This window comes from Sphingomonas sp. CV7422, assembly GCF_027945725.1.
Taxonomy (GTDB): domain Bacteria; phylum Pseudomonadota; class Alphaproteobacteria; order Sphingomonadales; family Sphingomonadaceae; genus Sphingomonas; species Sphingomonas kyungheensis.
The window spans coordinates 3076874-3133978 of record NZ_CP115900.1; the positions used below are offsets into that span (position 1 = coordinate 3076874).

The 57105-nt window shown below is 68.8% G+C and carries 51 protein-coding genes, 1 tRNA gene and 1 pseudogene (2 of these 53 only partly in view); 23 read left to right on the forward strand and 30 right to left on the reverse strand.

The genetic code is table 11. From position 1 onward, the window contains the following. From PBN85_RS14570 to PBN85_RS14590, 5 genes and pseudogenes are all read left to right on the forward strand, one after another. Nucleotides 1-903: the 3' portion of a cation diffusion facilitator family transporter gene (locus tag PBN85_RS14570; RefSeq protein ID WP_271300903.1), read on the forward strand. The gene continues 60 nt to the left of window position 1, outside the view; 903 of the gene's 963 nt are visible here — the last part of the coding sequence; its start codon lies beyond the left edge, outside the window; its stop codon occupies nt 901-903. A 66-nt stretch (nt 904-969) separates the two neighbouring features. Then, nucleotides 970-2631 carry an inorganic phosphate transporter gene (locus PBN85_RS14575; protein WP_037533856.1) on the forward strand — a complete coding sequence of 554 codons (1662 nt, stop codon included), beginning with the start codon at nt 970-972 and terminating at the stop codon, nt 2629-2631. Nucleotides 2632-2892: 261 nt separating this feature from the next. Next, complete coding sequence (locus PBN85_RS14580) at nt 2893-3768, forward strand: UDP-2,3-diacylglucosamine diphosphatase (protein WP_037533852.1); 876 nt, start codon at nt 2893-2895, stop codon at nt 3766-3768. Further along, nucleotides 3768-4793: a glycosyltransferase family 4 protein gene (locus PBN85_RS14585; RefSeq protein WP_271299456.1), complete on the forward strand. Its 1026-nt coding sequence runs from the start codon at nt 3768-3770 to the stop codon at nt 4791-4793. The genes PBN85_RS14580 and PBN85_RS14585 overlap by 1 nt, the downstream gene beginning before the upstream one ends. A gap of 443 nt (nt 4794-5236) precedes the next feature. Next, nucleotides 5237-6196 (forward strand): annotated as a pseudogene (locus PBN85_RS14590) (DDE-type integrase/transposase/recombinase); the annotation flags it as partial. A gap of 196 nt (nt 6197-6392) precedes the next feature. Here the strand turns inward: PBN85_RS14590 and PBN85_RS14595 are convergent. From PBN85_RS14595 to PBN85_RS14605, 3 genes are read right to left on the reverse strand one after another with little or no spacing between them, the layout of a single operon-like run. Further along, complete coding sequence (locus PBN85_RS14595) at nt 6393-7934, reverse strand: efflux transporter outer membrane subunit (protein WP_271300904.1); 1542 nt, start codon at nt 7932-7934, stop codon at nt 6393-6395. 6 nt (nt 7935-7940) lie between these two features. Next, complete coding sequence (locus PBN85_RS14600; protein ID WP_271299458.1) at nt 7941-11168, reverse strand: efflux RND transporter permease subunit; 3228 nt, start codon at nt 11166-11168, stop codon at nt 7941-7943. Nucleotides 11169-11174: 6 nt separating this feature from the next. After that, the gene (locus tag PBN85_RS14605) at nt 11175-12359 is read right to left on the reverse strand and encodes an efflux RND transporter periplasmic adaptor subunit (protein WP_037533845.1); all 1185 of its coding nucleotides are present in this window, start codon (nt 12357-12359) and stop codon (nt 11175-11177) included. Between the two features lie 145 nt (nt 12360-12504). On the opposite strand from PBN85_RS14605, the gene PBN85_RS14610 reads away from it, so the two are divergent. Next, a complete protein-coding gene (locus tag PBN85_RS14610) occupies nt 12505-13113 on the forward strand; it encodes a TetR/AcrR family transcriptional regulator (RefSeq protein ID WP_271299459.1) in 609 nt (202 codons plus the stop codon). Here PBN85_RS14610 and PBN85_RS14615 read toward each other — a convergent pair whose 3' ends face one another. The 7 genes from PBN85_RS14615 to PBN85_RS14645 form a co-directional block, all read right to left on the reverse strand. Next, nucleotides 13114-14427, reverse strand: coding sequence for a sigma-54-dependent transcriptional regulator (locus PBN85_RS14615; protein ID WP_271299460.1), 1314 nt, complete (start codon nt 14425-14427; stop codon nt 13114-13116). Next, nucleotides 14424-16130, reverse strand: coding sequence for a sensor histidine kinase (locus PBN85_RS14620; RefSeq protein WP_271300905.1), 1707 nt, complete (start codon nt 16128-16130; stop codon nt 14424-14426). The genes PBN85_RS14615 and PBN85_RS14620 overlap by 4 nt, the downstream gene beginning before the upstream one ends. Before the next feature lie 53 nt (nt 16131-16183). Further along, a complete protein-coding gene (locus PBN85_RS14625) occupies nt 16184-16807 on the reverse strand; it encodes a TetR/AcrR family transcriptional regulator (protein WP_373276441.1) in 624 nt (207 codons plus the stop codon). Nucleotides 16808-17390: 583 nt separating this feature from the next. Beyond that, nucleotides 17391-19037, reverse strand: coding sequence for an NAD(P)/FAD-dependent oxidoreductase (locus PBN85_RS14630; protein ID WP_271299461.1), 1647 nt, complete (start codon nt 19035-19037; stop codon nt 17391-17393). A gap of 51 nt (nt 19038-19088) precedes the next feature. Further along, nucleotides 19089-19388 carry a putative quinol monooxygenase gene (locus tag PBN85_RS14635; RefSeq protein WP_271299462.1) on the reverse strand — a complete coding sequence of 100 codons (300 nt, stop codon included), beginning with the start codon at nt 19386-19388 and terminating at the stop codon, nt 19089-19091. Nucleotides 19389-19445: 57 nt separating this feature from the next. Next, entirely contained in the window at nt 19446-19757 is a 312-nt protein-coding gene (locus tag PBN85_RS14640) for an NUDIX domain-containing protein (protein WP_271300906.1), read from the reverse strand. Next, nucleotides 19757-19906 (reverse strand): hypothetical protein, encoded by a 150-nt coding sequence (locus PBN85_RS14645; RefSeq protein WP_271299463.1) that lies wholly within the window; start codon nt 19904-19906, stop codon nt 19757-19759. The genes PBN85_RS14640 and PBN85_RS14645 overlap by 1 nt, the downstream gene beginning before the upstream one ends. Before the next feature lie 87 nt (nt 19907-19993). Between PBN85_RS14645 and dcd the strand changes: the two genes are divergently transcribed. Then, entirely contained in the window at nt 19994-20548 is a 555-nt protein-coding gene (dcd, locus tag PBN85_RS14650; RefSeq protein WP_037533833.1) for a dCTP deaminase, read from the forward strand. 205 nt (nt 20549-20753) lie between these two features. After that, entirely contained in the window at nt 20754-22850 is a 2097-nt protein-coding gene (locus PBN85_RS14655) for a TonB-dependent siderophore receptor (RefSeq protein WP_271299464.1), read from the forward strand. An 89-nt stretch (nt 22851-22939) separates the two neighbouring features. Here PBN85_RS14655 and PBN85_RS14660 read toward each other — a convergent pair whose 3' ends face one another. The 6 genes from PBN85_RS14660 to PBN85_RS14685 all read right to left on the reverse strand — a co-directional run bounded on the left by PBN85_RS14660 (nt 22940) and on the right by PBN85_RS14685 (nt 28005). Beyond that, nucleotides 22940-23284 carry a tetratricopeptide repeat protein gene (locus PBN85_RS14660; RefSeq protein ID WP_037535827.1) on the reverse strand — a complete coding sequence of 115 codons (345 nt, stop codon included), beginning with the start codon at nt 23282-23284 and terminating at the stop codon, nt 22940-22942. A gap of 85 nt (nt 23285-23369) precedes the next feature. Next, the gene (locus PBN85_RS14665) at nt 23370-25229 is read right to left on the reverse strand and encodes an ABC transporter ATP-binding protein (protein ID WP_271299465.1); all 1860 of its coding nucleotides are present in this window, start codon (nt 25227-25229) and stop codon (nt 23370-23372) included. A gap of 209 nt (nt 25230-25438) precedes the next feature. After that, nucleotides 25439-25867: an ExbD/TolR family protein gene (locus PBN85_RS14670; RefSeq protein WP_037535822.1), complete on the reverse strand. Its 429-nt coding sequence runs from the start codon at nt 25865-25867 to the stop codon at nt 25439-25441. Nucleotides 25868-25897: 30 nt separating this feature from the next. Further along, the gene (locus PBN85_RS14675; protein ID WP_037535820.1) at nt 25898-26374 is read right to left on the reverse strand and encodes an ExbD/TolR family protein; all 477 of its coding nucleotides are present in this window, start codon (nt 26372-26374) and stop codon (nt 25898-25900) included. Nucleotides 26375-26467: 93 nt separating this feature from the next. Next, nucleotides 26468-27262 carry a MotA/TolQ/ExbB proton channel family protein gene (locus tag PBN85_RS14680; protein ID WP_037535818.1) on the reverse strand — a complete coding sequence of 265 codons (795 nt, stop codon included), beginning with the start codon at nt 27260-27262 and terminating at the stop codon, nt 26468-26470. A 68-nt stretch (nt 27263-27330) separates the two neighbouring features. Next, complete coding sequence (locus PBN85_RS14685) at nt 27331-28005, reverse strand: energy transducer TonB (protein ID WP_271299466.1); 675 nt, start codon at nt 28003-28005, stop codon at nt 27331-27333. 310 nt (nt 28006-28315) lie between these two features. On the opposite strand from PBN85_RS14685, the gene PBN85_RS14690 reads away from it, so the two are divergent. Continuing rightward, on the forward strand, nt 28316-29092 hold the full coding sequence (locus PBN85_RS14690; protein ID WP_271299467.1) for a hypothetical protein: 777 nt from the start codon (nt 28316-28318) through the stop codon (nt 29090-29092). Between the two features lie 4 nt (nt 29093-29096). Here PBN85_RS14690 and PBN85_RS14695 read toward each other — a convergent pair whose 3' ends face one another. Next, nucleotides 29097-29480 (reverse strand): dihydroneopterin aldolase, encoded by a 384-nt coding sequence (locus PBN85_RS14695; RefSeq protein ID WP_271299468.1) that lies wholly within the window; start codon nt 29478-29480, stop codon nt 29097-29099. A gap of 113 nt (nt 29481-29593) precedes the next feature. Between PBN85_RS14695 and PBN85_RS14700 the strand changes: the two genes are divergently transcribed. The 4 genes from PBN85_RS14700 to PBN85_RS14715 all read left to right on the forward strand — a co-directional run bounded on the left by PBN85_RS14700 (nt 29594) and on the right by PBN85_RS14715 (nt 32862). After that, nucleotides 29594-30127, forward strand: coding sequence for a GNAT family N-acetyltransferase (locus PBN85_RS14700; protein ID WP_235199725.1), 534 nt, complete (start codon nt 29594-29596; stop codon nt 30125-30127). A gap of 379 nt (nt 30128-30506) precedes the next feature. Further along, nucleotides 30507-31064: a DUF1285 domain-containing protein gene (locus PBN85_RS14705; protein ID WP_271300907.1), complete on the forward strand. Its 558-nt coding sequence runs from the start codon at nt 30507-30509 to the stop codon at nt 31062-31064. Continuing rightward, nucleotides 31061-31654 carry a CoA pyrophosphatase gene (locus PBN85_RS14710; RefSeq protein ID WP_271299469.1) on the forward strand — a complete coding sequence of 198 codons (594 nt, stop codon included), beginning with the start codon at nt 31061-31063 and terminating at the stop codon, nt 31652-31654. Before PBN85_RS14705 ends, PBN85_RS14710 begins: the two co-directional genes overlap by 4 nt. Next, the gene (locus tag PBN85_RS14715) at nt 31648-32862 is read left to right on the forward strand and encodes a CCA tRNA nucleotidyltransferase (RefSeq protein ID WP_271299470.1); all 1215 of its coding nucleotides are present in this window, start codon (nt 31648-31650) and stop codon (nt 32860-32862) included. The genes PBN85_RS14710 and PBN85_RS14715 overlap by 7 nt, the downstream gene beginning before the upstream one ends. Here PBN85_RS14715 and PBN85_RS14720 read toward each other — a convergent pair. Further along, nucleotides 32787-34472, reverse strand: coding sequence for a putative bifunctional diguanylate cyclase/phosphodiesterase (locus tag PBN85_RS14720; RefSeq protein WP_037534107.1), 1686 nt, complete (start codon nt 34470-34472; stop codon nt 32787-32789). The genes PBN85_RS14715 and PBN85_RS14720 overlap by 76 nt on opposite strands. 92 nt (nt 34473-34564) lie before the next feature. Beyond that, entirely contained in the window at nt 34565-36832 is a 2268-nt protein-coding gene (gene parC / locus PBN85_RS14725; protein ID WP_271299471.1) for a DNA topoisomerase IV subunit A, read from the reverse strand. Between the two features lie 128 nt (nt 36833-36960). Between parC and PBN85_RS14730 the strand changes: the two genes are divergently transcribed. Further along, complete coding sequence (locus tag PBN85_RS14730) at nt 36961-37785, forward strand: alpha/beta hydrolase family protein (RefSeq protein ID WP_271299472.1); 825 nt, start codon at nt 36961-36963, stop codon at nt 37783-37785. Next, nucleotides 37785-38999, forward strand: a complete 1215-nt coding sequence (gene kynU / locus PBN85_RS14735) for a kynureninase (RefSeq protein ID WP_271299473.1) — start codon at nt 37785-37787, stop codon at nt 38997-38999. Before PBN85_RS14730 ends, kynU begins: the two co-directional genes overlap by 1 nt. A 13-nt stretch (nt 39000-39012) precedes the next feature. On the opposite strand, the gene PBN85_RS14740 is transcribed toward kynU, so the two are convergent. Then, nucleotides 39013-39735, reverse strand: coding sequence for a DUF2490 domain-containing protein (locus tag PBN85_RS14740; protein WP_271299474.1), 723 nt, complete (start codon nt 39733-39735; stop codon nt 39013-39015). Nucleotides 39736-39857: 122 nt separating this feature from the next. Between PBN85_RS14740 and PBN85_RS14745 the strand changes: the two genes are divergently transcribed. From PBN85_RS14745 to purQ, 4 genes are all read left to right on the forward strand, one after another. Next, complete coding sequence (locus PBN85_RS14745; RefSeq protein ID WP_271299475.1) at nt 39858-40691, forward strand: hypothetical protein; 834 nt, start codon at nt 39858-39860, stop codon at nt 40689-40691. 108 nt (nt 40692-40799) lie between these two features. After that, entirely contained in the window at nt 40800-41579 is a 780-nt protein-coding gene (purC, locus tag PBN85_RS14750; protein ID WP_037534116.1) for a phosphoribosylaminoimidazolesuccinocarboxamide synthase, read from the forward strand. A gap of 17 nt (nt 41580-41596) precedes the next feature. Further along, complete coding sequence (purS, locus tag PBN85_RS14755; RefSeq protein ID WP_037534118.1) at nt 41597-41827, forward strand: phosphoribosylformylglycinamidine synthase subunit PurS; 231 nt, start codon at nt 41597-41599, stop codon at nt 41825-41827. Nucleotide 41828: 1 nt separating this feature from the next. Next, nucleotides 41829-42497: a phosphoribosylformylglycinamidine synthase subunit PurQ gene (gene purQ / locus PBN85_RS14760; protein WP_037534119.1), complete on the forward strand. Its 669-nt coding sequence runs from the start codon at nt 41829-41831 to the stop codon at nt 42495-42497. Between the two features lie 471 nt (nt 42498-42968). Here the strand turns inward: purQ and PBN85_RS14765 are convergent, their stop codons facing one another. Next, nucleotides 42969-43709 carry a queuosine precursor transporter gene (locus PBN85_RS14765; RefSeq protein WP_271299476.1) on the reverse strand — a complete coding sequence of 247 codons (741 nt, stop codon included), beginning with the start codon at nt 43707-43709 and terminating at the stop codon, nt 42969-42971. Between the two features lie 58 nt (nt 43710-43767). On the opposite strand from PBN85_RS14765, the gene PBN85_RS14770 reads away from it, so the two are divergent. Further along, nucleotides 43768-43844 (forward strand) — tRNA-Arg (locus tag PBN85_RS14770). Nucleotides 43845-43943: 99 nt separating this feature from the next. Beyond that, nucleotides 43944-46019, forward strand: a complete 2076-nt coding sequence (locus PBN85_RS14775) for a phosphocholine-specific phospholipase C (protein ID WP_271299477.1) — start codon at nt 43944-43946, stop codon at nt 46017-46019. Between the two features lie 16 nt (nt 46020-46035). Here the strand turns inward: PBN85_RS14775 and PBN85_RS14780 are convergent, their stop codons facing one another. Next, a complete protein-coding gene (locus PBN85_RS14780; protein ID WP_271299478.1) occupies nt 46036-47178 on the reverse strand; it encodes an ROK family protein in 1143 nt (380 codons plus the stop codon). Between the two features lie 100 nt (nt 47179-47278). On the opposite strand from PBN85_RS14780, the gene PBN85_RS14785 reads away from it, so the two are divergent. After that, nucleotides 47279-50104 carry a TonB-dependent receptor gene (locus PBN85_RS14785; RefSeq protein ID WP_271299479.1) on the forward strand — a complete coding sequence of 942 codons (2826 nt, stop codon included), beginning with the start codon at nt 47279-47281 and terminating at the stop codon, nt 50102-50104. A 10-nt stretch (nt 50105-50114) separates the two neighbouring features. Then, nucleotides 50115-51053 carry a glycerophosphodiester phosphodiesterase family protein gene (locus PBN85_RS14790; protein WP_271299480.1) on the forward strand — a complete coding sequence of 313 codons (939 nt, stop codon included), beginning with the start codon at nt 50115-50117 and terminating at the stop codon, nt 51051-51053. A gap of 72 nt (nt 51054-51125) precedes the next feature. Here the strand turns inward: PBN85_RS14790 and guaA are convergent, their stop codons facing one another. The 8 genes from guaA to PBN85_RS14830 all read right to left on the reverse strand — a co-directional run. After that, the gene (guaA, locus tag PBN85_RS14795) at nt 51126-52682 is read right to left on the reverse strand and encodes a glutamine-hydrolyzing GMP synthase (RefSeq protein ID WP_037534123.1); all 1557 of its coding nucleotides are present in this window, start codon (nt 52680-52682) and stop codon (nt 51126-51128) included. A 55-nt stretch (nt 52683-52737) separates the two neighbouring features. Continuing rightward, the gene (locus tag PBN85_RS14800; protein WP_271299481.1) at nt 52738-53049 is read right to left on the reverse strand and encodes a hypothetical protein; all 312 of its coding nucleotides are present in this window, start codon (nt 53047-53049) and stop codon (nt 52738-52740) included. A 127-nt stretch (nt 53050-53176) separates the two neighbouring features. After that, the gene (gene rplQ / locus PBN85_RS14805; RefSeq protein ID WP_037534125.1) at nt 53177-53599 is read right to left on the reverse strand and encodes a 50S ribosomal protein L17; all 423 of its coding nucleotides are present in this window, start codon (nt 53597-53599) and stop codon (nt 53177-53179) included. Between the two features lie 254 nt (nt 53600-53853). Continuing rightward, on the reverse strand, nt 53854-54921 hold the full coding sequence (locus PBN85_RS14810) for a DNA-directed RNA polymerase subunit alpha (protein ID WP_037534126.1): 1068 nt from the start codon (nt 54919-54921) through the stop codon (nt 53854-53856). Between the two features lie 83 nt (nt 54922-55004). Continuing rightward, entirely contained in the window at nt 55005-55394 is a 390-nt protein-coding gene (gene rpsK, locus PBN85_RS14815) for a 30S ribosomal protein S11 (protein WP_037534130.1), read from the reverse strand. A 94-nt stretch (nt 55395-55488) separates the two neighbouring features. After that, nucleotides 55489-55857, reverse strand: a complete 369-nt coding sequence (rpsM, locus tag PBN85_RS14820) for a 30S ribosomal protein S13 (RefSeq protein ID WP_037534131.1) — start codon at nt 55855-55857, stop codon at nt 55489-55491. 228 nt (nt 55858-56085) lie between these two features. Beyond that, on the reverse strand, nt 56086-56250 hold the full coding sequence (locus PBN85_RS14825) for a hypothetical protein (RefSeq protein ID WP_373276440.1): 165 nt from the start codon (nt 56248-56250) through the stop codon (nt 56086-56088). A gap of 258 nt (nt 56251-56508) precedes the next feature. Beyond that, nucleotides 56509-57105, reverse strand: the 3' end of a protein-coding gene (locus PBN85_RS14830; protein WP_037534135.1) for a sensor histidine kinase. The gene runs 744 nt beyond the window's last position; 597 of the gene's 1341 nt are visible here — the last part of the coding sequence; its start codon lies off the right edge, out of view — the gene reads right to left on this strand; the stop codon is at nt 56509-56511.

Genomic DNA, 57105 nt, shown 5'->3' on the forward strand with positions numbered 1-57105 from the left:
GCCAATCTCGGGATCGGCGTCGCGAAGTTCGTCGCCGCCGGCATCACCGGCTCGTCGTCGATGCTGACCGAGGGCGTGCACAGCTGCGTCGACAGCGGCAACCAGATCCTGCTGCTCTACGGCCAGCATCGCGCCAAGCGCGCGCCCGATGCGATCCATCCGTTCGGCTATGGCCGCGAATTGTATTTCTGGGCGTTCGTCGTCGCCATCCTGATCTTCGCGGTCGGCGCGGGTGTCTCGGTCTACGAAGGCTATCTGCATATCCTCGAACCCGAACCGCTGCGCGACCCGCTGGTCAATTACATCGTCCTGGCGATCGCGGTCGCACTCGAGGGCTCGTCCTGGTTCATCGCGATGCGCGAATTCGCCAAGGCGAAGGGCGGCGAAGGCTGGTGGCAGGCGATCCGCCAGAGCAAGGACCCGGCCGGCTTCATCGTCCTGTTCGAGGATTCGGCGGCGCTCGCCGGCCTGGTGATCGCCGCGATCGGCGTCTGGGCAAGCCATGCCTTCGCCGATCCGCGGATCGACGGCATCGCCTCGATCCTCATCGGCCTGATCCTCGGCCTGGTCGCGATGCTGCTCGCACGCGAGGCCAAGGGGCTGCTGATCGGCGAGCGCGCCGACCCGAAGGTGGTCGAGACGGTGCGTGGCATCGTCGCGGCGCATCCGGCGATCAGTGCGGTCAATCACGTCCGCACCATCCACACCGCACCCGACGCGATCTTCGTCGCGGTCAGCGCCGATTTCGTCGACAGCATCACGATGGGCGAAGGCGAGACGATCATCGAGCAGATGGAGGATCGTCTGCGCGACGCCGTACCGATCCTGTCATCCATCTATATCCGCCCGGAAAAGCGTGAGAATGCCGCGACGCTCACGCCGCCGGCAGCGTCCGCGGAGTGATCCTCATGCTGCGGCCGGGCGACAAATGTCACGAACCCGTCACATCGGCAGTGCACCGCGGCTAATATGGCTACCATGGTCTCCGCTGCGTCCGCCTCCCCACCATCGACCGAGCGGCCCCACGGCCCCGGCCCGCGACTCGACGGGCAGTTGCACCCGGCGGGACGCTGGCTGTTCCTCGTCGTGCTGGTCGGCGCGCTGGGCTATGCCGGGGCGAGCGTCGTGTCGGACACGGCGGAGGTGGGCGAGACGCTGGCGACCGGCGTCTTCCTGTTCCTCGGCCTCGCGCTGCTGATCGCGCTCGGCTTCGAATTCGTCAACGGCTTCCACGACACCGCCAATGCGGTGGCGACGGTGATCTACACGCATGCGATGCCGGCACCGCTCGCGGTGGTCTGGTCGGGCTTCTTCAACTTCCTCGGCGTGCTGACCTCGTCCGGCGCGGTCGCCTATACGATCGTCACGCTGCTGCCGGTCGATCTGATCCTCCACGTCGGCTCGCTCGGCGGCTTCGCGATGATCTTCGCGTTGCTGCTCGCCGCGGTGATCTGGAACCTCGCGACCTGGGCGGCGGGGCTGCCCAATTCGTCGAGCCATGCGCTGATCGGCTCGGTGCTCGGCGTCGGCCTCGCCAACCAGCTGCTCGCACGCGGGTTGAGCGGCACCTCGGGTGTCGACTGGCATCAGGCGAAGAACGTCTTCCTGTCGCTGCTGGTCAGCCCGCTGGTCGGCTTCGCCGGGGCGCTGATCCTGATGCTGGTGATGAAGCGCTTCTTCCGCGATCCGAAACTCTATCGCGAGCCGCCGACCGATGCGCCGCCGCCGCGCGGCATCCGCGCGCTGCTCGTCTTCACCTGCACCGCGGTCAGCTTCGCACACGGCAGCAACGACGGGCAGAAGGGCATGGGGCTGATCATGCTGATCCTGATCGGCTGCGCCCCCACCGCTTATGCGCTCAACCGCACCGTGCCGTCGAGCGCCACCCCCGCCTATGTCGCGCAGGCGCGCGCGGCACAGGCGACCTTCGCCGCGCATGCCGGCACGCCGCCCGCCTCGCTCGACGCCGCGCGCGCGACGATCACCCAGGGCCTGTCGGTGCGCCGCGTCAACGATCCCGACGTCTATGGCGCGCTCGCCGCGCTGTCGGCCGATGTCGGCCAGCGGATCGGCAGCTATGGCGCGCTGAGCCGCGTCCCCGCCGCCGCGACGCCGAACCTGCGCGCCGACATGTATCTGGTGCTCGACGCGAGCAAGCAGATCGTCACCGACGAGGGCGCCAAGGCGCGCTTCTCCGCGCGCGAGATCGAGCAGATCAAGGGCTATGGCGGCAGCCTCGAACAGGGCACGCGCTACATCCCCTTCTGGGTCAAGGTGACGGTGGCGATCGCGCTCGGCCTCGGCACGATGGTCGGCTGGCGGCGGATCGTCGTCACCGTTGGCGAGAAGATCGGCCAGACGCACCTGACCTATGGGATGGGCGCATCGGCGGAGCTGATGGCGGCGAGCACGATCCTCCTCGCCGACCGCTTCGGCATGCCGGTATCGACCACGCACGTCCTCACCTCGGGCGTCGCGGGCGCGGCGGTCGGCAATGGCGCCGGGCTGCAATGGCGGACGCTGCGCAACATGGCGCTCGCCTGGGTGATGACGCTGCCGGCGGCGATGCTGCTCGCCGGCGGGCTCTACTGGGCGCTCACCGCCATCCTGCGCGTGGCCACCGCCGCCTGAGCGGCGCGCGGCGTGATCGGCAGGGACGCCACCGTCGCCGGTCTGCCGGCGATGCCGCGCCGCCGAATAGCAGAGATAAGACAAGTCGTTGCCTTGCTTGCCCATGTGGTCATCGGGCCGGCGTGACGGCCGACAAGCATCCCGCAAGACTTGGCGACGACGCGCCAAGACTGCAACACGATCGTCATCGCTTCGTGATCGCGCCGTCACATGCCGATGGCATGGAGGCAGCGGGGCGATAGGCCCCCCGGGGGCCGATCCATGACCGTCATCGATGCGAGCAGCGCCGACGTTCTCGCCTTTCTGCCGCAACGTCCGTCGGTCGTCGAGCGTGGCGATATCCCCCGCCGCCGCTTCCGGACGATCTGGATCTCCGACGTCCATCTCGGCACGCGCGGCTGCAACGCCGACATGCTGATCGACTTCCTCGACCATGTCGACAGCGAACAGCTCTATCTCGTCGGCGATATGATCGACGGCTGGCGGCTCAAGAAGAAATTCTACTGGCCCGCGGCGCATAACGACGTCGTCTGGCGGCTGATGAAGCGCGCCAAACGCGGCACCAGGGTCACCTATATCCCCGGCAATCACGACGAGGTGTTCCGCCAGTTCGCCGGGCTCGACTTTGGCGGCGTGCGCATCCGGCGCAAGGCGATCCACACCACCGCCGACGGCCGCCGCCTGCTGGTGCTGCACGGCGACGAATTCGACGCGATCACCCTCGCCCACCGCTGGCTCTCGAAGATCGGCGACAGCGCCTATACCGCGCTGATGGTGCTCAACCGCTGGGTCAATGCGGCGCGGCGGCGGCTCGGCATGCCCTATTGGTCGCTGTCGAAACACGCCAAGGCGAAGGTCAAGAATGCCGTCGCCTTCATCTCGCGCTTCGAAGAGGTGGTCGCGCATGCCGCCGGATCGCGCGGCGTCGACGGTGTCGTCTGCGGGCATATCCACACCGCCGAGATTCGCGACATCAACGGCGTCGCTTATTACAACGACGGTGACTGGGTCGAAGGCTGCACCGCGCTGGTCGAACATTTCGACGGCCGGATGGAATTGCTGCTGTGGGGTGACGAGATCGCCGCCCGCGTCGCCGCCGATCGCGCCGCGCAGCGGGCCGGATCGATCGCCGCCTGATGCGCATCGCGCTGGTCACCGACGCCTGGCAGCCGCAGGTCAACGGCGTCGTCCGCACGCTGACCGCGATCAAACGCGAGGTCGAGGCGCAGGGGCATGATTTGCTCGTCGTCTCGCCCGACCGTTTCGTCAGCCTGCCCTGCCCGAGCTATCCCGAGATCCGGCTGGCGATCGCCGGCGGCCGCAGCATCGGCCGGTTGATCGGCGAGTTCGACGCCGAGGCGATCCATATTGCCACCGAAGGCCCGCTCGGCGTCGCGGCACGGCGCTGGTGCGTCGCCAGGGGGCTGCGCTTCACCACCGCCTATCACACGCAATTCCCCGATTATGTCGCCGCGCGCACCGGGGTGAGCGCCGAATGGATCTGGCGCTACATCCGCTGGTTCCACGCCCCTGCCGACGCGATCCTGACCTCGACGCCATCGGTCGACACCGCGCTGCGCGCGCATGGGCTCAATCGGTTGCGGCGCTGGGGGCGCGGTGTCGACCTTACCGTCTTCGCCGCCGAGGGGCCGGTCGATCCGGCGATCGCGGCGCTGCCGGGACCGATCCAGCTCTACGTCGGCCGCGTCGCGATCGAGAAGAATATCGAAGCGTTCCTCGACACTACGGTGCCGGGCACCAAGGTCGTGATCGGCGACGGTCCGGCGCGCGCGACGCTCGCCGCCCGCTACCCCGCTGCGCATTTCCTCGGCGCGCGCTTCGGCGACGCGCTGGCCGCGGCCTATCGCAGCGCCGATCTGCTCGTCTTCCCGAGCCGCACCGATACGTTCGGGCTGGTGATGATCGAGGCGCTCGCCTGCGGCACGCCGGTCGCGGCGCTGCCCGCGCCCGGACCGGTCGACGTCCTGTCGCCCGAGGTCGGCGCGATCGACGGCGACCTCGACACCGCGATCCGCCTCGCGATGACCCGCGACCGCGCCGCCTGTGCCGCTTATGCCAAACGCTTCACCTGGCAGGCGAGCGCCCGCCAGTTCCTCGACAGCCTCGCCCCGATCCGCGCGGCGGAGGTCCGCGCCGCCTAAGCCGGGGGCTGGCGGGGCGAGGCTGAAAGACCAAGGGCGGCGCTCCGCTCCTGTCTGGCAGATGGTCTGGGACACGATGGGCCGACCCTCGGCATCGTAAGACAGAGTCGCTTCCGGATTACGCAGGCTGCCTTGCTACAGTATTGCGTGGAACATGGGCGCGATACCAGCGACGGTATGACTATCGCGCCGATCTCGCCAGAGCATCTGCAAAGGCCGGATTTCTACGGAAGCCTCGCCTCAGTAGCGCCGTCACCTCGGACGTGTTCCGGGGTCCATTGTGCCGGAAAGTCACCGACTTACGCATGCGAAACTGTGGATGCCGAACAGGTCCGGCATGACGAAGAGGGCAGCGCAGTACTCCCGCGCAGGTGTACAGTTTCGGGAGACTGGTTGGACCGGGGAGGTGTAGAACGGGGCATCGTCTGGCTGAGGAGTCGAGGATGCTGATCGCCCTGCACCGCAATGCGGTGACCACCCCGCGGCAGCGGGCGTATATCCGCACCAGTCCGCTCAGCGTGGCGGCGCTCGCCCGGGAGCTGGGGGTGAGCGAGACCACCATCCGGCGCTGGCGCAACCGCAGCGATGGTGCCGACCGCAGCTCGCGGCCGCACCGGCTCGCCACCAGCCTGTCGGCCGAGGAGGAGGAGGTCGCCGTCGAGTTGCGCTGCCGGCTCGACCTCTCGCTCGACGATGCGCTGGCGGTGCTGCACCGCTGCGTGCGGCCCGACATCTCGCGTTCGGCGCTCTACCGGCTGTGGCGACGGCGGGGCATCGCCGCGCCGCCCCCGCCCGACACGGCGCAGGCGCGCGCGGCCGCGCGCTTCGAGCCGGCGCCGTTCGGCTATGTCCATGTCGACCTCAAGCACTTGACCCGGCTGGAGAAGCGACCCGCTTACGTGTTCGTCGCGATCGAGCGGGCGACGCGCTTTGCGCATATCGACATCCTCGCCGATCGCAGCGCCGCCACCGTCGCTGCCGCGTTGACCCGCTTCCTCGCCGCCTTCGGCCAGCCGGTGCACACCATACTCACCGACAATGGGTCCGAGTTCACCGATCGCTTCGGCGGCGCCTTCTACACCAGCCGCCAGACCGGCACCGGCCGCCACGCCTTCGACCGGGTCTGCGCCGCGCACGGCATCATCCACAAGCTCACCAGGCCCTACCACCCGCAGACCAACGGCATGGTCGAGCGCTTCAACCGCCGCATCGGCGAGGCCCTCGCCAGCCGTGCCGCCACCGGCGCGAATGCCGGCCGCAACCGCTTCACCTCGCACGACGAGCGCAACGCCTTCCTCTACGACGTCGTCGCGCGCTACAACCGAACGCGACTGCAATGCCTCGGCTACACCGCTCCTGCTGAACAGCTTGCCAACCTCACGAAACAGTACACCTGCGCGGGAACACTGGTGCTTGAAGCTATGCGGGCGACTCTCGCAAAGGGCGCGAGAGAAAAGGAAAGCGGGATAGACCCCAAAGGCCCCCATCAGCCCTGCCGACTTGCTCGCGCCGCGCCGGCACGCTGCGGCCAGCGCAACCGTCCCGCGCCGGCCGAAGCCGCCCCTCGCCGCAGCGACACCAGGATGCCGCCGAACGCCCCTATCGCGCCGCGACCGGCTTGGCCGGATCGTCGACGTCGAGCCCGCCGCCCAGCGACCGGTACAGTTCGACGATATTGCTCCCCCGGTTGAGCCGCGTCGTCACCAGCTGCTGCTGCGCCGCATAAGCGGTGCGCTGCGAATCGAGCGTCGTCAGGAACGATTCGACCCCGGCGCGATAGCGCGCGTCGGAGATGCGCAGCGCGACATTCGCCGCCTCGACACGCGCGGATTGCGCCGCGAGCTGCTCGTCGATCGTGCCGCGCTGGGCGAGCGCATCGGCGACCTCGCGGAAGGCGGTCTGCACCGTCTTCTCATAGGTCGACACCGCCGCCTGCTGCTGCGCGCGGGCGAGGTCGACGTTGCCGCGCAGCCGGCCGCCGTCGAACAGCGGCAGCGAAACCGACGGCGCACCGGTGTAGGTGAAGCTGCCGCCCGCGAACAGGCCGCTCAGCGCGGTGCTGATCGTGCCCAGCGTCGCGGTCAGCGAGATGCGTGGGAACAGCGCCGCCCGCGCCGCACCGATATTGGCGTTCTGCGCGATCAGCTGATGCTCCGCCTGCAAGACGTCGGGACGACGCAGCAGCACGTCGGAGCGGATCCCGGCGGGCAGCACCTGCAAGGCGGCGTCGCCGCTGCCGAGCCCCTGCGGCAACAGCTCGGTGGTCACCGGCGTACCGACGAGCAGGTCGAGCGCGTTCTTGTCCTGCGCCACCCGCGTCTTGAGCACCGCGATGTCGTTGCGCGCGCCCTGATAGGTCGTCTCCGCCTGCCGCGCCTCGAGCTCGGAGGCGACGCCGATGCGGAATTGCGCGCGGGTCAGTTCGAGCGACTGTTCGAACGAGGTGAGCGAGCGTTGCGAGATCGCCAGCTGGTCCTGATCCGACGCCAAGGTCAGCCAGGCGGTGGCGATCTCGGCGATCAGACTGATCCGCGTCGAGCGCTGCGCCTCTTCGGTGGCGAAATATTGTTCGAGCGCGGCGCGGTTGAGGTTGCGCACCCGGCCGAACAGATCGAGTTCGAACGCCGAGAAGCCCGCATTGACCGAGTAGAATTCGAAGTTGGACGAACTCGTCCCGACGCTGCCGCTGGTGCCGCTGCCCGCGCTCGACCCGGCGCCGGTCCCGGTGCCCGTCCCCGTCCCCGTCCCGCTACTGCCGCTGGCGGCGCCGCCGAGCGTGCTCGCCGCGCCCTGGATGTTGTTGGTGTAGGTGCCGGAAGCCGACAGGCTGGTCGAGGGCACCAGATCGGCGCGCTGGATGCGATATTGCGCGCGCGCCTGCAGCACGTTGGCGGCGGCGACGCGCAGGTCGCGATTGTTGTCGAGGCCCAGCGCGATCGTCCGGCGCAACCGTTCGTCGGTGAAGAAGTCGCGCCAGCCGATCTTGGTGACGTCGGGCGCATCGGTCGCCGCGGCCGGATAGACACCGCCCTGCGGCAGCGCCGCCGGCACTTCGCCCACCGGCCGCACATAATGCGGCGCGAGGTTGCAGCCGGCGAGCGCGGTCGCGCCCAGCAGGCCGAGGAGGATCTTGCTCGTCATCACCACTCAGGCTCCCTGCGGCGCGGGCGTATCGCCGCGTGCGCCATCATCATGCGGGCGATCATCCTGCGGATGATCGTCGTGGCGGTCATGCCCGTCGTCCTGCGCGCCGCGCTTGCCGTCCTCGCCATGGCCGAACAGCCGCAGCACGACGACGAAGAACATCGGCACGAAGAAGATCGCGAGCACCGTCGCCGACAGCATGCCGCCGACGACCGCGCGGCCGATCGCATTCTGCCCGCCGGCACCGGCGCCGGTCGAGACCGCGAGCGGCAGCACGCCGAAGATGAACGCCAGCGACGTCATCAGGATCGGCCGCAACCGCAGCTTCGCCGCCTCGACCGCGGCGTCGAACGGCCGCATCCCCTCGTTGATCCGTTCCTCGGCGAATTCGACGATCAGGATCGCGTTCTTCGCCGACACGCCGATCGTCGTGATCAGCCCGACCTGGAGGTAGATGTCGCTGTTGAGCCCGGTCAGCGTCGCCGCGAGCAGCGCGCCGATGATGCCGAGCGGCACGACCAGCAGCACCGAGATCGGCACCGACCAGCTTTCGTACAGCGCGGCGAGGCAGAGGAAGACGATCAGCAGCGACAGGCCGTAGAGCGCCGGCGCCTGTCCGCCCGACAGGCGTTCCTCGTAGGACAGACCCGTCCAGTCGAGCCGCGTCCCCGGCGGCAGCTTGGCGTGCATCGCCTCGATCGCCTTCATCGCCGCGCCCGACGACACGCCCGGTGCCGGCTGGCCGAGGATCTCCATCGACGGCAGACCATTGTAGCGGGTGAGCTGCGCCGGCGCCTGCGACCAGCGGACCGTCGAAAAGGCCGAGAAGGGCGCCATCGTGCCGGTGTCGCTGCGCACGTAGAAGTTGGCGACGTCCTCGGGCTTCAACCGATAGTCTTCATCCGCCTGAATGTAGACGCGCTTGACGCGGCCGCGGTCGATGAAGTCGTTGACGTAGGCACTGCCCCAGGCGGTCGCGATCGTGTTGTTGATCGTGGTGAGGTCCAGCCCGAGCGCCTTCGCCTTGTCCTGATCGACGTCGATCTTGAGCTGCGGCGCATCGTCGAGCGCGTTGGGACGCACGCCGATGAGCGACTTGTCCTGCGACGCCATGCCCAGCAGCATGTTGCGCGCCGCGAGCAGCTTTTCGTGGCCGATGCCGGCCTCGTCGACCAATTGCAGGTCGAAGCCGCTGGCATTGCCCAATTCCTGCACCGCGGGCGGGATGACCGCGAAGATCATGCCGTCCTTGAACTGCGAGAATGCGCCCATCGCCCGGCCGACCAGCGCCTGCGCCTTGTTCTCGGCGCCCTTGCGATGCGACCATTCCTGCAACGGGATGAAGGCGATGCCGCTGTTCTGGCCCTGCCCCGCAAAGCTGAAGCCGTTGATCGTGTACACGCCCTGGACGTTCTTCCCCTCGGTCTGGAGGAAATGGTCGCGGATCGTGTCGAGGCCCTTCTGGGTGCGTGCGGTGGTCGCGCCCGGCGGGCCCTGGACCAGCGCGATCATGATGCCCTGATCCTCTTCCGGCAGGAAGCCGGTGGGCAGGCGCACGAACAGCACCGCCATGCCCATCACGATCAGCGCATAGACGACAAGCGAGCGCTTCCAGTTGCGCGCGGTCGAGCGCACGCCCCTGGCATAGCGATCCTGGCCGCGATCGAACTTTTCGTTGAACCAGCGGAAGAAGCGCGCGAGCGGGCCGTTGCCTTCCGCCTTGCCGGGATCGTGCGGCTTGAGGATCGTCGCGCACAGCGCCGGGGTGAGGATCAGCGCGACGCTGACCGACAGGACCATCGCCGAGACGATGGTGATCGAGAACTGGCGATAGATGACGCCGGTTGACCCGCCGAAGAAGGCCATCGGCAGGAACACCGCCGACAGCACCAGCGCGATGCCGATCAGCGCGCCGGTGATCTCGTCCATCGACTTGCGCGCCGCTTCCTTGGGGCTCAGCCCCTCGGTCTGGATGAGTCGCTCGACGTTCTCGACGACGACGATCGCGTCGTCGACCAGCAGGCCGATCGCCAGCACCATGCCGAACAAGGTCAGCGTGTTGATCGAGAAGCCCGCCGCGGCGAGGATCGCGAAGGTGCCGAGCAGCACCACCGGCACCGCGATCGTCGGGATCAGCGTCGCACGGAAGTTCTGCAGGAACAGGAACATCACCAGGAAGACGAGGATCACCGCCTCGATCAGCGTATGGACCACCTGCTCCACCGACAGGCGCACGAACGGCGACGTGTCATAGGGGTAGATGACCTTGACGTCGGGCGGGAACTGCTTGGCGATCGCGTTGACGCGCTCCTTCACCGCCTTGACCGTGTCGAGCGCATTGGCGCCCGGCGCCAGCTTGATGCCGATGCCCGAGGCGGGCTTGCCGTTCCACTGCGCCGAGAAGGCGTAGTTTTCCGCGCCGATGCCGACGCGCGCGACGTCGCTGAGGCGGACGACCGAACCGTCGGTGTTGCTCTTCAACCGGATCGCCGCAAATTGTTCGGGCGAGGTCAGTCGCGATTCGACCGAGACGGTCGCGTTGAGCATCTGCTCCTTCGGCGCGGGCTGCGCGCCGAGCTGCCCGGCGGAGACCTGCGCATTCTGCGCGGTGATCGCCGAGGTGACGTCGGCCATCGTCAGCGCGTAATTGTTGAGCTTGATCGGATCGACCCAGATCCGCATCGCATATTGCGACCCGAAGATCTGCGTATCGCCGACGCCGTTCACGCGGGCGAGCGGGTCCTGCAACTTGGACGCGACATAGTCGGCGAGATCGACGTCGCTATGGCTGCCGTCCGACGAATAGAGGCCGACGAACATCAGGAAGTTCTGCGTCGCCTTGGCGACGATCAGCCCCTGACGCTGCACCTCCTGCGGCAACAGCGGCGTCGCCGCCTGCAATTTGTTCTGGACCTGCACCTGCGCGATATCGGGATCGGCGCCCTGTTCGAAGGTCAGCGTCACCGTGACGGTGCCCGCCGACGACGAGGAGGACGAGAAGTAGCGAAGGTTGTCGATCCCCTTCATCTGCTGCTCGATGATCTGCGTCGTCGTGTTTTCGAGCGTCGTCGCATCCGCGCCCGGATAGGTGGCGGTGATCGACACCGCCGGCGGCGCGATCGCCGGGAACTGGGCGATCGGCAGCGAGCGGATCGCGATGACGCCGGCGAGCATCAGGATGATCGCGATCACCCAGGCGAAGATCGGCCGGTCGATGAAATAGCGGGCCATGAGGGGTTACTTTGCCTGAGCTGCGGGCGCACCGGCGCCCTGGGGGGCGGCGGGCTTGGCGTTGGGGTCCCAGGGCTTGCCCTGGACGGGCATGCCGGGGCGCAGCATCATCGCACCCGCGACGATCACCTTCTCGCCCGGCTTGATGCCGCCGGTGACGAGCCAGTCCTCACCGATCGTGCGGCTGGTCTGCAGCGTGCGGACCTGGATCTTGCCGTCCGCGCCGATCACCATCGTCGTCGCCTGGCCCTTTTCGTCGCGGCTGACCGCGCGCTGCGGCACCAGCAGCGCCTTTGCCTGCGTGCCCTCGACCAGTGAGGCGCGGACGAACATGCCGGGCAGCAGCAGGCCGTTGGGATTGGGGAAGAGCGCGCGGATCGTCTGCGATCCGGTGGTCGGATCGACGGTGACGTCGGCGAAGCGCAGGCTGCCCTGCGGGCCATAGGCGCTGCCGTCCTCCAGCGTCAGCCGGACGCGGGCATTGCCGTCGCGCGCAACCTGGCCGCTGAGGATTTGCTGGCGCAGCTTCAGAAGCCCGGCGCTCGACTGCTGGATGTCGACGTACATCGGGTCGAGCCGCTGGATCGTCGCCAGCGGCTGCGTCTGCGATGCCGACGCGAGCGCGCCGGTGGTGACCAGCGAACGGCCGATCCGCCCGGCGATCGGCGCCCGAACCGTGGTGCGCGACAGGTCGATCTGCGCGGTGCGCAGCGCCGCCTGCTGTGCGGCGACGTCGGCCTGCGCCTGCGCCGCGCTGGTCTGCGCATTCTCATATTCCTGGCGGGCGATCGCGTTGATCTTGACCAATTCGCCATAGCGGCGCGCGAGCGCGGCGGTGGAGGCGATATTGGCGCGGGCGCGCGACAGCGCCGCGCGCGCGCTCGCCACCGCCGCCTGATAGGGCGCGGGATCGATGCTGTAGAGCGGCTGGCCGGCGCGGACCATGTCGCCCTCCGTGAACAGCCGCGCGCGGATCAGGCCGTTGACCTGCGGCCGTACGTCCGATGTTTCATAGGCGGTGGTGCGACCCGGCAATTCGGTCGTCAGCGTCACCGACTGTTCACGTACGGTCAGATATTCGACCTGCGGCGGGCCCTGCGGCGCCTGCTGTTGCTGCTGCTGCTTGCTGCCGCACGCCGCCAGTGACAGCGCCAACGCTAGCACCGCCACCCCGTGTCGCCTATTCGCCATGCAAAATGTCCGCTGATAAGAATGTGAGTGATCGATCACTCACGCTCTGCTACTCGCAGTCAGGAACTGGCGTCAAGGCTCGCCGACGAGGAATGGAATGGACGGCTCGAGAATTTGTTGCGGTGCACCACGAAACAATGCGGAAATGCGCCGTTTCAAGGTCATCGAGGCGGCACGTAGATTGTTCATCGAAAACGGTTTTCATGCCACCGGCATCGCCCAGATCGCGCGCGAATCGGGCGTCGCGGTCGGTCAGCTGTATCGCGATTTCTCCGCCAAGGAGGATATCGTCGCGGCGATCGTCAATTCGGACTGCCGGTCCTTCCTGTCCGCCGAGTCGCTACGCCGGGCGATCCAGGCCAAGGACGTCGGCCACGTCCGCGACTGGCTCCACCAGCTCGTCACCCCCGGCCGGGACGACGACGAGAGCGACGGCGACCCGCGCCTGTTCGCCGAGATTCTGGCCGAGGCGGCGCGCAACAGCCGCATCGCCTCGATCTTCAACGCGACGCATCAGGACGTCCGCGCGCTGATGCTCGCCGCGCTCGAGATGCTCGCCCCCGGAGACGCGCTGGCGGACCGGCGGTCGGCGCTTGCCGATGTCATCCTGATCATGTCGCTGGGCATGCTGCACCACAGCATGGTGCGCCCCGACGAGGATGATTCGGCGCTGGTCGAGGCGCTGGTCGCGACGATCGACCGCGACGTCGATGCGCTGCGTCGCGCCGCCGTGGTCGACAAGCAGGACGGCTGATCACGCCCGGCGGAAGGCATCGGGATCGATGCCGTAGCGCGCCAGCTTATAGTAGAGCGTCTTGCGCGGCACGCCGAGCAGTTCGACGGCCCTCACGACATTGCCGCCGCTCGCGCGCAACGCATCGACGATGACGCGCGTCTCGAATTCGGCGACCTGGCTCGGCAGGTCCTGCGGGGCGCTGTCCGGCCGATCCTCCGCGGCGAGCACGCAGGCATAGGCATAGTTGCGCAATTCGCGGACGTTGCCCGGCCAGCCGTGCGACAGGACATGCTGCCGCTCCGCCTCGCCGATCGCATAATCGGGTCGCGCCAGCGCCTCGCGCGCCTGATCGACGAAGGCGACGAACAGCAGCAGCCGGTCATGTTCGCGCTCGCGCAGCGGCGGCAACGCGATCCGCGTCATCGCCAGCCGATGGTAGAGGTCGGCCCGGAACTGCCCCGCCGCGACCGCCTGCGCGAGGTCGTCGCGGCTGGTCGCGACGACGCGCAATTGCACCGCCTCCGCCCGCTCCGCGCCGATCGGCTGCACCTCGCGCTCCTCGATGACGCGGGTCAGCGCTGCCTGGATCGCCGGCGACAGCGCGTCGACCGCGTCGAGCAGCAGGGTGCCGCCGCTCGACGCCGCGATCGCGCCGGTGCGCGACAGCCGGGTGTGCGCGACGCTGTCGGCGGCATGGCCGAACAGATCGGCCGCCCCTTCCTCACCCAAGGCGCTGCAATCGACCGCGACGAACGGCCGGCCGCGCCGGGGGCCAAGCCGGTGGAGCAGCACCGCGGCCAGTTCCTTGCCGGTGCCGGTCTCGCCCTCGACCAGCACGTCGAGATCGGCGGCGGCGAGCCGCGCGATCGTCGCGCGCAGCCGGACGATCGCGGCGCTGTCGCCGATCAGCGGATGGTCGTCGCCGGCATCGAGCGCGGCGCGCAGCCGCCGGTTCTCGATCACCAGCGCGCGCCGCTCCAGCGCCCGGCCGATCGTCGCGACGAGGTGGTCGGTGGCGAACGGCTTGGTGAGGAAGTCGAACGCGCCGTCGCGCAACGCCGCCACCGCCATCGGCACATCGCCATGACCGGTGACGAGGATCACCGGCAGATCGGCGTCGATCGCGCGCAGCCGGGCAAGCAATTGCAGCCCGTCGATGCGCGGCATGCGGATATCGGAGACGATGACGCCGTCGAAATCGGCGGGCAGCGCGGCGAGCGCCGCCTCCGCCCCGGCGAAGGCGCGGACGCTCAGCCCGGCCAGCTCCAGCGCCTGCACGGTCGCGAAGCGCAGCGCCTCGTCGTCCTCGATGAACATCACCTGCCCGCTCATGCGCGCCGCAACGTCAGCAGGAAGGTCGCGCCCGGCCCGTCCGGTGCGACGGTCAGCTCGCCACCGAATTCGCGCGCGATGTCGCGCGCGATCGCCAGCCCCAGGCCGAGTCCCTCCGGCTTGGCGGAGGCGAAGGGTTCGAACACCGTGTCGGCGATGGCGGGATCGATACCGGGGCCGGTGTCGGCGATGCGCACCGTCAGCGTCTCCGCGGTCGCGCTGGCCGCGATCCGCACCTCGGGCTGGTCGCATCCGGCGACCGCATCGAGCGCATTGCCGATGACATTGACGAGAATCTGTTCGAGCCGGATGCGATCGCCGACGACGCGCGCGTCGCGCAGCTCTGCGGCGACGGTGTCGACGACGATGCCGCGCGCGCGCTCGCCGATCAGCAACAGCGTCCCCTCGATCGCCGCGCCCAGTGTCGGCGCGCCGCGCGACGGCGTGCGGCGGCGGGCGAAGGCGCGCAGCTCGCCGGTGATCGTCGCGATCCGGTCGGTCAGCGCGACGATCCGGCCGAGCGTGTCGCGCGCCGCATCGGCCGCGCCCCGGTCGAGCAGGGTCGCGCCATTCTCCGCGAAGGTCCGGATCGCGGCGAGCGGCTGGTTGATCTCATGCGCGACGCCGGCGGTGATCTGGCCGAGCGAGCCCAACCGGTTGGCCTGCGCCAGCTCCTCGCGTGCGGCGCGGAAGCGGCGGTCCGCCTCGGCGCGCTCCTGCGATTCGACAATCAGCCGGGCATTCGCCTCGCGCAGCTCGCGCGTGCGCTGCACCACCGCGCGTTCGAGCGATTCGCGCGCCTGGGTCTGCGACCGGCGGCGGTCGGCGCCGCGCCACGCGATCCCGCCCGCGACAGCGACGACGAGCAGCAGCACCAGCCCGCCAAGCGCCGCCTGCGTCCGCGCGCCCGCAAGCGCCGGACGCAGCGGGGTCAGATGCGACACCGTCCCGCCATCGAGCGGCGCGGCGACGCTGGCGCTGCGGTAGCGGAGCGGCCGCGCGTCGCGGATCGCGCGGACGTCGCGCCCGTCGATCGCGAAGGCGGGGGTGAACGGCGGCGCCGCGCCGAACTGGCGCGAGCGGATCAGCCGGGCGCGGCGCGCCGCGTCGAGCGGTCGGATCGGATGGAAGCGCCACGCCGGCACGCTGGTGACGAGGATCAGGCCGCGCGGATCGGTCAGGATCGTCGCGCCGGGCGACTGCGCCCATTCGCGCTCGAGCCGGTCGAACTCGACCTTGACGACAATTACCCCCAGCGCCCGCCCGCCGCGATCGATCCGCCGTGCGAGATACAGGCCGGGCCGCCCGCTCACCGTACCGAGCGCGAACAGCTCCGACGTGCCGCGCGCCATCGCCTCGGTGAAATAGCGGCGGAAGGTATAATCCTGGCCGACGAAGCTCGCCTCGCTGCGCCAGTTGCTCGCCGCCACCGCACGGCCGCGCGCATCGATCGCATAGAGCGCGGCGGCATCGGTGCGGGTCGCGAGCAGTTCGAGCGTCGCGTCGAGCCGCCGCAGTGCCGCGGCATCGCCGGCGAGCGCGACCGGCACGTCGGGATATTCGGCGAGCACCAGCGGCAGCAGCCGGAATTTCTGCAACTCGCTGGTCAGCAGGCCGGCATGGGTGCGCGCCAGCGTCAGCGCCTCGCGATCCGCCGCCGTCCGCGCGGTCGTCTCCGCCCAGCGCGTGCCGGCGAGGATCATCACCGCGATCAGCCCGGCGAGCAGCGGCAGCCACGCCAGCCGCCGCAGCCGGCCTAGCGGCTGGGCCAGATCGTCAGGCTGGTATCAACCAGCCGCTCGAGATCGGTGCGGCTCGCGCCCGATCCGGCCTGCACCGCCATGCCCTGCAACAGCGCGTAGAGGCAGCAGGTCAGCCCGGTGGCGTCGACATGCGGCGGCAGGTCGCCCTCCGCCTTGGCACGATCGAACCGCTCGATCAGCGCCGCATGCGACGAGGCACGGCGCGCACTGACATGCGCCTTGATCGAATCGGCCTCCGCGCCGCACGGCATCGCGCTGATCACGCCGAGACAGCCCTTGGGATCGCCGCTCTGCCCGGTCTGCAGGGCGAGCGCACCGCGCAGGATCGTCTCGGCGACGCCGCGCGCGGTCGGCTGGTCGAGCGCCTGCCGGACATAGGCAAGCTTCTCCGCCTCGTAGAGATCGAGCGCCTTGTTGAACAAGGCTTCCTTGTTGCCGAAGGCGGCGTAGAGGCTCGGGCGGGTGATCCCCATCGCCTCGGTCAGATCGGCGAGCGACGCGCCCTCATAGCCCTTGCTCCAGAACACGCGCAGCGCCGCGGCGAGCGCAGTGTCGGTGCAGAACTCGCGCGGGCGGCCCTTGGCGGGCACCGGCGCGTCGTCATGCGACAGGGTCATGCTTTCCATATCGCTCAGTATAGAACTCGCGGGCGTCCCATACAAGGCGTTGCGGACTGCAACCTTTCTCGGCCGGGCGGGGGACAGGCCAAGGCAAGGGTCGGCGGGAGCGAAGATGCCGCCTCCGCTCAACCGCCGGTGCGCAGATACGAACGTCGCCGCCAGACCGCGCCGACGCACCCAAGAGTAGCCAGTGCTCCCGCGAAAGCGGGAGCCCAGTTTCTTGTCTCCGGCCACTGTTCTGCTCGGCACTGGATTCCCGCCTGCGCGAGACCTCTGCGAAAGTAGCAACCCGACCTGCTCACGTACCACCCCGGCGCAGGCCGGGGTCCAGTTTGGTGAAGCTTTGCAATTAGTTACAAAGGCCTCCAAACTGGGCCGCGGCCTTCGCCGGGGCGGTTTCGAAACTTTAGCAGAGGTCTCGCCTGCGCGGGAATACTGGTGTGTGCGGCACGCGTAGCGCCTTTTGCGGAAGTCTTGAACGAGGACGGCTTGCTCAACTGTGTCAGGTGCCGGCGGCAGCTACGCGAAGCTCCGCGCCTGCGCGCGAATACACCTTCTTTCCTAGCGAGCCCCCGCCCCCTCAGGCCGCATCCGCCAGCACCGGCCGGCCGACCAGCTCGCGCGCCACCGCCTCGGCGATCTTGATGCCGTCCACCGCGGCGGAGAGGATGCCGCCGGCATAGCCTGCCCCCTCGCCCGCCGGGAACAGGCCGGCGGTGTTGACGCTCTGGAAATCGTCCCCGCGGGTGATGCGCAGCGGCGACGAGGTGCGCGTCTCGACCCCGGTCATCACCGCATCGGGATGGTCGTAGCCGGGGATCTGCTGGCCGAAGGCGACCAGCGCCTCGCGCATCGCGGCGACCGCGAAGTCGGGCAGCACCTCGGCGAGATCGGTCATCGTCACGCCGGGGCGATAGGAGGGGATGACGCTGCCGAGCCGCGTCGACGGCCGGCCGGCGAGGAAGTCGCCGAGCCGCTGCGCCGGCGCGCGATAGGCGCCGCCGCCCGCCTCGAACGCGCGCGTCTCCAGCTGCCGTTGCAGCGCGATGCCGGCGAGCGGATCGCCGGGATAGTCGCGCGCCGGATCGATGCCGACGACGATCCCCGAATTGGCGTTGCGCTCGTTGCGCGAATATTGGCTCATGCCGTTGGTCGCGACGCGCCCCGGCTCCGAGGTCGCGGCGACGACGGTGCCGCCCGGGCACATGCAGAAGCTGTAGACGGTGCGCCCGTTCTTGCAGTGGTGCGACAGGCTGTACGCCGCCGCGCCGAGATCGGGATGGCCGGCGCACGGCCCGAACCGCGCCTCGTCGATCCAGCTTTGCGGATGTTCGATCCGAACGCCGATCGAAAAGGGCTTGGCTTCGAGGAAGACACCGCGCGCATGCAGCATCGCGAACGTATCCCGCGCGCTATGCCCGAGCGCGAGCACCACCGGCCCATCGGTCGCCAGCCGCTCGCCGGTGCTGAGGTGGAGCGCGGCGAGGCGGCGGCTGCCGTCCGCCCCGGTCGCCACCTCGATATCGTCGACCCGGCGTTCGAAGCGATATTCGCCACCGAGCGCCTCGACCGTCGCGCGCATGCTCTCGACCATCGTCACCAGGCGGAAGGTGCCGATATGCGGATGCGCCTCGGTGAGGATCTCCTCGGGCGCGCCGGCCTTGACGAACTCGCTCAGCACCTTGCGGCCGAGATGGCGCGGGTCCTTGATCTGGCTCCACAATTTGCCGTCGGAGAAGGTGCCGGCGCCGCCCTCGCCGAACTGGACGTTCGATTCGGGATTGAGTTCGCTGCGCCGCCACAGGCCCCAGGTGTCCTTGGTCCGCTCGCGCACCACCTTGCCGCGATCGAGGATGATCGGCCGGAAGCCCATCTGCGCGAGGATCAGCCCGGCGAAGAGCCCGCACGGCCCCGCCCCGACCACCACCGGCCGCGGCCCGGCATAGCCCGCCGGGGCCTTGGCGACGAAGCGATAGCCGGTGTCCGGCGTCGGGTTGACGTGGCGGTCCCGCTTGAACCGGGCGAGCACCGCCGCCTCGTTCTTGACCGTCACGTCGATCGAATAGACGAAGTGGATGTCCATCTTGTCGCGCGCGTCGTGCGCGCGCCGCGCGACGGTATAGCGGACGAGGTCGCGCGGCGTGATGCGCAGCCGGTTGCGGATCGCCGCGGCCAGCGCCTCCTCCGGATGGTTGAGCGGCAGCTTCAATTCGGTGATGCGGAGCATGACCCGCCTTAGCCGATTTCGCGCCCGCCAGCCACCCGTGCGCGCGCCGGGTCAGCCGGCGACGTCGACCGCCTCGGTCACGATGATCTCTGGCCGTGCCGTCGCAAGATCGCGCGCGGCGAGGCCGAACGCCTTGAAATGATCCGATTGCATATGCGCGTCGACCGCCGCCTGATCGGCATAAAGTTCGTTGAAGACGAACCGCCGCGCGCCCTCGGTCTCGCGCCACAGCTCGTAATGGAGCGTGCCCGGCTCGGCCCGCGACGCTGCGACACAGACGCGCGCCGCCGCGACGAACGCCGCCTCCGCGCCGGGCTTTACCGAGACGAATGCGATCACTTTGATGGCCATGCCGCTAATCCTTATCGTGTCGCCCCCAACTGGGAGCGGCGGCACGTCGCGGCAAGCCTACCAGCGGCCATCGGCCGCCGCGGTGCCGCGATATTCGGCGATCCGTCGCGCCGTCGCCGGCGACACCGCCGCCGGCAGATCGTCGAGCGCGAACAGCCGCGCCTCGGCCAGTTCGACGCCATCGGCCGCCGGCGCGTCCCGCGTCGTTCCGCGGAACAGGAAGACGGTATCGCGCCGCCCCTCCTGCCGCGCCTCGAACCGGCCGATCGCGGTCGGCGCGTCGAGCGTGCAGCCGGTCTCCTCCGCCAGCTCGCGCACCGCCGCGTCGGCGGGGGATTCGCGACGGCCGATGCCGCCGCCCGGCAGCATCACCAATCGGACCGCCCGTAACGGTGGCGCACGAGCAGCAGCCACCCCGCCGGATCGAACGCCATCACCTTGACCCCGCGCGTCCGCCAGCGCAGCAGCGCGAGCATGCGGCGGCGCAGGCGATAGCCGAGATCGATGAGCGGGCGCATCGCCCCGCCATAGCCGGTCGCGGCGCCTGCCACCAACGCTTGCGCGATGCCGGCGAACCGGCAAAGAGGCGGATCGAAGGGAAGCCTATGTCCGTCTTGTCCGATCGCTGGATCCGCGACGCCGCGCGCGAGCAGCGGATGATCGAACCGTTCGTCGAGAGCCAGCGCCGCGAGGGCTGCATCAGCTACGGCCTGTCCTCCTATGGCTATGACGCCCGCGTCGCCGACGAATTCAAGATCTTCACCAATGTCGACAATGCCCTGGTCGACCCGAAGGACTTTGCCGCCAACAGCTTCGTCGATCGCAAGACCGACGTGTGCATCATCCCACCCAACAGCTTCGCGCTCGCCCGCACGGTGGAATATTTCCGCGTGCCGCGCGACGTGCTGGTCATCTGCCTCGGCAAGTCGACCTATGCGCGCTGCGGCATCATCGTCAACGTGACGCCGCTCGAGCCCGGCTGGGAGGGGCACGTCACGCTCGAATTCTCCAACACGACGCCGCTGCCTGCCAAGATCTACGCCAATGAGGGCGCCTGCCAGTTCCTGTTCCTGCAAGGCAACGAGCCGTGCGAGATCAGCTACGCCGACCGGGCGGGCAAATATATGGGCCAGCGCGGCGTGACCTTGCCGAAGCTGTAGGCGCGCCGGGAGGGCACCCGCCCCCCCGTCCGTCCGGACCGGCGCCTGCGGTGACGAGGGGCCGATTCGCGCATAAAGGCCCGCACGCGCATGGCGGCGCGACCGACCCCGGCGCCAACCTCCTGATGATCCAGCCCTTTCCTGCAAGCTATTGCAAGTCATTTGCATCACTGGCATCGATGATGACCTGAACAGGGGGATCATCGTGGTTGCTGTCGTGCAGGCCCGCTCGGCGCGGGCGTTTCTGCTGTCGATGTCGCTCGTCTCGAGCGGATGCCTGCTTCCGGCGGCAGCGATCGCGCAGCGCGCCGAGGATGGCGCCAGTGACGATATCGTCGTCAGCGCCGATCGGCGCGACAGCTTCGGCGCCGATTATGTGCAGGCCGGCACATTCCGCGACGCACGGTTGATCGACACGCCGTTGACCGTGTCGGTGCTGACCCGCCCCCTGCTCGACGCCCAGCAGGCGCAGTCGCTCAACGATGCGGTCCGCAACACCGCCGGCGTCAGCCAGGCGCAGATCAACACCAGCATCTACAGCAATCTGGCGATACGCGGCATCACGCTCAACAATTTCACCAACGTGCGGTGGAATGGCGTGCTGCCGGTGGTCAACGTCATCGAACAGCCGGTCGAGGCGATGGACCGGGTCGAGGTGCTGAAAGGGGCGGCCGGTCTCTATTACGGATTTGCCACGCCATCGGGCATCGTCAATCTCGTCACCGCGCGCGCGGGCACGACGCCCGTCACCCGCTTCACGGTCAGCGGCAACGCCTATGGCGCGATCGGCCTGACCGGCGATGTCGGCCGGCGCTCCGGCGCGGTCGGCATCCGGATCAACGGCGGCACCGGCCTCGTCGCGACGGGGGTCCGGTGGACCAAGGGCCAGCGCGGCTTCGCGACGCTCGCCTTCGACTGGACGCCGACGGACGCGGTCCAGATTCTCGTCGACGCCGCCTATATCGCCAAGACGATCACCGAGCCGACCGAATTCGGCCTGGCCGCGGTGCACGACAGGATCGTCCTGCCGCCGCTGTCGTCACCGCACCGCAACCTCGGCGCCGACTGGATGCAGGCGCGGGGTCGCGAAACCAATTTGCTGGCGCGGGTGAACTATGATGTCGCGCCGCGCTGGCGGCTCGCGGCCGCGATCGGGCGCTCCTATCTGACACGCGATCGGGCCTATTCGTCGTTCGGCCGCTACGATCCGCTCACCGGGGATGGGATCGTCACCGTCGCGCGGACGCGCGGCAACGATTTCACCAACCTCGTCTATCGCGGCGACCTGTCCGGCGGCATCCGCACCGGTCCCCTCCACCATGATCTGCTCATCGGCATCGCCGTACAGATCCGCGACGGCAACGTGCCGATCGCCGTCCGTCGTTCAGTGCCGCAAAACCTGAACCACCCGGTCCCCATCCCCCCGCAGCCGTCCCCGCCCCGCATCGTTCCCAATCCGACGCGGACCGTCGACCGGGGTGTCTACCTCTTCGACCGCGCGTCGGTCGGCGACTGGCTGCAGGCGACGATCGGGTGGCGCAAGACGCGCTATACCGACGTCAGCTCCGCCAGTGCCTATGAGGTCGATCCGACCACGCTGTCCTATGGCCTGATGGTCAAGCCGGTCCGCTGGATCAGCGCCTATGCCAATTATATCGAGGGGCTCGAACCCGGCCCGATCGCGCAGCAGATCGCGCGCAACGCCGGCGAGATGCTCCCCGCCGCGGTCAGCCGGCAGCAGGAAGCCGGGATCAAGATCGCGCCGCTCACCCGGCTGCTGCTGACCGGGACCTGGTTCCGCATCGCCCGGCCCTCGGCCTATCTCAACAGCAGCAACCTCTTCGTGCAGGACGGCGAGGCGGTCTTTCAGGGCGGCGAATTCAGCGCGGTGGGCGAGGTCGGTGCCAATCTGTCGATCACCGCGAGTGCGATGGCGCTGTCCGCGCGTCAGCGGACAGGTTCGCCGGACGTCGCCGGCAAGCGGATCGAGAATGTCGCACCCGGTTCCGGCTCCCTCTTCGCCCTCTACCGGGTCGCCTCGGCCCCCGGCCTGAGCCTATCGGCAGGGCTGTTCCGGGTCGGTCGGCGCGCGGTCAATGCGCTCAATCAGGCCGAGGTGCCGGGCTATACGACGATCGACCTCGGCGCCGGCTATCGTTTCACGCTGTCGGGCAGGTCCGCGGCCGTGCGCGCCTATGCCGACAACGTCACCGGCCGACGCTATTGGGCGTCGACCGGATCGAGCCTGCTCGCGCAAGGGCTGCCGCGGACGATACGGCTCAGCCTCTCCCTCGACCTCTAGGGGGCTCGTCCGATCGTCGCCCGCCGCGCCGAAACGCCTGGTCCGGCTATGGGCAGGATCACGCGTCGGGCGGGGGCGCGCCTTTTCGGCTATCGCGTCGCGACCCGCATCGGCAGTCGCGCGAGACCGCGCGCCGCGACGTCGTGCGACGAGACCACCGCACCGCTCGGCATGTCCATCGCCACCGCCGGGCGCTCCAGCACCGTATCGTACAGCGCGCGCGCTTCGGCGCTGCGGCCGATCCGGGTGTAGGCGGCGGCGAGGTTGAGCATCAGCTCGGGCCGGTCGGGGAAGATCCGCCGCTCCGCCTCGATCCGCTTGGCCGCGGTGACGAAGTCGCCCGCGGCGATCGCCTGATAGCCGGTCCGGTCGGCCGCGAGCACCGGTGTCGCCAGCATCGTGCCGGCCGCCATCGTGAGGACAAGATTACGCATTGCATCGTCTCCCCCCTGCCCGAATGGCAGGTTTCATTTTTATGACACTAGTGTGTCACTTTGAAGACAACGACGCAAGGTCCGATCAGGTCCGTTCGGTCACCCCCTGCCAGGCGCTGCGCATCAGATGCTGCAACCGCTCGCGGCTCCGGTCGGAGAGGTGGCGCAGCCGCTCGCCCGCGGCGGAGATGCCGGTGCTGCGATCCAGCCCCTCGACCTGCATCACCCACAATTGCCGGAAGGCGCCGCCCTTCTGGCGCAGCAGCTGCTGCGGCGGGCCATCCTCGACGATCCGCCCGTCGGCGAGCACGACGACGCGGTCGAAGCCGGCGATCGTCGACAGGCGATGCGCGACGGCGATGACGGTGCGGTTCTCGATCAGCGCGTCGAGCCCGTTCTGCACCTCCAGCTCCGATTCCGAATCGAGCGCCGAGGTCGCCTCGTCGAGCAGGACGATCCGGGCATTCTTCAGGAAGGCGCGGGCGATGCCGATACGCTGCCGCTGGCCGCCCGACAAATTGGTGCCGCGTTCGCCGACGATCGAATCATAGCCGTGCGGCAGGCGGCGGATGAACTCGTCGCATCCTGCGGTCTGCGCGGCGCGATGCACCTCCTCGTCGCTCGCATCGGGTTTGGCGAAGCGGATATTCTCCATCACCGTGCGGTGGAACAGCATCACCTCCTGCGGCACCACCGCGAGCGCATCGCGCAGGCTCTCCTGCGTCACCTCGCGGATATCCTGGCCGTCGATCGCGACATGGCCGGCCTGCGGATCTTGGAAGCGCTGGATGAGCTGGAGCAGCGACGACTTGCCCGCGCCCGACGGTCCGACGACGCCGACCTTCTGCCCCGCCGGAATGACCAGCGACAGGTCGTGCAGCACGGGATGCGCCGGGTCGTACCCGAAGGTGACCTGCGACAGCTCGACCCGCCCCTCGCCGACGCGCAGCCGGCTCGCCGCCGGCGCATCGCCCAGCGTCTGCGGCACGCCGATGATATCGAGCGTCTCGCGCAGATAGCTGAATTGCTGGCTGGTATCGATCAGCGCCATCGCCAGGTCGCGCGATCCATGCAGGATGCGGAAGGTCATCGTGCTGATCACCACCACGTCGCCGGTCGAAATGGCATGCGCCGACCAGCGGCCGATCGCCCAGATCAGCGTGCCGCCGACGAGGATGGCGAGCGCGAGGTCGTGCAGCCCGCGCATCCGCTCGACGAAGAACCAGCCGCGCCGCTGCGCGCTCGCCTCGTCGTCGAGGAAGCCCTGCAGGCGCGAGAGTTCGCGCTGGTGCGCGGCGAAGGCCTTGACCACCCAGATGTTGCCGATCAGGTCGACCAGCTCGCCGCCGACGGTGCCGGCACGCTCGGCGAAGGCCTTGTGGTGGACGTGCCCGCGCAGGCCGAGCAGCACCAGCACGACGGTGACGACGACGAAGATCACGCCGAGCACCGCGGCCATCGCCGGGTCGATGCTGACGAAGATGATCATCGCCCCGACGAAGGCGATCAACGGCGGCGTCACCTCCTGGAGCAGACGGTGGACGATCGAGCCGAAGATGCCGGCGAGACCGGAGACGCGATGGCCGAGTGAGCCGGCGCGCTGGTTCTGGAAGAACGGCATCTGGTGGCCGGTCAGATAGTCGACCATGTCGAGGCGGATATCGACGCCCGATTTGACCGTGGCATGGCCGAGCGTCAGCGCCGCGGCGCGTTGCAGCGCGCTTTCCAGCACGACGAGGGCGAGGAAGGCGGCGAGGAAGGTGTAGACGGCGGCGCGGATCCGGTCCGAGCCGGTCATCGCGTCGATCAGCAGCTTCAGCGCATATTGCACCCCGATCGAACAGGTCGACGAGGCCACGACGAGCAGGCCGAGCGACAGGAAGGTCCAGGGACGGACGCGGATGTAGTGGAGCAGGAAACGGGTCGGACTGCGTCGGTAGGACATGGCAGAGGGCTCCCGGCGGAGCGGGCATGTTGCAGCGCAGCAACATCGCTGGCAACCGCCATGCGTCGGGAAGACGCGATTTGCCGTCCGGCGCCCCCTGCGCGCTGATGGCGATCAGCCCGGCGCCGGTGCGCCGTCACGCCGGGACCGCGCACGAGAAAGGGCGGCTCCTTGCGGAACCGCCCCTGACGCATAGCCTTCAGCCGGGATCAGAAATCGTTGCGATACTGTTCGTTGCCGATGAAGCCCAATTTGGTCACCGCCGAACGCTTGATCACCGCCAGCGTCTGGTCGACCTTGTCGTATTTCGCCGCCGGGTCGGGCTGGAAGTGCAGCTCCGGCTCGGGATTGATCGCCGCCGCCGCGTCGAGATAGGTGCGCAGCGTCACCTCGTCGACGGGAACGCCGTTCCACGACACCGTGCCGGCCGCGTCGATGATGATCTTGTTCTTCTGCGGGTCGACCGGCGGTTTGACGTTGCGCGGATCGTTGACCGGCAGATCGACCTTGACCGCGTGGGTCGGGATCGGAAGCGTGATGATGAACATGATGAGGAGCACGAGCATGACGTCGATCAACGGCGTCGTGTTCATGTCCATCATCGGCTCGCCGTCTTCCGTGCCACCACTCATTGCCATTTCAGATACTCCTGGATCGGGCGGGGCGGATCAGCCGCCCGCGGGCGGCGGCTGCGAGATGAAGCCGACCTTGGCGAAGCCGGCCTGCTGCATCGTGTATACGGTGCCGCCGATGCACTTATAGGGGGTGTTGACGTCGCCGCGGATATGCACTTCCGGCAGTTCGAGGTCCGGATTGCCGGCACCGCCCTGACGGTCGATCTCGAGCTTGAGCTTGTCGACCGCGCGGGTCAGCAGGTCCTTGCTGGTGATCGGCGACGTGCCCCAATAGACCAGGCAGCTGCCGTCCGGCTTGGTCGTCACCGACAGCAGAACGTTTTCGGGCTTGGTCGTCGTCGGATCGAAACGGACCTTGGGCAGGACGATGCCCTTGACCGTCTGGATCGCCACCGGAACGGCGATCAGGAAGATGATCAGAAGCACCAGCATCACGTCCACGAGGGGCGTGGTGTTGATGTCCGACAATGGTTTCTCGGAGGAACCTCCTCCGCCTGTGCTCATCGCCATGTGCGAGCTATCCTATCCATTCCATGTGCCGGCGGCCGTTCGCCGCCGGCTGGTCGCGGGGTCGCCAAAGCGCGACCCCGCAGCCTTATCGTCTTACGGGCGGCTCTGCACGCCACCGGCCTGGCCGGCGGTGGTGGTCGCAGCCGCCGGCTTCACCGGGGCCTTGGCAGCCGGCGCATTGCCGAGCGTCGGCTTGACGGCACCGTTCGAGGCGAGGAAGCCGAGCACGTCGTTCGAGAAGGCCGACAGGTCCTCCGCGATCGACTTGTTGCGGCGCTGCAGCCAGTTGTACGCGAGCACCGCGGGAACCGCGACGACCAGACCGAGCGCGGTCATGATCAGCGCCTCACCGACCGGGCCGGCGACCTTGTCGATCGAAGGATCGCCCGACGCGCCGATCTTGATCAGCGCGCGGTAGATGCCGACCACGGTGCCGAACAGACCGATGAACGGTGCGGTCGCGCCGACCGTCGCGAGGAAGGCGAGACCGCCGCCCAGCTTCGAGTTGATCGCCGCTTCCGAACGGGCGAGCGAACCGTGCAGCCAGTCATGCGCCTCGACCGGATCGGTCAGCTTGGCGTGCTGGTCCTGCGCCTGCAGGCCGTCGTCGACGAGCTGCTTGTACGCCGAGTTCTTCTCGAGCTTGGCGGCGCCCTCGCGCAGGTTGGCCGAGTTCCAGAAGCCCTGACGGACGCGCTTCGCCTGGTTGATGATCTTCTGCTGCTCGAACAGCTTCGAGAACAGGATGTAGAACGAGACGATCGACATGATCACGAGGATCGTGAACACCGACTGCGAGATCAGGCCGCCTTCCTTCAGAGCGGCCTGCAGGCCGAACTGGTTTTCGGCGGCCGCGGTGCCGCCGGCCGCGAGAATGGTGGTGAGCATTATGGTATCCCTCTAATCTATCTGGCTGGCCGCTGGGGCCGATTGGCATGCATTAGAACGTCGGTGCATCAATCCGTCGGCACCTGCCAGCGGATGGAGATGGTATCGCTAGCAGCGATCGGCTGGCCCGATTCATCCTTCGCCGGCGTGTAGCGACCACGACGCTGCGCGACGCTGCACGTTGCGCGATCGAGATCGGAATTGCCGCTCGACGAGGTGACCGTGCAACCCGACACGCGACCATCGGTCCCGATGCTGAGCCGTGCGACGACACGTCCCGAAGCCTGTTCACGAAGCGCGCCCGACGGATAATCGTCGGTGCTGTACCAGCTCGACGGGTTACCCTTCGACTTGGCGGCCTGAGACACGCGCGGCGGAGCCGGCGGCGCAGGCGGTGCCGGCGGAGCGGGCGGCGCAGCGATCGGCGTCAGATTGACGGCCGGCGGCGGCGTCGTGACCGTCTGGATCACCACGGGCGGCGGGTTCGGATTCTGCACGATCGGCGGCGGCGACACCACCGGCGGCGGCGTCATCGGCGTATCGGGCGGCGGGGGCGGCGGCTCGTCCGGCGGCGGGGGAGGCGGCTCCTCCACGTCGAACGTGTTAAGTTTTTCTTGGGCCTTCTTCACGTATTGGTACGCGAGCCCGGTGACGAAGGCGTAGCCCAGCGCCGCATGGATGAGCACGACGATGACGATCGCGACCACCCTGCCACCGGACATCTTCTGGTCAGCATAGGCCATTCAGCAACGACACTCCCTAATCTCACGGTCCTCGCAGCGCCCGGGGGAAGAGCGCGCGTAGGCCCCTGCCCCGGCTTACGCCGCGTGTGACAGTGCGCAAACCCTATCGTCCCGTTTCTCGCCACGCAAACGCTTTGTCGGACGCAACAAACGTACAATCGTTTAGCGACACTTTTATTTCTGTATCGTTCAGGAGCATTCGGCTAGCGAATTCGGCATGGTTATGCGCTTTCGCCCCATTCTGGCCGTCGTTGCCGCCGTCGCCGCCGCGCCGATTTACGCCGCTTTTCCGCCACAAAGCGCGACTGCGATGCCGAATCAGCCCGGCTCTAATAGCGCTATCGGCTATGCCGATCTGACCGATCTGGTGATCGCCGCGCCGGTGATCGCCGATGCGACGATCCGCTCCGCGATCCGCCTGAAAGGTGACGAAGCGGCAGGCGTAGCGCCCGGATTCACACGATATTATGTCGAGGCCGACATTGGCGCGCTGGTCCGCGGCGCCGGCGGACTGCCGCCGCGAATCGGCTATCTCGTGGATATTGCACCTGATTCTTCGGGCCGATTGGCCAAGTTGAAGAAGACGCGGGTAATCCTGTTCGGCCGTCCGGTCGCCAACCGTCCCGATCAGATACAGTTGGTCGCACCCGACGCGCAAATTTCCTGGACGCCCGCGGAGGACGCCCGCGTCCGCGCCGTCGCCCGCGCTCTGGTCGCCACCGATGCGCCGCCGGTGATCACCGGGATCGGCAATGCCTTCCACGTTCCGGGTGCGCTACCAGGCGAGGGCGAGACGCAGGTGTTCCTCACCACCGCCAATGGCGCGCCGGTATCGCTCACCGTGCTGCGCCGCCCCGGCGAGCAGCCGCGCTGGGCGGTCGCCTTGTCGGAGATCGTCGACGAGGCGGCGGCGCCGCCGGCGCGCAACACGCTGCTCTGGTATCGCCTCGCCTGTGCGCTGCCCGCCGATCTGCCCGAGCGCAGCACCGCCTCGCTGGCCGAGGCGGACGCCGGCATCGCGCGCGACGATTATCACTTTATCCTCAGCCAGCTCGGCCCATGCGGCCGGACGCGGACGATCCGCTGACGGATCAGCCCGCGTCGGCCGGGCGGTGCCGCACCAGCGTGATGCCGATCGACTCCCCCGCCTCGGCGATCGCCAGCTTGACGATCTTGACGCGGACCTTGCGCACGCGCCGGTCGCCGAGGAACAGCGTTTCGCAGATATGGTCGGCGACCGCCTCGATCAGCGTGAAATGCTGCCCTTCCGGCAACGCCGTCGTCGCGGCATGCTTGAGGTCGAGATAGTTCTTCGATGCCGACAGCGGCGTGTCGGGGGCGAAATGCGCCGGGCAGACCAGATCGACGGTGAGGTCGATGCGCAGCGGCTGCGGTAGGTGCGTCTCCTCCGAATAGATACCGGTGAGCACCTGAACCTCGAGGTCGTGGACCTCCAGCTGAAGACTGTCTTGCATGGCGCCCGCCTCTAGCAAGCCCTGCGCCCGACTGCCAATCGCATTGCAGCTTGCCTTCCGCGCGGCGCCGCCGCATGCGCCGCGCGCTTCCGCTCTCCGTTGCCGAGGACCCCGTGACCGAGTCCGCGTCCCTTTCGCCTGCCCTGCCCTCGCTCGCCTTCGTTCCGCTCGCCGACGTGCCCGGCGCAGCGATCGAGGCGCTGCTCGATGCCGCCTTCGGCCCGGACCGTCATCGCCGCACCGCGTACAAGGTGCGCGGCGCGGGGCAGCCGATCGCCGCGCTCAGCCTCGCCGCCGTTGCCGGAGACGGGCTGATCGGCTCGATCCAATGCTGGCCGGTGGCGCTGCACGGTGACGACGGCGTCGCCCATCCGCTGGTGATGATCGGGCCGGTCGCGGTCGCGCCGGCGCACCAGCGCGACGGCATCGGCCGGCTGCTGATGACGCACGCGCTCGATGCGGCGGCGGCGGCGGGGCTCGACGACCGGCTGATGCTGATCGGCGATCCCGAATATTACGGCCGCTTCTTCGGCTTCGACGCCAGCCGCACCGCCGACTGGCGCCTGCCCGGCCCGGTCGAACGCCACCGCCTGCTCTCGCGCGGCACGGGCGTGCCGGCGGTGGCGGGGGTGCTCGGGCCGCGATAGCGGCGCAGTAGTAGGGTTCGCGCGGAGGCGCGGAGGCGCGGAGATGCCGCGCATGGGCAGGCGTGGCCCTGTCATCCGCCGACGCCGGAGAGGCGGTGCAGCGTTGCGCCAGAATGCCCCCTCTCCGCGCCTCCGCGTGAACCCTCCTTTTCGACGGAGCTGCACCGGCGCTCGCCCGGTGGGCCGTTCACGCGAAGACGCAAAGGCGCCAAGGGGTCTTGCCTGCGGACGGGCGCCGCGCCCTGATTCGACTCGACATGAAGAGCCGCTACCGCGGCGGACGCACCCTCTTCGCGGCTTCGCGGCGTCGCGCGCCATCGTCCCGGCGACCGCCAGCCTTTACGCACGCCGCCCGAGTCCCTACCTCGCCGCGATGCCGATGGAGGAGCTTCCCGATCTCGCCGGTCTCAGCCTTGCCGAGATCGCGACCCTGGCCGAACAGCGCCGCCTGCCGCCGGTCGAGCAATGGCAGCCCGCGCATTGCGGCGACAGCGAGATGCGCATCGCGCGCGACGGAAGCTGGTATCATCAGGGTGCGCCGATCGGCCGCAGCGCGATGGTCCGCCTGTTCTCGACCATCCTGCGCCGCGAGCCCGACGGCGGCTATGTCCTCGTCACACCCGCCGAGAAGCTCAGCATCGCGGTCGAGGACGCGCCGTTCGTCGCGGTCGAGATGAAGGCGGAGGGCGACGGACGCGACGCGCGGCTCGCCTTCCGGCTCAACACTGGCGATCTCGTCACCGCCGATGCCGCGCACCCGCTGCGCTTCGTCGAGGGCGAGGACGGCCCCCGCCCCTATCTCCACGTCCGCGGCGGTCTTGAGGCGCTGGTCGCGCGGCCGGTCTATTACGAGCTGGCCGAGCGCGCGCTCGCCGGTGACGACGCACAGCCCGGCGTGTGGAGCGCCGGCGCCTTCTTCCCGCTGGCCGCCGCATGACGCTCGCCGAGCGGCTGGCGCGCGCCTGGCAAGCCGGGCGCGGTGGCGACGCGTCGCTGCTCACCGGCGACGACCGCGAACTCGACGCCCGCGCGCCCGGCGATCTCACCCCCGCCGCGGTGCTGATCGCGGTGACCGATCGCGACCGGCCGGGCGTGCTGCTGACCCAGCGCACCGAGACGCTGCGCCATCATGCCGGTCAGATCGCCTTCCCCGGCGGGCGGCTCGACCCCGGCGAGGATGCGGTCGCCGCAGCGCTGCGCGAGGCGGAGGAGGAGATCGCGCTGCCCCGCGCCGCGGTCGCCGTGATCGGTCCGGTCGCCGCCTATCGCACCATCACCGGCTATGCCGTCACGCCGGTGCTCGCCGCCGTGCCCGCCGATCTGCCGCTGGTGCCGAGCGAGGCGGAGGTCGCCAGCGTGTTCGAGGTACCGCTCGACCATCTGCTCGATCCCGCCAACCAGCTCGCGGCGAGCGCACAATGGCGTGGGCAGACGCGGCATTACTATGAGATCCACTGGCAGGACCGACGCATCTGGGGCGCGACCGCCGCGATGATCGTCAATCTGTCGCGGCAGCTCGCATGGTGACGCTGGCGCTCGACGCCATCGCCGCACGCGAGGGCTTCGCCGCTCTGATCGCCGCGCTCGGAGGGCCGGAGCGGACGCGGCTGGTCGGCGGCGTGGTGCGCGATACGTTGCTCGGGCTCGACCCGGCGGACATCGACCTGGCGACCCAGTTGCTGCCAGACGAGGTGCTGGCGCGGCTCGAGGCGGCGGCGATCCGCGCGGTGCCGACCGGCCTTGCCCACGGCACCGTCACCGCGGTGCTGCCGGGCGGACCGATCGAGGTGACGACGCTGCGCCACGACGTCGCCACCGATGGCCGCCACGCCGTCGTCGCCTTCACCGACGTCTGGCAGGACGATGCGGCGCGGCGCGATTTCACGATCAACGCGCTCTATGCCGATCCGGCGACCGGCGCGGTGGTCGATTATTTCGACGGGCTTGCCGATCTCGCCGCCGGGCGGGTCCGGTTCATCGGCGATCCCTATCGCCGCATCGCCGAGGATCACCTGCGCATCCTGCGCTTCTTCCGCTTTCACGCGCGTTTCGGCGACGCCGATCAGACGCGGATCGACGCCGCCGGGCTCGACGCCTGCACCGCCCGCGCCAACGACCTGATGGCGCTGTCGCGCGAGCGGATCGCCGCCGAATTGCTCAAGCTGCTCGTCGCCCGCCATGCGGTGGCGGTGATCGCGCTGATGATCGAGCGCGGCATCTGGCGCGCGGTGTTGCCCGAGATCACCGACGTGCGCGCACTGGCCGACCTCGCCGCGCGCGAGGCGGCGGCGGGTGTCGCGCCCGATCCGATCCGTCGGCTCGCGACGCTGATCCCGCCGGCTGCGGCGGAGGCGGTCGGCGCGCGGCTCAAGCTGTCGAATGCCGATCGCAAGCGGCTGATCGCGGCGACGCAAGGTCCGGGCGACGAGGGCGCGCGCGCGCTCGCCTATCGCGTCGGTTTCGCGAGCGCCGAGGACCGGCTGCTGATCGCCGGCGCCGACGTCGCGCCGCTGCGCGACTGGACGCCGCCGGCCCTGCCGATCGGCGGCGGCGCGCTGGTCGAGCGCGGCCTACGCAAGGGGCCGGAGGTCGCGGCGGTGCTGCGCCAGATCGAGACGTGCTGGATCGCCGAGGGCTTCCCCGACGCCGCGCGCGTCGCTCAGCTCGCCGACGAGGCGGTGCGCGCCGCGACGATCATGCGCAGCGCGTCGGACGCCTCGAGCGGTCGCGCATAAAGATAGCCCTGGCCGAAGGTGCAGCCGAGCGCGGCGAGCGTCTGCGCCAGTTCGTTGCTCTCGACGCCTTCCGCCGTGGTGCGCATGCCGAGCGCCTGCGCGAGGCTGAGCACCGCGCGCACGATCGCGATCTTGTCGCGGTCGGCGAGCATGCCGGAGACGAAGCTGCGGTCGATCTTGAGGATGTCGATCGGCAGCTTCTGGAGATAGGCGAGGTTGGAATAGCCGGTGCCGAAATCGTCCATCGCCAGCGTCGTGCCGAGCGCCTTCAGCCCGTGCATGATGCCGGCGATACGATCGGGATCGGTGACGATCGCGCTTTCGGTCAGTTCGAGCACGAAGCGGTCGCCGCTCAGCGCATGGCGGATCAGCGCCGCCTCGACCACCGGGGTGATGTCGTCGCGCTGGAGCTGGATCGCCGACAGATTGACCGCGACGCGCATCCCGCAATTGCCGCCGCATTCCTCGTCCCACCAGCGCAGCGTCCGCGCCGCCTCGTCCATCGCCCAGCGGCCGAGCGGGACGATCAGCCCCGATTCCTCCGCGACCGGGATGAAGTCGCTCGGCTGATGCTCGACACCCTGCGGATCGCGCCAGCGCGCCAGCGCCTCGAACGAGACGATCGCACCGGTGGCGAGATCGCAGATCGGCTGAAAGGCGAGCCGCAGCTGGCGGTCGTCGATCGCGCGGCGCAGCGCCGTCTCCATCGCGAACCGCTCGCGCGCCAGCGTGAAGGCCTGCGTCTGATAGCTTTCGACCTGCCGCCCGGTCTTGGCGCCCTTGACCGCGAATTGCGCGTTGCGGATCAGCTCCTCGACATCGTCGATCGCATCGTCGCCATAAGCGATGCCGATCGAACATTCGACGCCGATCTCATAGTCGCTCAGCCGGAACGGCGCCGCCAGCGCGCGGCGGATGCGCTCGGCGAGGCGGTTGGCCTCGTCCCGGTCGTTGTCGACCGCCATCAGGATGCCGAATTCGTCGCCGCCGATCCGGGCGAGCGAATCGCAGGCGCGCAGCGCGCCCTTGATCCGCCGCGCGACGGTGATCAGCAATTCGTCGCCGGCGAGCCCGCCGAGACAGGCGTTGAGCTGGCCGAAGCGATCGAGGTCGATGACCAGCACCGCATGGCCGCTGCGCTCCGCCTGCACCGCCTCGATCATGTCGCTGAAGCCTTCCCGGTTGGGCAGGCCGGTCAGGCTGTCGGTGGTCATCTCGCGGCGCAGCGAGCGTTCGGTATGGACCTGCGCGGTCAGGTCGATGAAGGCGATCTGACAGCGGTCGCGCAGCGCGGCGGTCGGACGCGCGAGCGTGACGCGATAATAACGCGAATCGATCACCTGCCCGATCGACCAGTCGAAATCGCTGCGCAGGTCGCTCGACCGCAGGAAGGCATCGATGCGGCTGCCGAGCAGCGCGAGCATCGGCGACCGGTCGGCGATCACCCCCAGCCCGGCGAGCCGATAGGCGCGATTGATCGCCAGAAAGGTGAAGCCGCCCCCCTCGCGCCCGACCTGCACCGTCGGGATCGGGATCAGCTCGAGATCGCGCTCGAACAGCTCCGCCGCATCGCGCGGTATGGCTGACAGGTCTGGCGAAGCGGTGGCCATGCCTTCTTTGTAGACGCCGTTCGTTAAAGCCGCCTGAAAGTATACGTTCATCTTGGGTGGAATCGCGGCCGCGCGCACCGGCGAGCGATAAATTACCCCCCGAAGCGGTTGTCCCGCGGGAAGCCGGTCGGCGGCGTGCGCCCCGCTGCGCCGCGCGCGGTGCGCCACAGCGACAGGTCGGTCTCGGTGCGGGTGCGGCCCGAGCCGCCGCCCATCGGCCAGCTCAGTCCCTCGGCGAAGACGAAGGTGGTCGCGTCCGACAGATGGCCTTCGCGGAAGCGTTGCAGCTGCACGCCGGTGCCGCGCGTCATTACCGGCAGCTCGGCGATCGGGAAGACGAGCAATTTGCGGTTGTCGCCGATCGCCGCGACATAATCGGCCTCCGGCGCGACCGGACGGACGACGAGCAGTTTGGCGCCGGGGCGCGGCGTCATCACCGTCTTGCCCTTGCGCGTCTCGGCGATCACCTCGGACACGGCGACGCGGAAGCCGCGGCCGTCGGTGGCGGCGATCAGCAATTGCTCCTGCGCACGCGCGTTGAGGAAGGCGACGATGCCGATCGCGCCGTCGAGGTCGATCATCGCGCGCACCGGCTCACCGAAGCCGCGCCCGCCCGGCAATTTGTCCGCCGCCAGCGTGAAGAAACGCCCGTTCTCCGCGGCGAGGAGCAATTTGTCGGTGGTCTGCGCGTGAAAGGCGAAGGCGGGGCCGTCGCCTTCCTTGAACTTGAGCGTCTCCGCCCCCCCTGCTTCTTTTGGGGACAGGTCACCATGCCCCTTCATCGCGCGGATCCAGCCGCGCTGCGACAGGATCACGGTGATCGGCTCGCGCTCGATCATCGCTTCCAGCGGGATGTCGCGGGTCGGCGCGGCTTCCTCGATCGTCGTGCGGCGCGCGCCGAGCGGCGTCTCCGCGCCATAACGGTCGCGCACCTTCTTCATGTCGCGCTTCATCCGCCGCTTCTGCTTGGCGGGATCGGCGAGCAGCGCCTGCAATTCGGCCTGTTCCTTGTCGAGCTTGTCGCGTTCGCCGCGGATCTCGAACTCCTCGAGCCGGCGCAACGAGCGCAGCCGCATGTTGAGGATCGCCTCCGCCTGCCGGTCGGTGAGGCGGAATTCCGCCATCATCACCGCCTTGGGCTCATCCTCGGTGCGGATGATCTCGATCACCCGGTCGAGGTTGAGATAGGCGATCAGATAGCCGTCGAGCAGCTCGATCCGGTCGGCGATCTTGCCGAGCCGGTGGCGGGTGCGCCGCTCCAGCACGACGAATTGATGCTCGACCCACGCCTTGAGCGCGCCGCCGAGCGACATCACCCGCGGCGTGCGGTCCTTGTCGAGCACGTTGAGGTTGAGGCTGATCCGCGTTTCGAGATCGGAGAAGCGGAACAGCCCGTCCATCAGCACCTGCGCATCGACGGTGCGGCTGCGCGGTTCGAGGACGATGCGGATCTCGGCATCCGATTCGTCGCGCACGTCGGCGAGGATCGGGAATTTCTTGTCGTTGATCAGGCCGGCGATCTGCTCGATCAGCTTGCCCTTCTGCACGCCATAGGGGATTTCGGTGACGACGGCATGCCAGCCGCCGCCCTTCTCGCGCTCGATCTCCCAGCGCGCGCGGACGCGGAACGCGCCACGCCCCGTCGCATAGCTTTCCGCGATCACCGCGGCGGGATCGACGATCAACCCGCCGGTCGGCAGGTCGGGGCCCCTGACGAAGTCGAGCACCGCGGCGTCGGGCGCATCCGGCTTGTCGACCAGCATCATCGCCGCGTCGAGCAGCTCGGCGGCATTGTGCGGCGGGATGCTCGTCGCCATGCCGACCGCGATCCCCGCCGCGCCATTGGCGAGCAGGTTGGGGAACAGGCCCGGGAACAGCTCGGGCTCCTGCTCCTCGCCGTTATAGGTCGGGCGATAGGCGACGGCATCCTCGTCGAGCCCGTCCATCACGTCGATCGCGACCTGCGTCAGCCGCGCCTCGGTATAGCGATAGGCGGCGGCGTTATCGCCGTCGATATTGCCGAAATTGCCCTGACCGTCGACCAGCGGGTAGCGCAGCGAGAAGGTCTGCGCGAGCCGGACCATCGCGTCGTAGACCGACTGGTCGCCGTGCGGATGATATTTGCCGATGACGTCGCCGACGACGCGCGCGCACTTCTTATAGCCCTGATTGGGATCGAGCTTGAGCAGCCGCATCGCCCACAGCAGCCGCCTGTGCACCGGCTTCAGCCCGTCGCGCACGTCGGGCAGCGAGCGCGCGGTGATCGTCGACAGCGCATAGACGAGATAGCGATCGGACAGCGCGGTATCGAACGGCGCGTCGAGGATGCCGATCGGGGGTTCCTGAAAGTCGGTGGCCATATCGGGAACGTTCTACTGGGCGGGGCCGCAAACGGCAACGGGCGCGCCGGGTCGGCGCGATCGGCGTAATCGGCGGTGCCGGCGGCGTAGCGATGGCGTCGGCCTTTCCCCTCGGCTAGCGTCGGATCATGCTGACCTGGCCCGATCTTACCAGCCGCGCGCGCGGGGCGCCCGATGCGACGGTCGCTTATGGCGACGACCCCTTGCAGGTCGCCGACCTGTGGCGGCCGGCGGGGGACGGGCCGCATCCGGTGGTGGTGATGGTGCATGGCGGCTGCTGGCAGACGAGCATCGCCGATCGCCGGTTGATGGACTGGGCGGCGGCGAACCTGCGCGCCGCCGGCATCGCGGTGTGGAACATCGACTATCGCGGCGTCGATCGTGCCGGCGGCGGCTATCCCGGCACCTTCCGCGACGTCGCCGCCGCCGCCGACCGGCTGCGTGACGCGGCCGCCGACTTCGCGCTCGACCTCCGCGGCGGCATCGCCATCGGCCATTCCGCGGGCGGGCATCTCGCCTTGTGGCTCGCCGCGCGCCACCGGCTGAGCCCCGACAGCCCGCTGCACCGCCCGGCCCCGCTCGCGATCGGCACGGTGATCTGCCTCGGCGGCCTGCCCGATCTCGCCGCGGTCGCCGCCAGCCCCGACAATGGCTGCGGCACCGAGGTGATCGCCCGCCTCGTCGACCCGAGCCGGCCCTCGCCTTATGCCGATACCTCGCTGCCGCCGCTGCTGCCGATCGACGCGGTGCAGCATCTGGTCAACGGCCGCGAGGACCGGATCGTCCCCCTCCGGCTCGGCGAGGCCTATGTCGCGCAGGCGCAGGCGGCCGGCGACGACGCCCGGCTCCACACTGTCGCCGACACCGGCCATGTCGAACTGATCACCCCCGGCACCGCCGCCTGGACGCACGCGCGTGCGCTGGTCGTCGCCGCCGTCGAACGAGACCGCTGATGACCCGCGACGATGCCCGTGCCCTCGACCGCAGCGATCCCCTCGCCGCCTTCCGCGACCGGTTCGCCTTGCCCGAGGGGGTGATCTACCTCGACGGCAACTCGCTCGGCGTGCTGCCGCGCGCGGTCACGCCCGCGCTTGCCGATACGGTGACGCGGCAATGGGGCGAGCGGCTGATCCGCAGCTGGAACGAGGGCTGGATCGAGGCGCCGCAGCGGCTCGGCGCCAAGATCGCGCCGCTGATCGGCGCCGCGGCGGACGAGGTGATCGTCGGCGACACCACCTCGACGCATCTGTTCAAGGCGCTCGTCGCCGCGCTCCGCCACGATCCGGCGCGGCGCACCATCGTCAGCGAAGCGGGCAATTTCCCCACCGACCTGCATATCGCCGAGGGCGCGGTCGGCTGCGTCCCGGGCGCGACGCTCAAGGTGGTGGCGCGCGACCGGCTCGCCGCGGCGCTGGGCGAGGACACCGCGGTGCTGCTGCTCACCCACGTCCATTACAAGACCGCCGAGCGCTTCGACCTCGCCGACTGGAGCGCGCGCGCGCATGCCGCCGGTGCGCTGATGCTGTGGGACCTCAGCCACAGCGTCGGCGCGGTGCCGATCGACCTCGCCGCGGCGGGGGCCGATCTCGCGGTCGGCTGCACCTATAAATATCTCAACGGCGGTCCCGGTGCGCCGGCCTTCCTCTACGTCGCGCGCCAGTGGCAGGCGGCGCTCGCCAATCCGGTGAGCGGCTGGATGGGCCATGCCGAGCCCTTCGCCTTCACCGACGGCTATCGCCCGGCGGAGGGCATGCGCCGCTGGCTGGTCGGCACGCCGTCGATCCTCGCGATGGCGAGCCTCGAGGCGGCGCTCGACCTGTGGAGCGACATCGACATGGCGCAGATCGCCGCCAAGAGCGCCGCGCTGTTCGCGATCCTTGCCGAGGCGGGCGCCGCCGCCGGCCTCGCCTGCGTCAGCCCCGCCGATCCGGCGCAGCGCGGCAGCCATATCAGCTTCCGCCACCGTCACGCCTATGCGGTGACGCAGGCGCTGATCGCGCGCGGCGTGATCGGCGACTTCCGCGCCCCCGACGTCCTGCGGCTCGGACTGACGCCGCTCTACCTCAGCCATGAGGACGTCTGGCGCGCCGGCGCACTGCTGCAAGAGGTCATCGCCGACGAGGCGTGGCGCGATCCCGCCTATGCGACGCGCAACGCGGTGACGTGACGCCGCGCCCGCCTCAATCGTCGAGGTGGGGGAAGATCTGTCCTTGCAGATTGATCGTCAGCTGCAGCGTCAGCGCATGATCCATCTGCCCCCGCGCGCCGCCGCGCGCCGGCCGGAACTGGTTGAGATAGCCGACATCCGCCGTCATCATCTTGCCGATCGGCACGACCAGCCCGAAGATGTTGCGCATCCGCTCATAGCCGGCGCGCTGCCCCCAGCGCGTGCTGTTCGGGAGGTAAAAGCTTTCGTGGCTGACGAACACCGCCCAGCGACCCGTTCCCAGCCGCTGGTTGTAGCGGACCAGCGGCCGGATCCTCACGCCGACCTGCGATCCGCGCGGATTGAACCGCTCGTCGACCCGGAAGCGGGTGGCGATGGCGCCGAACGTGCCGGCGACCTGCTGGCGGATGCGATCCTCGTCGGCGCTGGTATTGCCGTTATGCGCGCCGACCTTGCGATAGCCGACGCCGAACTCGATCCCCCGCGCCGCCCTGAGGCCGAGCAGCGCGCCGAACTCGGTCTGATACAGCCCGTCCTGCCGGTCGCTGAACCGTGCGATCTGCTCCAGCGTCACCCGCATGTCGTCGGTGAGCGGCACGTTGGTGTTGATCTGCGTCCACAGCTGCGCGTCCTGCTGCTGCGCGGATGCGGGGCTGGCGAGACCGGCGAGGGGTGATGCGACGCATAGGCTGCCGACGAGTCGCGTCGCGACCATAAGGTAGGAAAGTCGGGCCACGAGGCCGGCGATACCGGGGCAAGTGACTGATGTCATGCGATCGTTTCTTGTCTGCAACGACCTGACTTGACGGCATCTCCTATCTGGATGATGGATATAAGGCCATTGGGATGGGGACCGTCATGCGTCTTGCAATCGCCGGGATCGGCATCCTCGCGCTCGCGCTGACGGGATGCAGCAAGGCGCCGGGCGGCGGCGGTGACGGCGGCCCCGATGTCGGCAACGGTGCCGCCACCGCCGGACTGGCCTTTACCTATTCCTACGGACTGACGTTGCCGGCCCGCAGCATCGCGACGGTGCAGGAGGCACATGCCGCCGCCTGCGAGGCGCTGGGGTCGGGGCGCTGCCGGATCACCGGGCTCGGCTATACGGTCGATCGCGCCGGTACGGTGTCGGCGGACCTGTCGGTCCGCGTCGCCGCCCCGATCGCGCGACGCTTTGCGCGGGAGGCGGTGACGGCAGCCGAACAGGCCGGCGCGACGCTCACCGGCGCGCATATCGGTGGCGACGATGTCACGCCCCTGCAAACGGCAGCGACGCGCCAGTCGGACGATGCGACCGTCGAGCTCAGCCGCATCGATCGGCAGCTCGCCCGCCCTGACCTGCCGCCGGCCGAACGCGCTGAGCTACAGAGCCAGCGCGCCGCTGAGACGCAAGCCGCGCGAACCGCCGCCGCGACGCAGACACAAAGCGCCGCGAGCATCGCCACCGCCCCGGTCGCATTCCACTATGAGACGGGACGCGGCAGCGGCTTGCTCAACAGCCTGCGCGACTCCGGCGATACCGCGATCGCATCCGCGACGGCGACCGTCACCGCGATAACATGGCTGGTGGCGATGCTCGGACCGCCTTTGCTTTCCCTCGCCGTCGTCGCGTGGCTGTGGCTTTGGCTCGGCGCGCCGCTGTGGCGCAGGATCGCCGCGACGATGCGGGCGCGCACCGACGAACCCGCATGATCCCTGCCGATTGCGCCTCCGCCCCCAGTCCCTTATAGGCGCGCCATTCCGGCCCCGGCGCGCGAACCCTCGCGCCGCCGGGGCTGCTCTATTTCAGGGGACACGCGCATGGCTCGGCGCCGCCAGATCTACGAAGGCAAGGCCAAGATCCTGTACGAGGGTCCCGAGCCCGGCACGCTGATCCAGTATTTCAAGGACGACGCCACCGCGTTCAACGCCCAGAAAAAGGGCACGATCAACGGCAAGGGCGTGCTCAACAACCGGATCAGCGAGCATATCTTCACGATGCTCGACGCGATCGGGGTGCCGACGCACTTCATCCGCCGGCTCAACATGCGCGAGCAGCTGATCCGCCAGGTCGAGATCGTGCCGATCGAGGTCGTCGTGCGCAACGTCGCCGCCGGCTCGCTGTCGAAGCGGCTCGGGATCGAGGAGGGCGTCAAGCTGCCCCGCACGATCATCGAATATTATTACAAGGACGATGCGCTCGGCGATCCGATGATCACCGACGAGCATATCGCCGCCTTCGGCTGGGCGAGCCAGGAGGAGATGCACGACATCGCCGACCTCGCGATCCGCGTGAACGACTTCCTCAGCGGCCTGTTCGCCGGCGTCGGCATCCGCCTGGTCGACTTCAAGCTCGAATTCGGCCGCATCTGGGATAATGACTTCGGCCGGATCATCCTCGCCGACGAGATCAGCCCCGACGGCTGCCGGCTGTGGGACATCGACACCAACGAGAAGATGGACAAGGACCGCTTCCGCCGCGATCTCGGCGGCGAGGCGGAGGCCTATCAGGAGGTCGCGCGCCGGCTCGGCCTGCTGCCCGAGGGCGAGGACGGCGCGGTGCTCGACCTTGACAGCCATCGCAAGCGGCGTGGCAAGTAACGGCTGGGGAAAGTAAGATGAAACTGCGTATCTTCGTGACGCTCAAGCCCGGCGTGCTCGATCCCCAGGGCCGCGCCATCCATCATGCGCTCGGCAGCCTCGGCTTCGCAGGCGTCGAGGACGTCCGCGCCGGCAAGATGTTCGAGCTCGAGGTCGCCGATGCGACCGACGATGCGGCGATCGACGGCATGTGCCGCCAGCTGCTCGCCAATACGGTGATCGAAAACTATCGCGTGGAGCGCGTCTGAGATGAAAACCGCGGTCGTCGTCTTCCCCGGCTCCAATTGCGACCGCGACCTCGCGGTGGCGCTGGAGACCGTCACCGGCGTCGCGCCGACGATGGTCTGGCACGGCGACAGCGACCTGCCCGACGGTATCGGCCTCGTCGCGGTGCCCGGCGGCTTCTCCTATGGCGATTACCTGCGCTCGGGCGCGATCGCGGCGCGCTCGCCGATCATGCGCGCGATCGTCGAGCAGGCGGGGCGCGGATTGCCGGTGCTCGGCGTGTGCAACGGCTTCCAGGTGCTGACCGAGGCGGGGCTGCTGCCCGGCGCGCTGATGCGCAACGCCGGGCTCGACTTCGTCTGCCGCGACGTCGCGCTCACCGTCGCCAATGCGCAGACCGCCTTCACCAGCCGCTATGACGCGGGCGAGACGATCCGCGTCCCCGTCGCGCATCACGACGGCAATTACTTCGCCGACGCCGAGACGCTCGACCGGCTCGAAGGCGAAGGCCGCGTCGCCTTCCGCTATGGCGAATCGGTCAACGGCTCGGCGCGCGACATCGCCGGCGTGCTCAACGCCGCCGGCAACGTGCTCGGCATGATGCCGCACCCGGAACGCAAGATCGAGGCGGCGCACGGCGGCAGCGACGGCCGCCGCCTGTTCGAAGGCGTGCTCGAGACGATCGGGGCATAAGCGCGCCGCCGGTGGTGCCCCCCCGCCTGTCCCGTGCGCCCCGCCACCCGGGACCGGTTCCGGGGTCCACTTGGCGGCGAGCGCAAAGGCTTACGATACGGCCCGACCGGTAGACGCGATCTCATTGGTTGTGCGCAGAGGCGCGGAGGACGCAGAGAGGTCGCGTGTCGGTCGATCGTGGTCCTGTCATCCTCGGGTCCGTTGAACCGCACGCATGCGTGGCAAGCGGGACCGCCTCTGCGCCTCTGCGCGAATAAATCTCCGCAGTTCAAAGCCTTGGCGCGAGCCATGCCGAACGACGGCGTGGCACCGGGCTATCGACCTCGCGACGCTGTCCTACACGCCCCGCACCCGCTATACCCGCCGCCGGCTCTTTCGCACCCTCGATCCATCATCCCCGAAATCGAAACGATAGGGCCCGATCGTTTCCGTCAAGGTGTCCAAACTGTCCATGTCGGGACCGCCGCGCGATCACACCCCGGTGCGGAACGGCGTGAAGTCCGTCCCCCGGTCATAGATATCGACGCCCTCGGCGCGTTTCAGCGCGCCGACGACGACATAGGTCAGCGGCGTCAGGATCACCTCCCACGCCACCTTGAGCGCCCATTGCGTCAGCATCACCGTCACCACCAGCGCCGGCGTAAACCCGGCGGCGCCGAGGAAGGCGAGCGGGTAGAAGATCAGGCTGTCGACGCCCTCGCCGAGGATCGTCGAGCCGATCGTCCGCATCCACAGATGCCGGCCGCCGCTCCACACCTTCATCCGCGCCATGACGTAGGAATTGACGAACTCGCCCGCCCAGAAGGCGCAGACGCTGGCGAGGACGATGCGCGGCACCTGGCCGAAGATCGTCGCATAGGCCGCCTGATTGCCCCAGCTCGGCGCCGGCGGCAACGCGACGACCACCCAGCTCATGAAGGCCATGAACACCACCGCGGCGGTGCCGGCCCAGATCACCCGGCGCGCCCGCGCATAGCCATAGACTTCGGTGAGCACGTCGCCGATCACATAACTGACCGGGAAGAACAGGATGCCCGCGCCGAACGGCCATGGGCCGATGCCGGGCAGCACGATCTGCGCGACCTTGCCCGCGCCGATCACGTTGGACAGCAACAGGATGGCGACGAACGCCGCCATGACGAAATCATAGTAGCGGAACGCCTGCCCGCGCATCGCCGCCGCCTCGACCGCCGCTCCCGTCCGCTCGCTCATCGCGCCGTTATATGGCGGTTCCCGTATCGCGCAAAGCGCGCTAATCGGACGCCGGCGCGCGCCCGTAGCTCAGATGGATAGAGCACGAGCCTTCTAAGCTTGTGGCCGCTGGTTCGAATCCAGCCGGGCGCGCCAAGGCTCCGGCGTAGCGCGATAACCGGCGCGCCGGTCCGGCCGGCAGCCGCCTCCCCGCCCCGTCATCCCCATGTTACATAGCGCGTGTAGCGCAGCGTCATGCCGCCGACTCAGGACCGCCGCAGCTTCATCCGCGCAATGCTGGCGAGCGCCGGTGCCGCCGCCGCATCGACGTCGGCGATCGCGCGGGCGCTCGAACTGCCCGGCCAGCATCGCTTCGGCAGCATCGGCGATGTCGAGCATGTCGTCGTCCTCACCCAGGAGAACCGCGCCTTCGACCATTATTTCGGGACGATGCGCGGCGTGCGCGGCTTCGGTGACCGCTTCGTCGTGCCCGCGCCGCCGCTGGCCGCCGCGCCGAAGCGCACCGTGCTGCTCCAGCCGAACGAACAGGATGGCGCCGCGCCGGCGCTGATCGCCCCCTTCCGCCTCGATACGACGACCGATTTCCGCCTCTACCGGCCGCTCGGCACGCCGCACGGCTTCACCGACAGCCAGGCGGCATGGGACAATGGCCGGATGGGGGCGTGGACGCAGGCCAAGCACAACCACGCCATGGCGCATTTTACCCGCGCCGACCTGCCCTTCCAATATGCGCTCGCCGAGGCGTTCACGCTGTGCGATGCCTATCATTGCGCGATGCACCTGTGCACCAACCCCAACCGGCTGTTCGTCTGGACCGGGACGCACGATCCCGAGGGGCGCGGCCATGGGCCGGTGATCGACAACGAATATGACACGCTCGCCGCCGATCCCTACGGCCATGGCGGCTATCGCTGGACGACCTATCCCGAACGGCTGCTCGCCGCCGGGATCGGCTTCCAGATCTATCAGGACATGGCGGACAATTTCTCCGACAACCCGCTGGTCGGCTTCCGCCGCTATCGCGATGCCGCAGGCGGCACCGGCACGAGCCCGGCCGATGCGCTGCTGGCGCGGCGGACGGTGACGACGCGCTCGCTCGACGATCTGCGCGGCGATGTGCTCGCCAGGCGGCTGCCGCAGGTATCATGGGTGATCGCACCGGCGGCGCTGTCCGAACATCCCGGCGCGTCGACGCCGTTGCAGGGCGGCGACTATGTCGCACAGGTGCTGGCGGCGCTCACCGCCGATGCCGATGTCTGGGCGCGCACCGTGCTGCTGATCAACTTCGACGAGAATGACGGCCTGTTCGATCATATGCCGCCGCCCGCGCCGCCCGCGCGGATCGACGGCCGGGCGATCGGCGGCAGCGACATCGCCGCCGACGACGAATATCACCGCCTGCCGCAGGCCCCGGCCGACGCCGCCTATCGGAATCGCCCCTATGGCCTCGGCATGCGCGTGCCGCTCTACGTCGTCTCGCCGTGGAGCAAGGGCGGCTTCGTCGCCTCCGAAGTGTTCGACCATACCAGCATCCTTCGCTTCCTCGAGGCGCGGTTCGGCGTGCGTGAGCCCAATATCAGCGCGTGGCGGCGCGCGGTGTGCGGCGATCTGACCAGCTGTTTCGACTTCACCGCGCCCGACGTGACGCGCTTCATGGCGACGCTGCCCGCCACCGCCGCCGCCGCGGCCCGCGCCGCGCAGTTGAAGGAGGTGCCGCCGCCGCTGCCCGACACGCCCGAGGTGCCGGTGCAGGAGCCCGGCGTCCGCCCGCGCCGCACCACGCCCTATCGGCTCGATGCGGAGGTGACGGCGCAGACGCTGCGGCTGATCAACCGCTCGGCGGCGCGGGCGGTGGTCTTCCACGTCTATGACGCGGCGGACGCCGCGCGGCTACCGGCCCGCTACACCGTCGCCGCGGGCAGCAGCGCCGCGCATCCGCTGCCGCCGGACGGCGCGGCGCTCGATCTGTTCGTGATCGGACCGGATGGCTTCCACCGCCGCCTCGCCGGGCGCGCCGGCATCTTCTCGGTCGCGATCACCGGCGAGACGCTGACGCTCGCCAACCACAGCGACAGCGTACAGACGATCGACATGCAGGATGCGGCCTATGGCGCGCCGCCGCGCGCGATCACCCTGCCGGCGCGGGGCGCGCAGCGGCTGACGCTCGATCTGACCGCCAGCCACGGCTGGTATGATCGCCGCTTCGCCGCAGACGGGCAGGTCTGGCGGATCGCCGGCCAGAGCGGCGCGGGCGGCTATTCCGACCCTGCGCTCGGCGGTGCCGGCGCGCTGCGGGTTGCGGCCGCCTAGCCGCCGAGCGGCAGGGCTAGAAGAACAGATCGAGCAGCGGCAGCAGCCCTGCGCCGAGCGCGACGGTGTCGCCTTCCACCCGGCTCGCCACGACCTGCGGCAGCGGGAAGTGGACGTCGTGCCGCAGCGGCGTCTGCGGCGGCACGATCCGGGCGGCGAGTTCGGCGGCGATATCATGGGGGATACGGCCACCGATCACGACCTTCTCCGGCGAGACGACATGGCCGAGGATGGTGACCAGCATGCCGAACGGCACCACCGCGGCGGCGAGCCAATCCTCCACCCCGGGCGTGTCGCGGGTGATCGCGCCGACCATCGCCTCGACGGTCGCGAACCGCCCGCCCGCGGCATTGACCGCGGCGAGCAGCGCGTCGAGATTGGGATAGCCGCGATCGAGCAGCCACCATACGCCGCCGAAATCGCCGGCATTCGCCATCCAGCTGCGCACCGGCTTGCCGTCGATCACCAGTCCGCCGCCGAAGCCGTTGGTGAGGTGACAGTAAGCGAAGGTCGGGCAGGTCCGCCCGGCACCGAGCAGGCTTTCGTGCACCGTCGCCGCGGTCGCATCATTGTCGCAGAGCACCGGCAGGCCGAGCGCCTCGCGCAGGATCGCGACCGGATCGACCGTGGCCCAGGGGGCTAGCAGCGGCGGCGGACAGATGCGCAGCGGGTCGCCGACGAAATAGCCGCACATGCCGACGCCCGCGCCGATCAGCCGGCGGGGATCGATGCCGCTTTCGGCGATCAGTCGCTGCTGGAGCCGGCGCAGTTCCGGCACGACGCGCTCGGGCGCCATGTCGGGCATCGCGACACTGGCATAAGCACGGTTCGCGCCGGTGAAATCGACGATCGCCATCGCCACCGCATCGCCGACCACCGCGACGCCGAGCGTATAGGCATAATCCGGCGCGAGCGCGACCATCGCGCTGGGATTGCCCGGCCCCGACGCCTTGCGGCTCGCCAGCGTCACCATGCCGGCTCGCGCGAACTCGCCGACCAGCCGCGCGCCGCTCGATTGCGACAGCGCGAGCAGCCGGACGATATCCGATTGCGCCACCGCCTGCCGCCGGAACAGCAGATCGAAGACCGCACGACCGCCGGAGCTGATCGGTCGGATCCAGTCGGGACGCGGCAGCTGGCCGAGGGGCGCGACGCTCATCCTGATAGCGCTAGCGGCGCTGTCATCAAACGGCAACCCGCAACGAATACTACCCGAGTCGGGCATAATCACCGCTGGCGGTGGTCTGGGGGGACATCATATGCACATTCATCAGGCCGCCTGGCGGCTGTTGCTATCCACGTCGCTGCTTGCCGCGGCCTCCGCCGCACAGGCGCAGCAGGCGACGCCGCCGGACGAGACGGCGGAACCGGCGGACATCATCGTCACCGGCATCCGCCGCGCCAACGCCGCCGCGATCGAGCGCAAGCGCGATGCCGACAATATCGTCGACGTGATCAGCGCCACCGACGTGCGCGCGCTGCCCGATGCGACGATCGTCGAGGCGCTGCGCCGCATCCCCGGCCTGTCGGTGCTGCCGGCGACCGACAACGAGCATCCGCGCGACGAGGCGGCGACGCCGGTGCTGCGCGGGCTCGGGCCGAGCTACAACAGCGTGACGATCGACGGGCTGACGATCGCCTCGCCGGGCACGCCCAACGGCACCTTGGGGTCGATCACCCGCGGCGTGCGGCTCGACATCCTGCCGTCGTCGATGGTCAGCGAGATCCAGGTGGTGAAGACCTTCACCGCCGATCTCGATCCCAACGCCACCGGCGGCGCGATCAACCTCATCACCCGCTCGGCATTCGAGAATGGCGGCAAGCCGTTCATCACCGCCGAAGGTTCGCTCGGCCATGCGAGCGACAACGGCAAGCCCCGCGACCAGCGCGATCCCGGCTATCGCCTGATCGCGACCGCGAGCACCACCTTCGGCCCGGCGAAGCAGTTCGGCCTGACGCTGTCCGCCAATTACCAGACGCTGGCGAGCTTCACCGAAACGCACATGACCACCGACACCGTCCATTACGGCTTCTACAGTGATGCCGGCGCGCTGCTCGCCGGCAATGCGCTCGGCAATGGCTATGCGGTGCCGCAGCAGGACAAATATTGGTACGTCATGAACCAGCGCGACCGGTTCGGCGTCACCGGCAAGCTGGAGGCGCATGTCGCCGCCGACGTCGATGCCTTCGTCACCGGCGGCTATTACGTCTTCCGCGACAATATGGAGCGCAACGAGATCATCATCGATCCGCGCAACCGCAATCGCGTCTTCAACCAGACCGCGACCTCGGGCAGCTATCCGGGCGGTGACGTCGAGGTCGGCTATGCCAATCAGATCACCACCGCGCGCACCCGGCTCGTGCAGGCGGGGGTCAGCTGGCGGCCGGCGGCACATCAGCTGCTCAGCTGGCGCGCGTCGCTCTCGAACGCGACCTATCGCGAGCCCATCTTCATGGTCAAATATGCCACCAATCTCTCCCGTCAGGTGGCGGTGGCGACGACCACCACGGGCAACGGCCCGACGGTCAACGCGACCAAGGACTATGCCTTCACCTACGATACGTCGGGCTTCGACCAGCGTTTCCCGATTGCCGAAGCCGCCTATACCAATCTCGCGAACTACAGCCTGCTCTACTGGCGGCCGGCGAGCGACTATGTCCGGGCGGCGGGCAACCGGATCGTGACGACGCGGCTCGATTACAAGGTCAATCAGGGCCGCGGCGATCGCGGCCTGGGGGCCGCCGTCGGGCTGGCCTATACTGACGACCGCCCGCGGTTCGACATCGGCCGCACCGAATATCAGCCCAACGCCACCGCGCCGGCGCTCAAGATGGCGGATGTGCTCGGCCCCTCGAATGCGGTGATGCCGTATCTCGGCTACACGCTGTTCGCGATCGATCCGGTGCGCGCCCGTGCGCAGGTCGAGGCGGCGCCACGCACCGCCTATAACGCCACCGACCAGCTCGCCTTCAGCAATCAGGACGATTTCACCCACCGCGAAACGCTGTTCGGCGCCTATGGCCTGGCGAGCTATCGCGGCGAACAGCTCAACCTGCAGGTCGGGCTGCGCTACGACGACACGACGCAGACCACGGTCGGCCGCCAGCGGGCCTATGACAAGGCACGCGCGGCCTATGTCTATGCCGACCGGACGACGGGCTCGTCCTATCGCTACCTGCTGCCGTCGACGGTGCTGACCTTCCATGCGACGCCGCTGCTCGATCTGCGCGCCGGCGCCAGCCGTACGCTCGGCCGCCCGCCCTATGACGCTTATGCCGCGCGCACCTCGATCAGCTTCGCCAGTCCCAATGACGTTGGCCAAGCCAATGCGGTCGACGTGAAGGTCACGATCGGCGCGCCGGACATTCGCCCGCGCGTGTCCAACAATCTCGACCTCGCCGCCGACGTGCGGCTCACGCCCTTCGGCGGGATGGCGTCGCTCGCCGCGTTCGACAAGCGGATCAGCAACGAGATCTTCACGCTGACCAGCATCGCGCCCTTCACCTTCGACGGCACGACCTATGCCAACGCCAGCATCAGCACGCCGGCCAACGCCGCCGCCGCGCATATCCGCGGCCTGGAGGGGTCGCTGATCCTCAACACGTTGCGGCCGGTCGCTGGCTTCCTCAGCGGCTTCGGCCTGTCGGCCAATGCGGCGCTGCTCAACGGGCGGATGACCGTGCCCTATTCGGTGACGACCAAGACCGGTTCGGGGACGACCACGACGGTCGTCTCGCGCTCGCTCGATCGCCTCGTCGGTGAGCCCGACCGGGCGCTCAACATCACCGGCTTCTACAATGCCGGCGGCTTCGAATTGCGCGCCGCGTGGAACCGACAGGGCAAGGCGTTGCGCACGATCATCAGCAACATCAGCTGGCAGGACCTGTATTGGGCGCCGCGCAGCCAGGTCGATCTGTCGGCGACGTACAGGATGGCCTCGGGCGTCAGCCTGATCGGACAGATCGGCAACGTCACCCACCACCGCATCACCAGCCTGACCGGCCCCGGCCGGACATTGCTCAAGGACAGCTATTCGGTGCCGACCACCTTCTGGCTCGGCCTCCGCGTCACCCCCCGCTTCTGAGAGGATCGTCATGACCAGCAGGACCTTCATCGCCGCGCTCGCGCTCGCGGCGACGCCCGCCGCCGCCGCGGCTCCGCCCGGCGGGGTCGCGGCGATCGCGGCGCGGCTGATGAACCCGGACGGCGGCATCGTCGTCGTCGCGCACCGCGGCTGCCACAATCCGGCGCCACGCCACGGCCAGCCTGAGCCGGTGCCCGAGAATTCGCGCGCCGCGCTCGAACGCTGCGTCGCGATCGGCGCGGACGTGATGGAGACCGACGTGCGGCGCTCCGCCGACGGCGTGCTGGTGATGATTCACGACGCCACCGTCGACCGCACCACCGACGGCAGCGGCGCGGTCGACCGACTGACCTGGGCGCAGCTCGCGGCGCTGCGGCTGCGCGACGACGAGGGCGGGCCGCATGCGGCGCCGACCGACGAACGAATGCTGACGCTCGACCAGATGCTCGCGCTCGCCAAGGGGCGGATCATCCTCAACCTCGACATCAAGGCGAACATCTATGTCGAGGTCGCCGCCGCGGTGCGCCGCGCCGGTATGACGCGGCAGATCATCATCAAAAGCGAGGTCGGACCGGATACGCCGGCGATGGCGGCGCTGCCGCCGTTCGACGCGCTGCCCTATATGCCGATCCCGCTCAATGCGCAGGGCAAGGCGGATATCGCCGCGATCGTGACGCGACAGGTGACCGGCGCCCATCCGATCGGCGTCGAGCTGCCGCGGATGGCGGCCGAGCAATTGCCCGCCGTCGCCGCCATCGCGCGCGCGCATCGCGTGCGGCTGTGGATCAACACCTTGTGGGAGGGATTCCTCGCCGGTTACGGCGGCGACATCCAGGCGCTGCGCGATCCCGACCGGGTCTGGGGCCGTCTGTACCGCGACGGCGTCACCATCCTGCAGACCGACGAGCCCGAGGCCCTGCTCCGCTATCGCGACTCCCTGTCGCGTTAGCGGCGCTGCGGGGCGCGCCACAAGGCACGAACGGCGCGGGCATCGCTGCCCGCGCCGTTCACGGGCGTCCGATCATTCCCATTCGATCGTGCCGGGCGGCTTGCTCGTGTAATCGTAGACGACACGGTTGACGCCGCGGACCTCGTTGACGATCCGCGTCGCGACGCGCGGCAGGAAGTCGCTCGGGAAATCGAAGACCTCGGCGGTCATGCCGTCGGTCGAGGTGACCGCGCGCAACGCCAGCACATGGTCGTAGGTGCGGCCGTCGCCCATCACACCGACGGTGCGCACCGGCAGCAGCACCGCGAACGCCTGCCAGATCGCATCGTAGAGGCCGGCGTTGCGGATCTCCTCGAGATAGATCGCATCCGCCTTGCGCAGGATGTCGCAGCGCTCGCGCGTCACCTCGCCCGGGATGCGGATCGCGAGGCCCGGCCCCGGAAAGGGGTGGCGGCCGACGAAGACCTCGGGCAGCCCCAGTTCACGGCCTAGCGCGCGCACCTCGTCCTTGAACAATTCGCGCAAGGGCTCGACGAGCTTCATGTTCATCCGCTCGGGCAGGCCACCGACATTGTGGTGGCTCTTGATCGTCACCGACGGGCCACCGGTGAAGCTGACGCTCTCGATCACGTCGGGGTAGAGCGTGCCCTGCGCGAGGAAATCCGCCCCGCCGATCTTCTTCGCCTCCGCCTCGAACACGTCGATGAAGGTCTTGCCGATGAACTTGCGCTTCGCCTCGGGATCGGTGACGCCGGCGAGGCCGTCCATGAACAGGTCCTGCGCCTCCACATGGACGAGCGGGATATGGTAATGGCCGCGGAACAGGCTGACGACCTGTTCGGCCTCCCCTGCCCGCAGGATGCCGCCGTCGACGAAGACGCAGGTGAGCTGGTCGCCGATCGCCTCGTGGATCAGCAGAGCGGCGACCGACGAATCGACACCGCCCGACAGGCCGCAGATCACCTTGGCATCACCGACCTGCGCGCGGATCTCGGCGATCTTGGCGGCGCGGAACTCGGCCATCGTCCAGTCGCCGGCGAGGCCGCAGACGCGCCGCGCGAAATTGGCGATCAGCTTGCCGCCGTCCGGGGTATGCACCACCTCCGGGTGGAACTGGACGCCGTAGAAGCGGCGCGCCTCGTCGGCGACGATCGCATAAGGCGCGCCTTCCGAAGTGGCTACGGGCGTGAAGCCGGGCGGGATCGCATCGACCTTGTCGCCGTGGCTCATCCACACCTGATGGCGCTCGCCCGTCGCCCACAGGCCGTCGAACAGCGCGCAGGGCGCCTTCACCTCGACATAGGCCTTGCCGAACTCGCCGCCGTCGCCGGAGACGATGACATTGCCGCCGAGCTGCCGGCTCATCAGCTGCTGACCGTAGCAGATGCCGAGGATCGGCACGCCGGCCTCGAAGAAGCGCTGCGGCGCGCGCGGGCTATGGTCGAGCGTGACCGAGGCGGGTCCGCCCGACAGGATGATGCCGGCGGGCTTGAGCCGGTCGAACGCCTCTTCGGCGGACTGGAACGGCGCGACTTCGCTGTAGACGCCGGCTTCGCGGACGCGGCGGGCGATGAGCTGGGTCACCTGGCTGCCGAAATCGACGATCAGGATGGTGTCGGTATGCTGCATGCGCGCCCGCATAGCAAAGCGGGCGGACTCCGCCAGCCGATTTTGGCACCAGCGGTTATTGCAGGCCGGGCGGCAGCTTGAGGACGAGCGGTACGGTGCCGGCATCGGTTCCGGCCGGATCGCGGGTGCGGTCGCCTTGGCGACGCAGGTCGTTCGCTTCGTCCTCCGCCGCCGGCTTGCCGATCCCCAGCGCCCTCAGCGCGAACAGGCCGCCGATAAGGCCAACACTGCCTGCCCCGACATATGCACCGCGGCGCTCCATTTGCAGACGCTCGGAACTCGGTGTCGAGATCGGCGTGCGCTCCTGCTGGTAGGCGCAGGCCGATGCCGCCAGTGCCGGTACGACGATCCTCCACCGATACAGCATGGACTGCCCCCGCATTCCCTGTGTCTAAATAGTATATAGGTCTATATCTGACACAACGGTTACCGGCACAAAAAAAGGGCGCGCCGTGCGGGCGCGCCCTTCGTGTTCGATCAAAGCGAAACGCCAATCAGGCGGCTTCGTCGAAATCCTCGTCCGACTGGACCGGACCCGAATCCTGGCCCTTGGCCGAGACGTCCCGGTCGACGAACTCGATGATCGCCATCGGCGCGGCGTCCGAGGCGCGGATGCCGGCCTTGATGATGCGGGTATAGCCGCCGTTGCGGTTCGCATAGCGCTCGGCGAGCACGTCGAACAGCTTCACCAGCTGCGCATCATCGAGCAGGCGGGCGTGCGCCAGACGACGGTTCGACAGGCCGCCCTTCTTGGCGAGCGTGACCAGCTTCTCGACGTAGGGACGCAGTTCCTTCGCCTTGGCGACGGTGGTGGTGATCTGCTCATGCTTGATGAGCGCGGCCGACTGGTTGCGGAACAGGGCCAGACGATGGGCCGAGGTACGCTGCAGCTTCCGGCCGCCGACGCGATGACGCATAGATAATTCCTTCGTTCGTTAAGGGGCCGTTTGACGGAATCCCCAGACCAGGCGGTTCGTAACGGGCCACCGCCATTCGGGCCCTTGAAACAGATCGGATCGCACGGTGGACGCGCGTTCCTGGGGCCGCCGGGTGGCGATGCGGCGAAGCCGCATCGGTCATGTCGGACGGGCAGGATTGCGATTGTGTCGCGCTCCTGCCCGTCGGCCGGGCTATCGCCGTCTTCGAGATAGCAGGGCTATCCCGCTGCGGCTCAGCCCATGATCTCCTGCTCGAGCTTCTTGGCCATCTCTTCGATGTTCTCGGGCGGCCAGCCCGGGATTTCCATGCCGAGGCGCAGGCCCATCGACGAGAGGACTTCCTTGATCTCGTTGAGCGACTTGCGGCCGAAGTTCGGGGTCCGGAGCATCTCCGCCTCGGTCTTGCCGACGAGATCACCGATATAGATGATATTATCGTTCTTGAGGCAGTTGGCCGAACGCACCGACAGTTCGAGCTCGTCGACCTTCTTGAGCAGATAGCGGTTGATCTGCTGCGTGTCGCCGGCCGCGTCGCCGCCAGCCGCCGGAGCAGCCGCCTGGCCGATCGGAGCGGACGAACGGGTGATCGCCGAATCGTCGAAGTGCACGAACAGCGCGAGCTGGTCCTGCAGGATACGGCCGGCATAGGCCACCGCATCCTCGGGCGTGACGGTGCCGTCGGTCTCGATCGTCAGCGTCAGCTTGTCATAATCGAGGTCCTGACCGACGCGGGTCGGGTCGACCTTGTACGACACCTGGCGCACCGGCGAGTAGAGCGCGTCGACCGGGATCAGGCCGATTGGCGCATCGGCCGGACGGTTGGCGGTCGCCGGGACATAGCCCTTCCCGATATCGGCGGTCAGCTCCATGTTGAGCGTCGCGCCCTCATCGAGGTGGCAGAGCACGAGATCGGGGTTCATCACCTCGATGTCGCCCGACACGGCGATATCGCCGGCCTTGACCTCGCCCGGACCCGTCGCCGACAGCTGGAGCCGCTTGGGGCCTTCGCCCTGCATGCGGATCGCGATCTGCTTGACGTTGAGGACGATGTCGGTGACGTCCTCGCGCACGCCGGCGAGGCTCGAGAATTCGTGCAGCACGTTCTCGATCTTGATCGAGGTCACGGCCGCGCCCTGCAGCGAGGAGAGCAGCACGCGACGCAATGCGTTGCCGAGCGTCAGGCCGAAGCCACGCTCGAGCGGCTCGGCGACGAAGGTCGCCTTCCGCTTGCCGTCGCCGCCCTTTTTCTCAAGGCCGTTGGGCTTCTTCAGTTCCTGCCAGTTCTTTGCATTGACAGACACAGGTGTCCCCTAATTTGGGCCGGAACGGGGGCAGCTCCAGCCGGGAGAAAAACGCGCCGACTCGTCAGCCGGCGCGTGGAAGATCAGACGCGGCGACGCTTCGACGGCCGCACGCCATTGTGCGGGATCGAGGTGACGTCGCGGATCGAGGTGATCTGGAAACCGACCGCCTGCAGCGCGCGAAGCGCCGATTCGCGGCCCGAACCCGGGCCCTTGACCTCGACTTCAAGGGTGCGGACGCCGTGCTCGGCGGCCTTCTTGCCGGCGTCTTCCGCAGCGACCTGCGCGGCGTACGGCGTCGACTTGCGGCTGCCCTTGAAGCCCATCGCACCGGCCGACGACCACGAGATGGCATTGCCCTGCGCGTCGGTGATGGTGATCATGGTGTTGTTGAAGCTGGCGTTCACGTGCGCGACGCCGGCGGTGATGTTCTTGCGTTCGCGACGGCGAATACGCTGCGGTTCACGTGCCATTATGGGTATTCCTGACCTTTAGTCCTGAGGCGGAAGCCGGGAGGCAATCAGCCTCGTACCAGCCTCCGGCGGAGCAATTCGTCCCCCGGACGAATTACTTCTTCTTGCCCGCGATCGGCTTCGCCTTGCCCTTGCGGGTGCGCGCGTTGGTGTGCGTGCGCTGGCCGCGGACCGGCAGGCCCTTGCGGTGACGCAGGCCACGGTAGCAGGCGAGATCCATCAGGCGCTTGATGTTCATCGCGGTTTCGCGACGCAGATCGCCTTCCACGGTGTGATCGGCGTCGATCGTCTCGCGAATCTGAAGCACTTCCTGATCGGTCAGGTCCTGAACACGACGCTCGGGCGCGATGTTCAGCTTGGCAGTGATTTCCTTCGACTTGGTCAGGCCAATGCCGTGGATGTAGGTCAGCGCGATCACCACGCGCTTGTTGGTCGGGATGTTGACACCCGCGATACGTGCCATGAAATGTTTCTCCTAGCTCCACGGAGCACGGCATGGCCGCACGCGCTCCATCTCGTCGCATCCTTCGCACCACACCGGCGGTCCGCATTTCACGCAAAAGGCGACGAGCGCAGTCCGCGCGTCGCCGGATACCGGTATGTCGAAGACCGGTGCAGGTAGGCGCGCGCAAACGCGGTGTCAAGCGACTGGTTCCCGTCGCCAATCACCGCCGGTGCGCGCCCGCGCCCGTCACATCAGCGGGAACGGCGCCCTGGCGGTGAAGGCCATGATCAGCAGCATGATCGACAGCCCTGCCGACAGGCCGCAGAGCAGATAGCCGACATATTGCAGCATCGGCGGATTGGGCCGCGCCAGCCTGGCGTTGCGGCTCGCGCCCTGCAGAACGAAACTCATCAGCATGCTGTACGTAAAGACGATCGCCCCAAGCATAATGCTCCTCTTGCCGTCACCGGCGCAAAGCCCCCGCGCAGCCCCCCGGCCGCACGCTCAACCGGCTCCAGCCTTATCCCGCTGCGCCTGACAAGAGGTTAACCATCGGCCGGGCATGAAACGCGACGAGCGTCCGGATCGCGGGCGAGGGCGCGGGGTTCAGGATGCGAGCTGGTGACGGAGCGTGTGAGCGCCGGACCGCCACAAACCCGGGCCGGCCGCTCACGTCACCGGCAGCACGATCCGCGCGACCAGTCCCGGCACGTTGTCGGCAAGCTCGAACCGGCCGTTGTGCAACCGCGCCACCGCCTCGATCAGCGCCATGCCGAGCCCCGCCCCCGGCGTGGTGCGCGCCGCGTCGAGGCGGCCGAAGCGCTTGAGCGCCTGCGCGCGATCGGCCACCGCGATGCCGCTGCCGCGATCCTCGACCTGGATCGCAATCTCCTGCGCATGACAGACGAGGCGCAGCGTGAGCGTCTTGCCGCTCGCCGCATGTTTCAGGGCATTGTCGATCAGATTGGTGATCGCCTGGCTGAGCAGTTCGCGGTGCAGCAGCATCGCCGGCGCCGACGGATCGATCGCGACGGTGAAGGCGAAGCCCGCCTCTTCCGCCACCGGCTCGTAAAGTTCGGCGATCTCCTCGACCAGTTCGGCCGGCTCGACGAGGATGAAGCGCTCGCGCGACACCGATTCGGAGCGGCTGATCTCGATCACCATCGTCAGCATCCGCATGACCAGGTCGGTCTCGACCAGCAGGCCGCCGAGCGCCGCCTCGCGCGCCGCGGGATCGGCGATCAGCACCGCCTGTTCGGTCTTGGT

Excerpts from the sequence above, each read along its gene's own strand:
- PBN85_RS14610 (WP_271299459.1), top strand. The coding sequence starts at position 12,505 with ATGCGCCGTTTCAAGGTCATCGAGGCGGCACGTAGATTGTTCATCGAA.
- dcd (WP_037533833.1), top strand. The coding sequence starts at position 19,994 with ATGTCCGTCTTGTCCGATCGCTGGATCCGCGACGCCGCGCGCGAGCAG.
- PBN85_RS14640 (WP_271300906.1), bottom strand. The coding sequence starts at position 19,757 with ATGCTGCCGGGCGGCGGCATCGGCCGTCGCGAATCCCCCGCCGACGCG.
- PBN85_RS14785 (WP_271299479.1), top strand. The coding sequence starts at position 47,279 with ATGCACATTCATCAGGCCGCCTGGCGGCTGTTGCTATCCACGTCGCTG.
- PBN85_RS14625 (WP_373276441.1), bottom strand. The coding sequence starts at position 16,807 with ATGACCCTGTCGCATGACGACGCGCCGGTGCCCGCCAAGGGCCGCCCG.
- PBN85_RS14775 (WP_271299477.1), top strand. The coding sequence starts at position 43,944 with ATGCCGCCGACTCAGGACCGCCGCAGCTTCATCCGCGCAATGCTGGCG.
- PBN85_RS14645 (WP_271299463.1), bottom strand. The coding sequence starts at position 19,906 with ATGCGCCCGCTCATCGATCTCGGCTATCGCCTGCGCCGCCGCATGCTC.
- PBN85_RS14615 (WP_271299460.1), bottom strand. The coding sequence starts at position 14,427 with ATGAGCGGGCAGGTGATGTTCATCGAGGACGACGAGGCGCTGCGCTTC.
- PBN85_RS14670 (WP_037535822.1), bottom strand. The coding sequence starts at position 25,867 with ATGGCAATGAGTGGTGGCACGGAAGACGGCGAGCCGATGATGGACATG.
- PBN85_RS14825 (WP_373276440.1), bottom strand. The coding sequence starts at position 56,250 with ATGAGTTTCGTTCTGCAGGGCGCGAGCCGCAACGCCAGGCTGGCGCGG.
- PBN85_RS14600 (WP_271299458.1), bottom strand. The coding sequence starts at position 11,168 with ATGGCCCGCTATTTCATCGACCGGCCGATCTTCGCCTGGGTGATCGCG.
- PBN85_RS14715 (WP_271299470.1), top strand. The coding sequence starts at position 31,648 with ATGGTGACGCTGGCGCTCGACGCCATCGCCGCACGCGAGGGCTTCGCC.
- PBN85_RS14580 (WP_037533852.1), top strand. The coding sequence starts at position 2,893 with ATGACCGTCATCGATGCGAGCAGCGCCGACGTTCTCGCCTTTCTGCCG.
- guaA (WP_037534123.1), bottom strand. The coding sequence starts at position 52,682 with ATGCAGCATACCGACACCATCCTGATCGTCGATTTCGGCAGCCAGGTG.
- rpsM (WP_037534131.1), bottom strand. The coding sequence starts at position 55,857 with ATGGCACGTATCGCGGGTGTCAACATCCCGACCAACAAGCGCGTGGTG.
- parC (WP_271299471.1), bottom strand. The coding sequence starts at position 36,832 with ATGGCCACCGACTTTCAGGAACCCCCGATCGGCATCCTCGACGCGCCG.
- PBN85_RS14765 (WP_271299476.1), bottom strand. The coding sequence starts at position 43,709 with ATGAGCGAGCGGACGGGAGCGGCGGTCGAGGCGGCGGCGATGCGCGGG.
- PBN85_RS14710 (WP_271299469.1), top strand. The coding sequence starts at position 31,061 with ATGACGCTCGCCGAGCGGCTGGCGCGCGCCTGGCAAGCCGGGCGCGGT.
- purQ (WP_037534119.1), top strand. The coding sequence starts at position 41,829 with ATGAAAACCGCGGTCGTCGTCTTCCCCGGCTCCAATTGCGACCGCGAC.
- PBN85_RS14675 (WP_037535820.1), bottom strand. The coding sequence starts at position 26,374 with ATGGCGATGAGCACAGGCGGAGGAGGTTCCTCCGAGAAACCATTGTCG.
- PBN85_RS14665 (WP_271299465.1), bottom strand. The coding sequence starts at position 25,229 with ATGTCCTACCGACGCAGTCCGACCCGTTTCCTGCTCCACTACATCCGC.
- rpsK (WP_037534130.1), bottom strand. The coding sequence starts at position 55,394 with ATGGCACGTGAACCGCAGCGTATTCGCCGTCGCGAACGCAAGAACATC.
- kynU (WP_271299473.1), top strand. The coding sequence starts at position 37,785 with ATGACCCGCGACGATGCCCGTGCCCTCGACCGCAGCGATCCCCTCGCC.
- PBN85_RS14780 (WP_271299478.1), bottom strand. The coding sequence starts at position 47,178 with ATGAGCGTCGCGCCCCTCGGCCAGCTGCCGCGTCCCGACTGGATCCGA.
- PBN85_RS14595 (WP_271300904.1), bottom strand. The coding sequence starts at position 7,934 with ATGACGAGCAAGATCCTCCTCGGCCTGCTGGGCGCGACCGCGCTCGCC.
- PBN85_RS14680 (WP_037535818.1), bottom strand. The coding sequence starts at position 27,262 with ATGCTCACCACCATTCTCGCGGCCGGCGGCACCGCGGCCGCCGAAAAC.
- PBN85_RS14720 (WP_037534107.1), bottom strand. The coding sequence starts at position 34,472 with ATGGCCACCGCTTCGCCAGACCTGTCAGCCATACCGCGCGATGCGGCG.
- PBN85_RS14660 (WP_037535827.1), bottom strand. The coding sequence starts at position 23,284 with ATGCGTAATCTTGTCCTCACGATGGCGGCCGGCACGATGCTGGCGACA.
- PBN85_RS14745 (WP_271299475.1), top strand. The coding sequence starts at position 39,858 with ATGCGTCTTGCAATCGCCGGGATCGGCATCCTCGCGCTCGCGCTGACG.
- PBN85_RS14790 (WP_271299480.1), top strand. The coding sequence starts at position 50,115 with ATGACCAGCAGGACCTTCATCGCCGCGCTCGCGCTCGCGGCGACGCCC.
- PBN85_RS14685 (WP_271299466.1), bottom strand. The coding sequence starts at position 28,005 with ATGGCCTATGCTGACCAGAAGATGTCCGGTGGCAGGGTGGTCGCGATC.
- PBN85_RS14635 (WP_271299462.1), bottom strand. The coding sequence starts at position 19,388 with ATGGCCATCAAAGTGATCGCATTCGTCTCGGTAAAGCCCGGCGCGGAG.
- PBN85_RS14800 (WP_271299481.1), bottom strand. The coding sequence starts at position 53,049 with ATGCTGTATCGGTGGAGGATCGTCGTACCGGCACTGGCGGCATCGGCC.
- PBN85_RS14585 (WP_271299456.1), top strand. The coding sequence starts at position 3,768 with ATGCGCATCGCGCTGGTCACCGACGCCTGGCAGCCGCAGGTCAACGGC.
- PBN85_RS14730 (WP_271299472.1), top strand. The coding sequence starts at position 36,961 with ATGCTGACCTGGCCCGATCTTACCAGCCGCGCGCGCGGGGCGCCCGAT.
- PBN85_RS14605 (WP_037533845.1), bottom strand. The coding sequence starts at position 12,359 with ATGGCGAATAGGCGACACGGGGTGGCGGTGCTAGCGTTGGCGCTGTCA.
- PBN85_RS14620 (WP_271300905.1), bottom strand. The coding sequence starts at position 16,130 with ATGATCCTCGCCGGCACGCGCTGGGCGGAGACGACCGCGCGGACGGCG.
- PBN85_RS14690 (WP_271299467.1), top strand. The coding sequence starts at position 28,316 with ATGCCGAATCAGCCCGGCTCTAATAGCGCTATCGGCTATGCCGATCTG.
- purC (WP_037534116.1), top strand. The coding sequence starts at position 40,800 with ATGGCTCGGCGCCGCCAGATCTACGAAGGCAAGGCCAAGATCCTGTAC.
- PBN85_RS14705 (WP_271300907.1), top strand. The coding sequence starts at position 30,507 with ATGGAGGAGCTTCCCGATCTCGCCGGTCTCAGCCTTGCCGAGATCGCG.
- PBN85_RS14695 (WP_271299468.1), bottom strand. The coding sequence starts at position 29,480 with ATGCAAGACAGTCTTCAGCTGGAGGTCCACGACCTCGAGGTTCAGGTG.
- purS (WP_037534118.1), top strand. The coding sequence starts at position 41,597 with ATGAAACTGCGTATCTTCGTGACGCTCAAGCCCGGCGTGCTCGATCCC.
- PBN85_RS14575 (WP_037533856.1), top strand. The coding sequence starts at position 970 with ATGGCTACCATGGTCTCCGCTGCGTCCGCCTCCCCACCATCGACCGAG.
- PBN85_RS14630 (WP_271299461.1), bottom strand. The coding sequence starts at position 19,037 with ATGCTCCGCATCACCGAATTGAAGCTGCCGCTCAACCATCCGGAGGAG.
- rplQ (WP_037534125.1), bottom strand. The coding sequence starts at position 53,599 with ATGCGTCATCGCGTCGGCGGCCGGAAGCTGCAGCGTACCTCGGCCCAT.